This window comes from Geomicrobium sp. JCM 19037 (assembly GCF_000698105.1).
Taxonomy (GTDB): Bacteria; Bacillota; Bacilli; order Bacillales; family Marinococcaceae; genus Geomicrobium_A.
Genome location: NZ_BAWZ01000012.1, coordinates 57,672 through 104,104, shown reverse-complemented (window position 1 = coordinate 104,104; position 46,433 = coordinate 57,672). Strand labels below are relative to the sequence as shown.

The window sequence follows — 46,433 nt, the reverse complement described above, 5'->3', positions numbered from 1 at the left end:
AACATCGGCGGCCAAAAGATCAGCCACCGTGTTTTCTTTACACTCCAGGCATAAGTGCAACATCGGTGGCCAAAAGACAGCCACCGTGTTTTCTTTACACTCCAGGGCATAAGTGCAACATCGGTGGCCAAAGTACGCCCACCGTGTTTTCTTTACCGCGGAGGACCGGCCGAGCCTCCTCGGTCTAACGACCTGCGGGGTCTCGTCTCGGCCCAACTTCTACAGGCGTCACCGCCTTTCGTTCCAAGCAACGGTACTGAATAGACGACGTCGCTGAACTGGGGTTGCTCAATATTGGCATTCAACTCGATCCGTACACTTTGGAGGCTAATAGCAGTAGATACTCATCTTTCTACGTCTATTGAAACCGATGATGATCGATCTCAAAGTCGATGAACTTTAGGCTTTAACAGTTGGTCTACCATTCGTTTGTGAAGAAATTCTTTAGTTCAACTTATATACATGGAAATTCCCCCGTAAAAACGACTATGTGGGAATTTCCATGGTCATCTCAGCTCTCCTTGCTCAAATCCCCACATAGAAAAGCGAAATCACCACATAAACACGTTAACGATGGGATTTAGTATCAATTAGTGAGGCTAAATTATTAAAATCCCCACATAAACTTACTGTGCACTGGTTGATCATCCGGGGTAGTGGAATAAAAATCTTACCATACAACCATTTATGGTAAGATTCCCCTTAATTTACGAGGAGTATGATTGAAAATCCAACCATAGAAACTAGAAATCTTACCATAGCAAGAACAATGGTAAGATTTCAGCCTAATATGCTACTCAATCTGTGGAAATCTGCCCATAGAGCGTATCCTCCCAAATTGGAACTGCCTCAAAACTTCGACCACGTTCGTTTACGTTAACGAGAAAAAAATCTCATTGATCAATAATAAAAAGGCCGAGACGCTGTTTTTCAATGACCTCGAAATAAGACCGAACAAGCTCCACCAGTCCTCCGGTGCATAGGAAACACGGTGGGCCGTCCTTTGGCCACCGATGTTGCACTTGTAGTCTGGACTGCATAGGAAACATGGTGGGCGTCCTTGGACCGCCGATGTCGCACTTTTACCCCGGACGAGATAGAAAGCACATCGGCAGCTGTTTGACCAACGATGTCCTTCTTATACTCTGGAGTTCACGCCCCCCTTGCTGTGGAGATATACAACAATTCTCTTCTCTTAATGGATCGCATGAAGCTACTTAACGATGACGTTCGTGATCCAGCGCTAAAACGGTCTTCAAAAACACGTTAGCCGCCTTTGCGATATCATCGATCCGGCTCTCTTCCAACGGACTATGACTGATGCCTTTTAAACTAGGCACAAACAACATCCTGACGGGGTAAGAGTAGCCATATGAGCGGCATCATGTCCAGCCATACTCGTGACTTGTGCGGAATTTGTTTCTGATTGCGTAGCGACGTGTTCAATCACATCAATCATCTGCTCGTCCATGTAAACTTCTGCTTGGTCGAGCATGATCTTTTGATCGATGCGAACCCCTCTATCGTTCTCTACCTTCTTTGCTGCAACATGAAGCTTCGAAATAATATTTTGCCGTTCGATGGCATGTTGACCGCGAACTTCCACAACAAGGCGAACGTCTCCAGGCACGATGTTTGCCGCGTTCGGTGTGACGTTAAATACACCCACTGTTGCAACGACTTCTTCGTTAGATTGAGCTTTGCATACCTTTTCCAGTTCGAGTACGAGTGTGGATGCGGCAACTAACGCATCTTTACGGTCTTTCATTAAAGTCGTACCTGCATGGTTGGCCTCTCCTTGCACGTGAAACACTTCCCGGTAAATGCCTGCAATACCTGTTACAATTCCTAGCGGTACATCTTGGTCAAGAAGGCGGCGCCCTTGTTCGATGTGCAACTCTAAAAAATGTGCCAATTCTTTTGAAGAGCGCTTCGTATTATTGAATAGCTCATAGCTGCCTCCGGCTCTCTCAAGTACTTCTGTAAGCACATTTCCCGAAGAATCAACCACACCGTCAATGTCTTGTTGCGTTAGCTTTCCTGAGACAGACCGACTTCCAAACGTTGATAAACCGAATGGATTAGCTTCTTCTCCACTAAAAGAGACGAGTTCAAGCGGGTGATCCGTTTGAATCCCTTGCTCCTCTAGCGTTGCCATCACTTCTAACCCGACAAGCACACCAAGTGCACCATCATACTTCCCGCCGCCTGGAACGGTATCAATATGAGAGCCGAACACAATTGCCGGCGCATCTTCTGTCCGACCCGGTCTTCTTCCCCATATGTTCGCCGCTGGATCAATTTGTACGGCTAAAGATTGATTTTTCATTTGCTGAACAAGCCATTCTCTCGCCTTCACTTCTTCATCGGTAAACGTCGTTCTCGTGATTCCTTCTCCCCGAACAGCGCCAAACTGCCCCAGTTCTTGAATCCAACGAGCCAATCGCTTTGCATTTATCATCGTATTCACTCCAGTACTCAAGGTCTATCATTTTACTTTAACATAGGCTGTTCAACACGAGAGTTCGCAGTTTTGTGTGTACGTAACTGATCGGACTTATAATAATGAAACACTTTCCGTTCAACGAAAAACCAAGACAATAGAGCAAACAGACATGCAAAAGGAAGGGAGATTATAAAGTTCTGACCCGCAGAGATCTGGGGCAGAAAATGTTGCACACTTTGCTGAACTGGATAGCCGAATAGAAAGACTCCGTATGAACAGTTTCCGAGCAAACGAGACCACGGGATCGTAAGCTTCCTCACATATATCGCATACAACGTCAAGTATGAGCCAAAGAAAATGAACAGTTCATGAAACCAAGGATGATTCCAAAACACGAGTAAAACAATAAACGAGCCAAACGCGTACGCATGTCGAATGGGGATGTTCTCTTTGTACACATAAAATAGCATTCCGAGTAAAAATACGCGGTACAAAGAAATATAAGTCTCACCTACGGGTAAAGATAGATGGTGCAAAAAATATGTGAAGGCAAACAGTACGATAAGGACACGCGGCTTCGTCAATTGAAGCAATGACAAAATGACAATGGATGCATAATAGACGAGTTCAAGTTGCAACGTCCACAACGATCCATTCACTACGTTAGGATATGGATTGTTCGTAAATACCCCAGGCAACTCTTGTTGCAAAAAAACGATGGTAACTCCTAACAGATACTCCCAAGTTTTTGTGTCCGTCATGTAGCTCATGATCGATTTTTCTGTCACAATCGGTCCGATGAAGAACAGAGTGACGAACATGAGCACGATCATCCCCGGAAATAGTCGTACACACCTCGCCAGAACAAAATCTTTTACATTCCCCCACCTTTCAAAACTCCCATAGACAAAAAAGCCACTAATAAAGAAAAACAGAATCACGCGTAACAACTCATGAGAATGCTCACCACCCGCGATATGAAAAGCATGGAAATACATCACAAACGCGGCAATGATAAACCGAACCAAATCCAAGTTGTTTTCTTTGCCCATACTAGACATCCGCTCTGCCAATGCGTGATTCAGCCTCATCATTTCTGTTTCCTTTCTTAAGATAATGGTCGTTAAACACGCAATCTCTTTAGCCGCCTTTTCCTCCATTTATGAAAAGCGTTGCCCAATGGTAAAATTGTCGTTTTCCATCAATGAGTGTATATTCTCCCACCTTGGAAAGGGTGTGATAGCCATCTGGATAGGCACTTTCCTTATCTGGTTCAATCGCTCTCACGACTACTTCTTCATAAAGTAAAGGAGTGAGAGCGATAATTTCATTTAGCACTATTCGGCCTCCGTATGTGGTGGAACAATCTTGGGCAGGTCGATACCATTTGCCGTCACTATGAAACGGAGTGCCTGCTCCCCGACTCGAGCAAACGTCCACTTTAACAGGATTCAGCGGATGCTCTCTCCATTCTCCATGCAAATCGTCTGCATAAAACAGATGTAAAGAATCATTATGTTCTTCTGTCCCTTGACGAGCGACGGTGCAAAACAACCACCAACGGTCGTCACATTGAAAGACCGTTGAATCAACAGCTGGAATTCCTTGAAGCAATGTCCTCTCTTGCTGCCATTGCATGTTTTGCGGCTCGTATCGATATAAATTCACCTCTTCATTTTCTGCCGCCTCAGGGATACAATAGTGCACCCCTTCATACTCGAAGAGATAAGGGTACGATAAATGATGCGGGCGAACGAGTTTCCTTTCAGGAGATTGGACAAACTTCTTTTCTTTTATTGAATATGCGCACGTGGAGATAAACCCATTAGGCTCAGCGATCCTCATTTCTTCTAGCAAAATGTTCACATGCCCTCCATCGATCCAGCCAAATGGATCGGCATAATAACTATTCTTCTTACGAGCGAGCCACGTAATATGAAAGTCTTTCGCTTGAATCATGTGCGCGATTGGACGCTCAATAATGCCTACATTCCAATATTCATCACGGAACATCCGATCAAAAAACACTTTTACTTTTCGAGCGCCTACCTTTACGTCCATGAGCCGTTTCTGAAAAAATGTTGGGGTTTCAAAGACTCGCTTTGCGAAAACTTCCAGCGACTTTCTACGTTCCAAACCGTGCTCTACTAACCGTTTTTGCAAATACAGTGCCGGCCAAGCTGCAACCGTTTGAAGAATTCGCCTACGGTTTTGTGCAATAGAATGTTGGATCGTACGAAATTGTCCATCTTGTACGAGTTGATGATCTTGCCATAACGACACGTGAACGGTTGGCTCTTTTCGATATACCTCCCACCAGCCTAGCGTATCGATTGACGCGGGGGTTGCTCCCCATGTGAACGACCATACCCCTAATGGTGCTCCTCCCCAATCTCCCTCAAGTTCGTTCGTTAGTAGCAAAATAAAATCAAATCGATACGCGTGAATCGGTCGATTCAACAAACTTTTATTCCAAATGTGCATTGTCGCTTCAGCTCCGACACGCTCCAATTGTTGAATGCATTGTTTTTCCCACTCTGTAAAGTGAGGTTGTGCTGTGACGACGGCAAAACGAACGACTCGTCTATCGCCTCGACTCATAATTTTTGCCTAGCCCTTCATAAGTATCGACCGTATGCTTTGCATTCTCGATTGCTCGTTCATATTGCTCGTGTGTATGTTCAACCATCTTTTCTACAGTGAAATTGTTTTCGATGAATTTTCGTGCGTGCTCAGCTTGTAACAACCGCATCGTATCGTTATTTCTAAGAGAGAGAATGCGACTTTTAAACACGTTCACATCGTGTGATTCCATTAAATGACCGGTCTTCCCATCAATAATCATCTCTTCAATTCCTCCACGATTTATCGCAACGACATTGGTTCCTGTCGCCATCGCTTCAAGAATCGCCATTGGAAATACTTCACGGTGAGAGGGAACGACGAGCACATCCATAGTTGAGAGGAACTTTGCCGGTTGCTCAACATTTCCTAGACATGTGATGAGTGGTTCAAGACCATGTTCCTGAATGTTGCGATTAATCTCTTCTTTCAACGGCCCGTCACCTGCAATATAAAAATGAATATTCTTCTCGTTACGCATCGCTTTCACTAACTCGAGAAAGAACGCATGGTTTTTTTCTTTAGACAACCGAGCTAGAATACCAATCGAAAAGGAGTACTCATCATTTTTCGCTCCTTTATTGAAAATTTATCTAGATTAACCCCGTTATAAACGATTGAAATCTTTCCAGGTTTAACACCCATCCTCATCAACTTCTTCTGTTCTAACGCACATAAAACGAGCACCCGTCTCGTAGAACGATTTAACAGCCATGCGTAAAGCCTTGGCATCTTCTTTTCAATCATCGTTTCATTATGTTTCGTATAAACAACAGGGCACCTTAATAGAAAGCAGTATACGAGCATTCGCAAACTATTGGCATGTACGAGGTTTATATTTTGTTTGCACAGTTTGTATAATCGGAAGAGGTTGATCATTGGCAAACGGGATAAAGGGGTGAACGACACTTCATGACGAAGTTTTTCAATCATAGGCCCAGGACGAGCTGCGAAATGTACTTGAACGCTTCTGTCTGTTAGTCGATTGGCAAGCACCACACCGTACGTTTCTGCACCACCAATCCGAAGTTCATCGGTTAAAAACAAGACCCGTTTCAATGGATGCACCTCTTTCTATAGACGTTGGTTTTCTGAAACGTTCCAAGTAAATCGCTACAATCGCAAGATACAAGAAGAACATGTCATTTATGATGATGGATAGTGAAATGGTTTGTAAGATAAAGCCGAATAGCGCAAAGGCAAGGTACGGTTTTATTTGATAAAGGCGTGATTGATAAAGTTGATAGATAATAATGAAAAGAAACGATACGTATACGACTAACCCGATTAAGCCTGCGTCCGCTGCAATATCTAAAAACGTATTATGAACAGACAGTGTATCCCCATAATGGAAATCATTGTAAGATGAGAAATTGTACGGGCCTAGACCTAACCAATGATTCATCGTAATAAACTCTACTGCCCTCTCCCATAACATGAAGCGATTACTGCCCCCATCACTAGTGAAATCTACCATTCTCGCATAAAGGATTTCATACAGGTTGATGCTAAGATAAGAGATTGAAATCCAATGTAAAGCGATCGCTCCTAAAAGAAGTGACAACACCATTTTTATTTTCTTTAGACTCTTGTGGGTTACGACAAACACGAGCAATAGTATGACTAGCGCAAGTAATCCTCCCCTTGAAAATGTTAGGACAGACGTAAATACACATAGTAGCAACGCGATCTTTCCTTTTCTCGTTTGCCACATCGTCATATAAAGAGCAAAAAACAGTGTGTTATAAAATACATAAAAATTCGGATCATCGACGACCCCAATCAATCGCGGATATCCACGATCCATCATCACCCCATAAGAGACGAGCCGGTCCATCGGCACGTCCGTTCCGATAACGAGTAAGCCAACGATGTACAATCCGAGACTGATTCCATTAAACAAAAGACCGACGACAAAGAGTGACCACTCAAGTTTTGGTATTGTAGTACTCGTAAGAATCGCTCTCATGAGGAAATAACAGACCAAATACAACCCGATGCCAAATATAATTCGTAAACTAGAAGAGGCATATAAAGCAAAGATTCCAGAAAAACAATAAATAAAATAAAAACCGAGCATGGCCACTTCAAATGGTTGTAGTTTCACAAATACCATTCTAAACAGATAGAAAACGGTGAACATAAACAAGAAGATCATGTATGGTTTTAGTGAGAAACCTATATCAATACCTAAACCTGCAAAAGAAACGAGTAAAATGATCATAAACGCCGGAAGTGTTGGACCACTCGGGTCTACATACTTGTCATCCCTTATGCTTAACGTCACTCGCACCCCTCATTTCTTTCCTACGCAGTCCATTCGTACCGACGATCGTCAGCATTAACTCTCGCAAATCCCGATCCCAAAATACAACCATGCCGATGATTGTCACGGTAATTGCTGCCCCTACACCTCCCGGAAACGAAAGTTGGTGGACGACAACGACTGTGGCTACAAATATGACGACAAAAGGAAGCACAACTTTCTTCGCAATAAACAGACCATTCGCCCGGTACATCCATAAAAAGCCGATGAGACAGATGACCTCAATTGAAACGCCAGCCACCGCAGCACCAATAACCCCGTATCGTTGACTCAAGAAGTAATAAAGGAATACCCCGATGCTAACCGCAATGAATTGCGTGCACGTCCTTGCCGTTTGATGTCCCGATGATGTTAGACCATCTGCTATCGCGATATTCAATGCTTGAAATACGAGCATAAAGGAAAGCACGAGAAGTGCTGGTGCAGCAGCTCCCCACTCATTTCCGAATACGTTTACGAGGATCGGTTCTGAAAAATATACGAATGGAACAGCCATCAGCATGCCGATCACTCCCATTAGCTTCGTCTCAACCACATTTAACTGCAAATGCCGCTTATCGTTACTGTTGGCAAATTCTTTGAATAGTGCTGGATAATAAGCACCCGCGACGATAAATGGCACTTGTTGCAACGCTTGAGGAATTCGGTAAGCAATGGCGAAAAGGCCGACTTCTACCAACGTAATCGAACGTTCCAACACTAACGGACCGAGATGAGGAAGAATGACAAACAACAATCCTCCTGCTGCAAACATCCATAATTGATGAAGCAATTCTTTATGAAATGGAACATACCGCCATTTCAGCCGCGCATGCTTAAGGAAAAGAATCATGCCGAACATCCCCGCGATTACATATGCACACCCGTAAAGCAGTGCCATCACTAGTGGCGAAAAAGATAGTCCCACCCCAACGATCATAAAGAAGACGAGCAGGGATGCCGAAATCATTTTAATGTAGCTTATATACTGCATTTTTTCATAAAGTTGAAAGTACGTTGATGCTATACTTTGTGCTGTCACACCCATAATCATTGGCAACAACAAATAATAAGAAGTTAGGACAATCTCTTGCTCGCTGTAGTACATAAAATGAATAAACAGAAAACCGGCGACAACGGAAATGAGCAGAAATAGCAAACGAAGCTTCACGAACGATACGAACAGCTTCGCATGTTCATTTTGCTTTTTTGCACCTTCTCTTAATACGATATCGCTCAAACCAACGTCAGTGAAAAAACCCGCAATCATGGCAACGGCAAGTACGACACTGAATACGCCGTAATCGTGCGCTTGAAGGTACGATGCCAGCACGACGAGGGCAAGCGCATTTAATAGTGCAGCCGTCGTCGTTCCGTAAAGCAAATGCCAAATATTGATGAGGATACGATTTCTAGTGATGCTCATTGTTCGTAAATCACACCGAGAATCTTTTTATTTCTTCGTTCAATGTGTTGCTTCGCTTCACTTAACTTTCGTTTTCTCGTTTTCATATGTTTGGCATAAAGAATAACTTCATCGCTCTGCTCAAGCATCGTTTGTGCCATTCATTTTGAAAGGGGCCATACGCATCAATAAAGATATATGCATAGAATTCTTTCCATTCTTTTACTAACGATTCGAATGAATGAAGCCCGTGTGCACTCGTTTTGATTTGCAAACGGTCCACACCTCTGTGTAACGTCCGATGAATCTGATGTGATTTTTCCGACATCACGTTCGAGCTTTTCGGCAAATAGCGATCCACAAAACTCGTCTTTGCGTAAACGTTGTAATAGAGCACCTTTGCTTTATTTTTTGCAAGTGTTTTTGCGAGTGTCATCCCTACAAGCGCCTGCTTTTTACTCGATGTAGGACTCGTAAAATAGATGATTTTTGGGTTATTGGTCGTTAAGGCTTGGATGTTTTGATAGATCGCGTTCATTTGCCAATCTCTAATCCACCGTTTCTGACGTCGTTTTGCCACGCACATTCACCTCACTTTTTGCTGCGTAATGCTGGAATTCTTGTTTTGATTTCCCCTTTTTGACGCTCACTTCCCCTAACAAAAGTAATTGAAGTTCACGCTCTAGCTCTTCAGGATGCTGTATAACGCCAACGTATTGATGGCGTAGAAACGTAGTACTAACGCCGAAGAATAGACTAACAATGAAGGCGATTGCGATGTTCATTACTGGATTATCTACCCTTCGAGCATCTACTACCTCAGATGCATTGTTCATAACTTGTAGTTCATTCACCCCAAGTGATTGCTCCATAAATGAAACCGTTGAATCTGCCATCGAACGTGCAATGTTCTTTGCTTCTTCTTGATGATGATAATGAACAACGATATTAATGAGTTGAGAGCGTTCATTATGTTGAATCGCAATCTGCTCATCGAGCTGTTGATATGGAATCGCTAATGTTTCAGATACTTCTGTTTTCACCATCGGGCTTCTTAAGAAGTCCATTGTCGAAGCTAAAAGCATATTATTTTGTTCGGTTTGCGCGTATTCCGTCCCTCTCTCCAAATCGCCTACAAGGATCGCTTCACTTGCCTCGTATGTTGGATCAATAACATAGATCACAACAACGGTTGCAGCGGAGAAAAACAACAGAATTGAAGAAAACAGAAATTTCCACCGTTTTCTGAGCATCAGAAGAATTTCATATATATCCATCCTTTGCATCACTCAACCCGCTCCTTTCTATACAAAATTGATGGAGCGATGCATGGCTTCACTATGCATAATCGTCTCTTTTAAACCTTCTTCAATGGCGTACATTGGTTGCCAACCTAAACGCTCGTACGCTCGATCTGAATTTAATGAGCTGCGAAGTATATCTCCCTGACGTGCTTCTTTGAATACGGGGATCATACTCGAACAGCCAAAATGACGAATCGTTTCCATGAGAGAAAGAATGGACAGTTCTCTTCCACTTCCAATGTTCATCGTTACGTTGTTTCCATTTGTTAGTGCTTCCACATTGGCACGCGCCACATCTTTGACGAAAACAAAGTCGCGTGTTTGTGATCCATCTCCGTAAATGTGCAAAGCTTCCCCGGTTTTCAGCTTATGAATAAACTGTGCCACCACACCTGCTTCTCCGTGTATCGATTGACCAGGGCCATAAACGTTTGCGTATCTGAAAATCGTATAGTTTAACCCGTATTGTTCAGCGAAAAAGCGAATATACGCTTCTGCTTGTAGTTTAGACAACCCATAAAACGATTGCGGATTTGTTGGGTCTGTCTCTTGAACTAAGACGCTATTTCCGCTACCGTAAACAGCTGCAGAAGAAGCAAATATCACTTTCTTCACACCGTAAGTGACACACATTTTTAACACGTTAATCGTTGCTAATATGTTTTGCTTTCCATCTACTAAAGGCTGCTGCATTGATTTTGAGACCGATACTTGTGCAGCGTGATGGATGACGACATCAGGTTGTTCTTCCTTAAATATCATGTGAAGATTTGAACACACATTTTTACGATAGACACGAACTTGTTTATTCTTTGGTTCTGTTAAAATCGCATAGTCGACAATGACGACTTCATGATGATTCTCGACGAGTTGCTCAACGATATGAGAACCGATAAAACCAGCACCACCAGTTATGAGTACTTTCATAGTTTGCCTCCATTAGTTCGTTCAAATTTCGTTCGTTATTAAGAACAGACAACGATGAAAATTACTCTTGCTCTTGAATAAAGTGTTCGGGGCGAATATCGAGTGCTTTCGACAATTTCACCAAACAATCTACGGACGGATTCGTCTGAATGTTTCGTTCAATTGAGCTGATATAGGACTTTGCAATGCCTGACCGTTCGGACAACATCGTAATCGACATTCCCTTCTGTTCTCGTACACGCTTAATACGTTCCCCTACATATTCCATTTCGTCACATCCTGAATCGTCTTTATTCTCCATAGCCATTAATTAATATGAACTTTTTCCTGACACCACAACGAGGACGGTTTTAAGAATGATTCGGACATCCATTCCGAACGTTTGCTTGTCCACGTAAAGATTATCGAATTGAATTTTTTCCCCGTGGGAGATTGAACTTCGCCCATTCACTTGTGCAAAACCAGTAATTCCTGGTTTTACTCGCAGCCTTCTCCGTTGATTTTCGTTGTAAAATTTCGTGATTTCGGGAACTTCAGTCTTGGACCGACGATACTCATTTGCCCGAACAAAACATGAACAAATTGCGGGAGCTCATCCAAACTATACTTGCGAAGAATTCGCCCAACCGGTGTGACCCTGTCTGCCGAAGCGCTTTTAAAAACAAAGTCTTCCGGCACATGACCACTCCATGTATACCTCGGTTTGTTAAGATGATGACGGTTTGTCATCGAGCGAAACTTCCACATTGTATATTCTTGTTCATACTGACCGACACGCTTTTGTCTGAAAAAAATCGGCTTACCGTCCAGAAGCAATATGAGTAAGGCGATCATGACGAGCAATGGGGAGATGGCGAGTAGAATGATAGAACTTAATGCCACATCCATCACTCGTTTTATGAAGCGCTCTATGACTAGCTTGTTTCGTCGAGTGTTTTTGATGACGGCCATTGCTTGCTCTCCTTTTAGAAATAGTGAATGTTTAACTTTCGGTACTTTTTTAACGACTTCATTAGATGGCTCATTGTATAAAACAGAGCAGCCGGTTGCCAAATTCCGATATGACGATACACACGATACGTCATTTGTATCGATCGAACTTTTTTTCCTGATTTTGAATGTCTTGAAATTCTATAAATCAGCAGAGGTTCGTTCACACTGTACGCGACAATTCCCGTGCGTAATATCGTTAACCAAGCAAGGTAGTCTTCGGACAGATCATCACGTTCTAATTGAAGTTTTTCGAAGAATTTACGCTTGATCATGACTGAAGAACAAGAGATGACGTTTTGCTTAAGTAAATTCTGATATCGCACTTCTTTAGGCACCTGAAAAACGGTCGAATACATGTTACTTTGCTCATCCATGTATGTTGCACCTGTAAAAATGAACTCTGCCCCTTTTTGTTCAACAAGCCTCATCTGCGAAGCTATTTTTTCGTGATGCCATGCGTCATCACTATCCAAAAAGGCAATCCATTCACCGGTCGCACAGCTAATCGCCAAATTTCTTGAGAACGATACACCTCTGTTTTGCTCGTTATGACAAATGCGGATTCGATCATCTTGGGCAGCCATATCTTCTACGATTAAAGCTGTATGATCGGTAGAGGCATCGTTCACAATAATGATTTCTAAATGTTGATAGGTTTGGGCGAGCACGGATTCAACTGCCTGCTCAATGTACGTTTCTGCATTATACGCGGGCATCACAACACTAATTAAAGGGGGCAACTCTACCACCTGCCATTCATTTTCTTCAAGAGATATTGCCCATTATATGCACGGGACTTTATTGTATTCTTATCGATTATATGAACACCTCCTCGTACATCACCGCTAGTTCCCTCTTGCTTATCCTTCACTGTACGGCGTTCCCATAACAAAAACTACTAACGAAAGTTAGTAGTTTTTCAGAAAAATTCATTCTATTATTTTTATACGTTTGTCGAAAATTATAGCTCATTTTTTTAGTACTCATACGGTAATCGGAATGTAAAAACACTACCTTGTCCGACTTGACTTTCAACGAGCAATTGCCCGTTATGTTGATCAATAATCTGTTTGCAAATGCTCAGTCCAATACCAAAACCCTCTGATTCTAACGTTCCATTATCAGCTTGATAAAAGCGTTCAAACACAAACGGTAGCTCTTTGTTTGGAATGCCCTCTCCTTCATCACAAATGGACACGATGAGCGTTCCATGTAACGAGTCTACACTTACCTCTACGTTAATCGTAGAACCTGGTGATGAGAATTTCATCGCATTTGTAATCAGGTTCGTGAACACCTGTTCAATCCGGCTAGCATCAGCGATACAATACGCCTGTTCAACGTGATGAAAGAATTGCAGTTGGATCTGCTTTTCTAGCATTTCATCCTCATAACTAATGACGAGTCGGTTCATGAGTGAAATCATTTCCATCTTTTCAAACTGCATAGAAAGCATGCCGTTCTCTAGCCCACTAATATCATGCAAGTCATCTAACAGTCTTTCCAAAAGCAAGGTCTTATCGTAAACAATGGAAATGTAACGATCACTTTCACGTGAAAAAATACCATCTTTTATTCCTTTCACATACCCCCTTATAGAGGTTAGAGGCCCTCCAAGTTCATGGGTCACATTTTCTACTAGCCGTTTTCGCATGTTCTCAAGTTGTGACAGCTCTTCATTCACGCGTAGTAATTCATTCTGCTTATAATCAAGTTCTTGCGTACGTTCTTGCACTTTCTTCTCCATGGAGACATTTAGAGTAGAAAGCTCTGCTGTCAGCTCTTCAATTTTCGTGTACGAACGATGCGTTGCGTGTACGAAATTAATAATTTGCATACTAATGTGAAACAAAACGCCTAGAGAAACAATGCTTCCTATAAAAAAGCGATCTTCATAAGTAACCATTTCATAGATCATTGCCGCATAAAGCATCGCAAAACCTATGGAATTGTACACCGCATTCGGATGTTTTCCCCTAAGAGCACGTAGCAACACAACGAAAGAATAAACAATAAGAAATAATGATGTTACGAGTAATAGATAGTGAAAGTATTGAAATAATTGATACGGACTCATGATAATGAAGAACGCGCACAAGAAAAGCGTCACAATCGCTAACCGGTCTATTAAAACGTTCGTATATTTGGCAAAATCTGAAATGATGTATTGCAATAACCATACATGAGCGAGAATACATAAGCCGTACACAAAGCGATATTCAATGTGCCATGCAAACATATGAAACCAATCCATCTGAAAAATCGCTAAAAACCCTACAATTACGCAAAAAATCGCATAATACATCGCTTGTTTCAACTTCGGAAGAAAAGCAAAAAAAATGAGGTACGAGACCCCTATAATGAGCAATGCACTTAACGGAACGTAAGAGAGGATCAATTGCTGAAGATAATAGGTCGTAATCTCTTCATTATTGCCAAAGCGAATCGTATGAATGAGTCCACCACTGTCGTCTAAATAGCCAGAAATGTTAATGACAATTTCTACGGATGGGCCTTGGGCTTCAAACGGAATCATTCTTTGCGTGTCTCGTTTGTCTACTGGGTACGGTGCGACGAGCGTTTCATTAACCCAAATTTGATAGTGACCGATCCGGTCAGGAAGCACGATCGCAAACAGTCGTTCTGATTCATGTACGTCTAACACTTTTCGGTACGACAGTGGTGCTCCAATGAGAGACGGGTCAGAAATGCTTAAACGATGTGGTACAGAAACATTCTTAATGAACGTATCATCGCTCACATCACTAGGGTGGAGGTCACCTAGGTGTAGCTCCCAATCCCCACTTAATACAAGCAGGTCAGACCCAGTATAAGTAGCAACATCGCTGTGCTCCTCTTCAGCATTTAACGTGTACGGAAATAACATAAAGAACAAACATATAAGACAAGCACTCCTCCATTTCATATGCTTATTCCCCTTGCTCTATATCAATCCTCATGACACAATGCCGATTTCTCGTGCTTTCGTAATGGCCTGGGTTCGACTACGAACATCCAGTTTTTTGTAAATGACGTTGTTATACCCTTTTACCGTCCCTTCTGAAATGTACAATCGTTCAGCAATCTCTTTATTTGTATACCCCCGGTTTAACAACATTAACGTTTCAATTTCTCGATTAGTCAGTGATTCAATGAATGTATTTTCAATAGGAGTCGTCGTGCTCAACAGCTGTTGCCTTCGTATACCTGCATTCACTCTAGCAACGAGAATCTCCGGCTCAAATGGCTTCGTCACATAATCATCTCCACCTAATTCAAGTCCTGTAATCACTTCATCCCTTTCACGACGAGCGGTCAAAAAGATAATAGGGACCGATGAAGTCGCGCGAATTTGCTTACAAATACTAAACCCATCCATATCAGGAAGCATAATATCTAATACGAGTAGGTCCGGATCAAAAAGCTCTACCTTGTCGAATCCATGAAACGCATCATGAGCCACTTGCACTGTATAACCTGCTTGTTTCAAATATTCGGAAATAAGAAACGCTACATCGACATCATCTTCAATTACGAGAACACGACCTCGAATCATCGGTTCATCCCTTCTCTCATCGTTAGTTATCGACAATCGTACTAGTTCAATTATTATATACGTTTTATGAAAGTTTTGGAATATCACTCAAATATTCCATATTATTACAATTATAGCACGCAATCTGTGAGAAAACTTACTTTATATACAGTCTATTGTCATTTTGTGTGAAAATCAAAAAAAAGACAGTATCCGTAGATACTGTAAAGGATGTCTGATCTATTCACTTATTTTCCTAGAACCTCACTCATTCGCTGGATGGCTTTTACTTTTAATAGAAGATCGGTGCGCCATCGTCTTGGGTGCGAGAAATTCATTCGATTGTCCTCTGAAACCACGAGCTGTTCGACTTGTTCCGCCCATTTCTTTACTTGTGCAATGCGCTCAACGAATACATTGTTTACAAACCCCATCATAATAAAGTCTAGCGATTGAGCATGCTTATGAAACGTTGCAAAATCATGAGTAACCCGATCTTCAAGAAGTTCTAGGTCCTGCCCTTGCTCAACAATCAACGTTTTAAGACATTCGTGTTGGTACTCCGCTTTCTCGGCTTTACTCTGAACAGCATTTGAAAGATTATAGATGTAAACTTGTCCACTCGGTGTACGCCCTGCGCGCTTGTACCTTTTCGTATCACTTCGATCACACATTGCATCGTCATATCGGGAAAGTTCTCACCTTCGTAATGGTCATTCAATCCTTCTCCCGCCTGAAATAACTGCCATTCTTCCGTATTTCCGCATTTAAAAGAGCCTGGATTTGTCATTAGAACGATACCAATAACCGCTTTACCTTCCCCGAGCTGTATACGGGTTTGTTTACGAATAAGAAGTACTTCACTATCGTCAATGATACGATACATTTTCGCTCGCACTCGTTCAGGATACATCCTCACGATACGGCCCCCATTCCTTATTATGCACCCTCAACCTTAAGAATTGTGCCCTTACGTAAGGCACAATTTGATAAGAACATTATTCAGCATGAGGATAACTTAACAGGTTTACGAATAAACGATACCCTCCTGGCACTTGCGCTTGCAGTTGTCGGTACCACGAAAGACTCGTGTAGGCGTAAGTTCCATCTCCAAACTCCGCAACGAGCAGACCTCCGTCTAACGCTTCTTCCTCAGGATCTGCCATAGACATGAGCGGTGTAAAACGCTCATCCCATGATGATGGATAATAGAGCCCACGCTCTTGTACCCAACCATCAAAATCTGATGAGCCAATCTGATTTGGCTCAGAAAAAACAGGGTGATTCGGCTCTAATACATCAATATGAGCCGTTTGATCTGTGACACGCCACTCAATGGAAGGACTGCCTGGTTGCACCGAATAAGGCGCAAGTTGTGGGTCCCAATTATCATTGGGATTATGGTACTGCATGACCACATGTCCACCGTTTTCTACATATTGCAGCAAACGGTCATTGTTTGCTAACAAGTCATTACGACTTAGATATGCACGAATTCCAACGACAATCGTGTCGTATTCACTCAATCTCCAGACGTCAACATGGCCTCATCGATTGATTCAACGTTTAATCCCGCTTCCTTCAACCGTTCCGAAACGGTATCAAACCCACTTTCAATGTAACCAATGCGCAACGTTTCATCGACTTCTAAAGAGAAAGCTTCCACGTCCAACTGACCATCCTTTAACCAATACGATTGTTCGATATGGTCGTAGTCAATGGGTTGAACGATGGTTGAATCATCTCCAGCATAAATCCGTACGGACTCTTGAGCGTCAGTAAGGGATTCATGACCTGTTACCGTAAATGTGAGTGTTTTCTTTTCACCAACTTCTTTGAACTGGACATTTTTTGTCGCTTGCTCTACCGTCAAGCCTGCTGTTGGCTCGAGGCGAATGGACGTTTCATAGCCACCTTCATAGTAATTGGTTGCCGTGACTTCAAGCTCAATCTCATCGTTACGGGTTTGTGTATTGAGTATCGTCGCTTCTGGTGACAATTCAAGGCCGACTTTCGGGAGGACAGCAACGGTCTCTTCTGTTGATACTTGATGCTCTACAACATTACCTCTCAACCGATAAGAAAGGTCACCAATGATTGCTGGCTCTCCATATGCATCAAAAAATTCAGCATCCTCACCGATTGCTACGGTAAACGTCGCTTTAGCTTTTTGATTCGCTTTGACATTCCTCGGTACGTCTTGGTCCGTCACTTGCCAACCTTCTGGCAAGTGTAAATCGGCATTCAACTGCACTAACGGTCGAGGGTTTTCGTTATCAATGTCAATCGTCACTTCCACCTGACCGTCTCTTGTTACTTCATAAGCAGAACTCGTGACCGTCACTTCTACTTCACCGCTCTCGTCAACCACACGCTGGAGCTGCGCTTCTTTTACATCCAGACGTTCGAGTAGATCTGTGTCCATGTTTTGACGATCAGCGATATGCTGAGCACTTCTTACTTCACGTAAGGACTGTACTGCTTCCACGTACACACCTTCACGATCTGGGTACGTCGCGACGACCTCATCCAGGGAGGTTTGGAGCCTTGCTAAACGATTTTCCCAAGAACGGTTGTCGAGCGTTTTGCCATACTCTCTTAAATCAAATGCTAATCCCGTAAAAATATCTTCCTCATCTTCTTCACTCACTTGAGACCCTGCCAAATTCAACGATTGGAAGAAATCTTCAATTGGCAAATCGCGTCCCATGCCTTGACTTCGATGCAAAAAGCGTGACTCTTCCCCAAGTTGTGGATACGTTTTTTCATAGATTGGATCATAGATACCAATATTAAAGTTTAACGTTTCGGTCTCTTCCGTGCCCGGCAAATAAAATTTTAACGGTTGCCACGGCAAAAGCCCTTCATCAGCATGCTCAGGGAAGACTGATGCATCAGCGGCGTCCACAAATGCTCGTTCAGTAAGGACCGTCATCGTACGATGATGTCCGTGTTGACTTGGAACATCGAGAAATGATGTGAACAAGATATCTGGGCGTTCTTCACGAATGGTGCGAATGAGCCGCTCATAAACCCGCTCTTCTCCCCATTCATCTAACGTTTCATCAATAGATTTCGAAAAACCGAAGTCATAAATGTCATCATCCAATTGCTCACTTAGAATGCGTAAATCCAAATTTAACACCTCAGATGCTTCCTCTAATTCGAGGGAGCGGATGATGCCAAGTCCGTTGCCTAATTCTGTTCCAATTTCATTCTGCCCGCCTTCGCCACGATTGGCGATAACGCTGCTCGTTCGAACCCCATTTCCAAGTGACATGTACGAAAGCAATGCGCTTCGCTCATCGTCTGGATGAGCCCCTGTGTTCATAAAGCTTACTACGGTCTCTAGCGGTTGCAAGACTTTCCATAAATCAGGATCATGTGCTTGATCATGGCCATGTGTCACCTCCGGAATCGTTGTTGACGTTGCAAGAACTGCGGCAGTTACAACGGTCACTGCAAAAGAGAGCTTCTTCTTCATTTCATCTTCCTTTCCTATTTTATTTCATCCCAGTGAGGACAATGCCTTTAATGATGTGTCTTTGTAAAAGCAAGAATACAAGGATGAGTGGGATCGCGGTAATCGTTGCCCCAGCCATAATAAGCTCCCACCTTGATTCAAATTCACCGGATGCAAAGTAGGCAAGGCCTACTGGGAGAGTAAAGACTTCTTGGGATTGTGCGACAATTAACGGCCATAAAAATGCGTTCCAGTTGCTAAGAAAACTGAAAATAAACAGCGCGGATATCGCCGGCCACACTTGAGGTACGGCAACTTTAAAAAAGATGCCAAGTTCTCCCATCCCATCTACACGGGCCGCATGAAGGAGGTCATCAGGGATCGATTCAAGAAATTGTTTCATAAGAAATACACCAAACCCTGTCATTAGACCAGGAAATAATAACCCCCAATACGAATCTGTCCACCCGAGTTCTGCACTCATCAAATACCACGGGATAATTAACATCTCTGTTGGCACCATGAGCGTACTTAAAATCGCTACGAAGATGAGTGTTTTTCCGATAAACTTAAATTTCGCCAGATATAACCTACGAGTGTATCAAAGAAACAAACACTAATCGTCGTAATAACAGCAATGACAATACTGTTAATCATCCAGCGACCAAACATTGTATCTGTAAAAATGCGTGTATAGTTTTCTAGTGTAGGGTTCTCAGGAATAATACTTAATGAATAAATGTCTGCCGGCGGCTTTAGTGACGTTGACACCATCCATATAAAAGGAAAAAGGACGATGATCGCTCCGGCAGTTAAAAGGAGATACGGCATGAATCTCCAAATCGGATGTTTCTTTTTCATGGCACGAATCCTCCTTTTTAATAGTCAAACTTTCTTGTAAGTACTTTCATTTGGAACAACGTTAGCATGAGAATCGCAATAAAAAGTACGACCGTCGCAGCGGATGCCATCCCCATATTGAATTGGTTAAATGCGAGTCGGTAAATGTAAACAACGACTGTAATTGTCGAGTGAAGCGGACCACCAGCACCGTCTGGGCTCATGTTCACCACTTGCGTAAACGACACTTGAATAAATGTAATTGTCCCGATGACGACCGAGAACACAATCGTAGGTTTAGTAATGGAATGGTGATGGATTTGAACTTGTTCCATGCACTTGCCCCGTCAACGTCAGCGGCTTCATAGAAAGATTCCGGTATGTTCTCTAACCCGGCAAGAAAGATGACCATTTGGAAGCCTAGTGCTTGCCAAATCATCGTTCCAACGATGATGTAGATTGCTTGTTCTGGGTCCCCTAAAAATCCTTGCGGAGAAAAACCGAGTTCAACTAAGAAATTGTTCACAAACCCATTGTTCATAAACAACCAGCGGAACACCCAACTGACGGCCACAATGCTCGTCACGTAAGGAATAAAGTAAATGACCCGAAACAATCCTTTAAATCGGTTTATTTTTTGGAGTAAAAGTGCAACAGCAAGGCCTAAAATGACTTGTCCGAGCACACCAAAAACAATAACGATAATGGTATTAATTAATGAACGAATGAACACCGGATCTTGAAAAATAGCTGCGTAGTTATCAAAAAACACATATTCATGTTCACCCGTTAGGATCTGGTAATCTTGAAACCCGATATTAAATGTATACAGCGTTGGAAAAAAACGAATCGTTAAATAAAAAATGAGCGGGATAAGTAAACACGTATATACAAATAAGTACGTTTTCTGCTTCATATTTAAGCGAGGTGAGCGTGTCTTTCTCGCTGCAATGGCTCCTTCAGGCAATTCTAATCTCCTCCTCCTCTTTCTGTATAAGTTGAACTTTAAAATTTCCACATTTACCCTGTTTGTGCTTGATTTCCACTACAGGCGGATGCTTGCACTCCAGAGCATAAGGGCAACATCGGCGGCCAAAAGACAGCCACCGTGTTTTCTTTACCGCGGAGGACCTGCCGAGCCTCCTCGGTCACTCCGTTCCCTGCGGGGTCTCGTCTCGGCCCTTCTTCCGCAGGCGTCACCGCCCTTCGTTCCAATCAACGGAATTAATTATGGACGTAGTTGAACTAGTGATGCCCAATAACCTTACACATAGGTAATCATTGTGACAATTAATCAAATCTGTTTTCCCATAAATGCAACAGCTTTGTTGCAGAGAAACATTTACTGTTACATATAATGTGAACCATTTTCATAGACTTGCAATGGCGTTGAACTGTAGACGTTAAAGGGCTATATAAAATACCTTCTTAGATAATCTCTTTATTTCATCCTATATAGTCAGAAAAGATGGGAAGCCAAAGCTTCCCACTCCTCATTAGTTCCAATACGCATCAAATAATGCTTGTGTCTCTTCGGTGAGGATGTCGAGAGATTCTTCAGGGGACATGTCTTGAAGGAGCACGCGATCAACCGCAGCAATAAACAAGTCACGTTCAGTGCTTTCATCAACAAACGTATGTGTACTTGCGTAAGGAAGCTGTTCTACGAATGGTCCAAACAATTCATCATCGGCGAATTGCTCTTGCATGGCGACAGATTCTCTTGCCGGTAGCTCCCCAATTTCTTCTGTCCAACGCTCCATCACGTCTTCACTTGTTAAAAACTCTAAAAATTTCACAGATGCGTCGAGTTTCTCATCTTCAACCCCTGCAACGATGCCATTACTCCAGAAGGTTGCCGGTGACGATAGTTCTCCACCCTCTTCATGAACAGGTAGAGGTGCAACTGCGTAATTTAAGTCTGGTGCTTCGGTTTGCAATGTACCGAGGCGGAACGAACCATCAATGTTCATCGCCGCGTTCTCTGTCTGAAAAGCGATAAAGTCTTCTGTATAAAAATCTCGCTCCGATGTTTCATGAACAAGTGCGAAGCTTAAATAATATTCAAAAGATTCTAGCCCGGCATCAGTATCGTTCCATGTGACCGTTTGGGCATCATCACTTAAACTTTGCCCACCTGCTTGCGGCAACAAGCCATCTCGCCACCAATGGTGCCCTTGTTGAGCTGGCTCCCATGCCATGCCCGATTGTTCAAGTTGCCCATTATCTGTGCGTTCAGTTAGCTCAACCGCTGTATCGACAAGCTCATCCCACGTTTCTGGTGGTCCATCGATTCCATATTCTTCAAAGATATCCACATTGTAAAAGAGAGATAACGTACGCACACCTGTAGGTAATGTCCAATATTCATCGTCAAGCTTTACAGATTCAATAAACGGGAAAAACTCATTCTCGATCTCCTCATGTGAAAAGCTCTCTTGTGGGAGCGGTTGCAAAAAACCTTGATCTACATAGTTTGGTACCCACCCATTGAATAAGTTGATCACATCTGGTCCTTCACCTGCAGGCACTTGCGTCGCCACACGCTCATTGAATTGGTCATAAGGAAAGTTTGTTTGTGTAACCGTAATGTCAGGGTTTGCATCTTCAAACTCCTCAATGAGTTCATCCATCAAATCAACTTTTGAATCAAATTGGTACTGCCAATACGAGATTTCAACTGGATCGCCATTCGCCCCATCTTCGGTATCCCCTGTTCCTGATTGAGAATCATCTCCGCCAGAACAAGCAGATAAAATTATCGCCACACTTGCTAAAGCACCGGTATACTTCCAATGTTTCTTCATCTTTCTTCCCCCTCATTTGCTGTTCGTTGGAACAATTTAGTCCGATATGTTGTAAATCCTTCTTGCTTTTGATTTACCTTGGTTCTCGTGTTACGCAACGCTTCCTGTACGTGCATGATGTGTTCACGAATGGCTACAGGTGCGGGCCCTCCTTCAACACGTCGAACATCAATGAATGAAGCAACATCAATCGCCTTTTCATACTGCTTTTGGCTTAAATTGACAGCAACACCGACACGTTGACCCGCCTCTTGCAGTCGCTTTACATTTCCATCGCTGAGTTTCTCGGTGCTCTTCACGAATGTTTGAACGACTAGATGAGCTTCCCGAAACGATAACCCGCCGTCGCGAACGAGTACATCGGCAAGCTCGGTAACCGTGGAAAATCCATTTGCTGCCCGGTCGTATAACACATCGGTGTGAAAGGTTCCGTGATCAAGGATTTGCTCAAGTAATTGAATTGCTTGGGTTACTTTCGTAAAACCATCCAATAGCTTCGGTTGAATATCATCGCCAATGTCGACAATATCACCATGCGGAACGTGGTGACTCATGAACGGTACACCATTCAACACACCCATCGCATCACTCATCATCGCGCGCGTATGTTCTAATGCCGATGGGTTTCGTTTTTGTGGCATAATGCTTGACGTTTGCACGTGCAAATCCCCTAAGCGAAACGTGTTCACCTCGTTCATTGTCATCTGAAGCAAGTCGTACACGACTCTAGACATTGAACTCATACAGATTGTGAGTACCGAAGCGAGCTCAATCATATAGTCTGATGCGGAAACGGCGTCATACGAATTCGTCAGAACGCGCTCGAACCCTAGCGAGTCACTCATCCATGTCCGGTCAATTGGATGACCCGTTGTCCCGAGAGCGCATGCACCCATTGGTGATTGGTCAATTCTCGTTAAAAGCGACCATCCTCTCTCCACATCACGTTGGAGGTTACTCGCCACACTCATAAAATAATGGGCCAATGTCGTTGGTTGCGCTTGTTGATGATGCGTGTATGCTGGCATATACGCAGATGTATGACCATTAGCAATTTTAAGAATTTTATTGGCGAGTGTATCCATATCGTTCATCCATTCAACAACACGCTCCCGCCAAAACATGCGATACATCGTGGCATCCATGTCATTGCGACTAAACGCAACATGCATATTGCCTACGACTTCATCGCCAACCTTTTCTGATAAATCATGTTCAATCATGAAAAATAAGTCTTCAAATTGGGCGTTGTACGGTTTGTTCCACCTGTTTCATAAAGCTTAGTCGTTGCTTCTACGAGCGTAGACGCATGAATGTCTGGGATGATTTTTTGTCGGCGCAGCATTTGGATATGTGCAATGCTAATTTCTAAGATATAAGTAAAATAATGATCTCTCGTAAATGAGTAGGTCGGTGCCAAAACATAATCAACGTATGTTTGACACCTTGTTGTCGGTTGATTCAATCGTTTCATCCCCTGAGTATTGAGTCGTGTTCTAACGTGCTTAAATAGCTGCTCCTAAACAAGATATATATCGATTTTGTGTAATGTATATGTTTGTGTTCACAGGCAAATGCTGTTCCATCACATCGACAAAAATATGAATGTACCGATGCAACGAACGGGATATGCCCCCACCGAGCACAAGGCTTTCGGTTGATAATTGAGACAATATTCACGATGGCGAAACTAAGATGACTTACCATCTCTTCTACGACATATGCCGCATCAGCGTCATCCTCTGCCGCGAGCTGGAAGATTTGCTCCGCTGACAACCCTCGATCTCCAACCCTGCGATTCATTTGTTCAGTAAGAGCTGGCCCGCCAATCTGATTATCTAAAAAACCATATCCTTCAAAAGATGAATAGTCATTTTCTTTTGCCAATGTTCGGTCTGTAACGAGGTGGCCAATTTCTCCTGCCGCATATGCGTGACCACGATATAAATCACCGTTAAGGATCATCCCGCAGCCTACACCAGTACCAAGCGTAATCATGACGACATTTTCGTCATTTTTTGCTTTACCGAGCCAATGCTCACCGAGCACCGCCATATTCACGTCATTATCAATATAAATTGTATACGGTGTTAATGCTTCAAGCTCGGCTTTAAGAGGGAAATTCTTCCACCCTAATGACTGCGCTTCAACGACCACACCGGTTTTCGTATTCGTAATTCCAGGCACCCCAATGCCAATACTCATCATTTTTTCTTTCACAATATTTGCTTCCTGAACCACTTCCTCAATCATGTGAGCAATTCGAGACAACAGCATGCCACTGCGTAATTGTTCTTGCGTCGAAAACGACCGAGCAACGATGACCTCGCCTGCAAGGTTCGTCAACACGCATTCTGTATGTGTCCCCCCTATATCAATGCCGATGAGGTATCGTGCGTTTTTGTTAAAAGATAACCGCACCGGCTTTCTACCCGCTCGAGACGACTGCGTATGCTCTCCTACCTCAATAATCCACTCTTCTGCAACAAGTTCATCAATGAGTGTGCTCATCGTCGGTTTACTAATGTTAAGAAAAGCAGCTAGAGAAGCTCTAGACACTTCCTCATCCGTGTCATGCAATCGAATTGATTGCAACACCTTTTGCTTATTAAACAATCGCAGACTTGACGGTGTTCCATCATTCATCTTCTCCATTCATCTACTCCTTGCCGAAAAGCGATCAACGTTGTATCGTTAGTTAAGTTTACTAACTAATTAGCTACTAATAAAATATCGCATCGTCACTACGGAGTCAATATATTATTTTGAATATTCTTTTCCTTCAGCTACATTGACAATGTGTATGTACGCCCATATAATAGAGCCATTCTAGTCTGGAGGTTTTTGTTTGGTACACTTATGTTCATTACTGGGGAGTAAGCTTTCTTAATCGCTTCCACGATTTAAGAAAGTCCAACGAAACGAGCGACCGAATTTTTACGAATAATTGAGATGAAATAAAGGGGAAGTATTGATGGATCTGGCGGTTCTTAACTAATCATTAAATGATAACTGGATATGCGTTTTTAATCGTCTTCACGACGATTATTTGTCGTACGTAATTCCAGCTAGTTAAGAACACGTTTACAAATCCGTTGCGAACCCGTAATGGGTGTGCCTTTAGGCTCATCCGTATACACGCACGCTGTGAACGTTTGTTCACAGCGATTTTTCGTATGCACTCGTGTGAACAATCGTTCCGGCCTGCACTACTTTAATACAGGAGGAAACACCGTGAACGATAAAACTTTAGAAGCCATTGGCTATACAAAAACACTATCTGATATCCAATCTTATGCAAGAACAGAACGAGGAAAAGCATCGATTCAAAACTTGAAACCGATGATGAATCCAGCACAGATCAATCGCTCGATGCAAGAAATCGAGGAGTCTGTTGAGATTCTAAAAATGAGCAGCAGTGTACCGATTCATACCGTAGATGATATCGAGCAACTGATCGCTCATGCGAAAAAAGGGGTATTCATTCGCGCCGATCAATTTACACGCGTCCTGTCATTTCTAGATCATTGCGAGAAATTAAAACGGTTTATGAAAAGCAAAGAACATGTTGCCCCTACCGTAAGCTCTTACGCATTCTCCATTGAAGATTTGACTCAACTTGAAGAAACGATCTCCGGTGCGATCCGTCATGGTCACGTGGACGATTACGCCTCAAAAACGTTGACCGACTTACGCAGGCAAGTTGCGGAGCTCTCAGACAGAATGCAAGCGCGTGTGCAACAATTGGCGCGGGGAAATAAATATGCATCGTATTTACAAGACACAACTGTCTCTGAACGGTATGGACGGTTCGTTCTCCCGGTGAAAAAAGAGTATCGCGCCAAAGTTCGAGGAACGATATTGGACACCTCTTCTTCTGGCTCGACCGTCTTCGTTGAACCAGAAGAAATTGCGAGCATTCAAGAAGAGCTTAATGATTATAAAACATTCGAGGAATCTGAAGTGGAACGGATTTTGTTTGAACTTACGAATGAATTTCTCGAATACGAGCACACCATCCGTTTAGCGATGGAAGTGATGCACAATTATGATGTGTTATTCGCAAAAGCGAAATATTGTCACGCCATCGATGCGACAAAACCGACGCTCACAGACGACAAGACGATGCATTTAATTAATGCCCGTCACCCAGAATATTCAGATCGAGCGGTACCGTTAAGCGTACAATTTGGTGGGCATGAACGAGCCCTCGTTATCACGGGCCCGAATACAGGTGGAAAAACCGTTACGCTTAAAACGGTCGGACTTGTTAACGTCATGGCCCAGGCAGGTCTACTCATCCCTGCTGATGCGGGAGTAAGACCGCCATTTTCCAACATGTATTTGTCGATATTGGTGACGGTCAGAGCATTGAAGATAACTTAAGTACGTTTAGCTCACGACTTGTTTCGATTATTCAAATTCTAGAAGATGCGAACGATCATTCTCTCGTCTTGCTCGACGAACTCGGTTCGGGTACAGACCCAGCTGAAGGGATGGGGCTTGCCATCGCCATTTTAGAACAACTCTATCAAAAAGGTGCTACACTGTTTGCAACGACACACTACAGTGAGATGAAGACCTTTGCCGAAAACACCGACGGCTTCATCAACGGTTCCATGGAGTTCGACATCGAAACGCTTCAACCGACGTATCGTTTGCTTCTCGATGAAACCGGTAAAAGTCAAGCATTTGAAATCGCCATCAAGTTAGGCCTGCATCCGAACATCGTCGAACGCGCCCACGATATGGCTTACGAAGATCACGAAAATTATCGTGAACGATTTAGTGACAAGCAGTTAAAACAAGCGTCCTTTAAGCGGCAAATCGCCATCAATCGCTACTCCGGGCACAAAGCGAAAAAACAAGCCGGTGAAATAAAACCATTTGACCAAGGAGACAATGTGACGATCCAAGCGATTGATGAGATGGGAATTGTGTACACAGGACCTGATGAGCGCGGTAACTATGTTGTGCAAATCAAAGGTGAAAAGAAGACCTTTAATCACAAACGCCTAACACTCGCCATCCCCGCGTCTGAATTGTACCCAGAAGGCTATGACTTTGACATCATCTTCAAAAGCAAATCGTACCGCAAAATCAAAAAAGACCAAGCAAGAAAACACGTAGAAGGCGTGTGGCTTGAAGAGGAAGAATAAACTAGAAAAAGCGCGCCAAGTGCATGACTCTCGTTATGGAGTCGCGACTTGGCGCGCTTTTTGTTCGAAGATGTTTAGTCGATCCCAAAGATTTCAGACACCGCTTCCCACTGTTCGTCTGACAATGTGTACGCAAATTCATCTCCTTCCATAAGCGTATTGGAGCTTGCCCACAAATGGAAATTCTCGCCTCCGATTCGCATTCGGTATTCAGGCTCTAATTGTTCGACTGAACTGCCCGGTTGTTCATTTCGAACATCGTTAATGATCTTCACAACCTCTCTAATATCCTCTTCATCCGTAAGCGTTTGCTCAGTTCCATCAATGCTCTTTAAATAGTCCTCGGTTTCAACAAACTGAATCCGCTCTGTTGAATCCGGATCAATTGACTCAACGTCTACGAGCCTTCATCAAACATTGCGTCAATATCGTTCCCGTCATTCTGTTCCTCTTCTGCATCAGGTGATCGTTCATTCTCAGTGCAAGCAGTCAGGGCAAAGACAAGAATGGTGGCGAAATAAAACCGATTCCCCATCATCAAACACCTCTTCCTTGCATATTTCAAATCGATCAGTATACACATGCGCAAAAGATATATTTAAGCGGACAGAGGGATCGAACCTTTCAATTCTCATCATGTTACGGGTTTTGTTATCTAGTTGTCAACCAAGTCAATAAGGCTAGCAATGAGAAAGGAATTAACCTTTTCTAAAGAGGCACTGAAAGTATCGACCACTCGGCAAGCCCCGTCGTAGCGATTGTTACAACGGAGCAATTTTAACAAGTCCTCCACACTTAAAGTAGAGTTTCTACTCTATCTATTATAATTCTTAGTTATACGACAAACGACAGTTCAATAAGAAGTTACATTTCATGACTAAAGAACGTTTCTGTACGAATACACTGACGACTTGCTAAGTGATTGATATACTATCAATGAATACAGTCTTGAGGTGTTGTGTATATGGAGATCGCTTGTCCGAAATGCAAGTCAACAAACATACGTATCTTTAGTAAAAAACGAAATGTACTATCCATGCTTGCGCTTAGTGTCGTTGGTATTATTTTAGGCTTTATTATTCACGATATCCTTCTATTCATCGGCATCGCCTGGCTGCTCGCTTCCCCGTTAATGATACTCTTAAAAGAGCACTATCAGTGTAAAGACTGTCGTAAGCAATTCAAAGAAAAACCTGCATGAGCTTGCTTAACGTGCTCCATAAAATTAGTACGAGGTAGTGATTAATCCTGTTTTCTCATACCATTGTATGTATAGAACGATATACTGCGGTTTAATGTATGTTCCGCGAACAATTTCTAGTTATTACAGAATTCCATTAAACTCTTAGTCTCTCCAATACTGGAGGTCAAGAGTTTTTTGTACCTACGGTACTATGGGCAATTTGCCAATAACTCTTTTGTGTGCTTTTCCTTCCCATTCTTACCTCTACTCGCTCCTCGACGGATTAGGTTCTTATGATTGTGATTGGTACAGATTTTCTCCATCTGGAAATAATCAAAACTCCCGACCTAGTACTATTTCGATTTAGCATATTAAAAAATACTTAATTTTATAAATAATTAACCAAAAGATGACAACAACAAACCTAGGTATCGACAAATGATGGCTTTCATACTTAAGGGATGCGTGTTAGACAAAAATCACAAAATGAGTTAGGAAGAATACAATAGGCTTTATAAAAGCGAGGTGATCTTATGTATGAAAATCCGCATTTAGCAAAAGTCGGCGAGCACAAAAAGGGAATCATGATATTTCAAATAATCTAATTAACGGTCCTGCTTTTGTTTCAGGGGATGGCAATACCGGTCCCACTGGACCTACTGGCCCCACTGGTCCACCTGGAACTGGACTTAGTCCTACATCAATAGGATACGCGAACTTTTTTGCTACAGATCAAGTAATACCTACAGGTAGCAGTATCATTTTTACTGGTAGCGCTATTAATTCTGGTATCGTTACTCAAACTGATGACTTATCCACATTCAATATTGTTGAAGAAGGTATTTATGAAATTAACGCTGCCTGGTCAACTGGTATAAGTGCAGATGTCAATTTGTTCTTATTTATAAATGATCAAATTTACCCTTTTTCAATGTATCAAAATAACAATGGGTTTGCAGATTCAGTAACTAATACTGTAATAAACACTTACACTGTTGCTTTGGCAGCCGGTGACACCATCCGTATAACAAATACTGGCACCGGTGGGGCTACCTTAAGGCCGTCCAACTTTTTCCAAGGTAACTCAGTTGCAGCCACCATTAATTTAATAAAAATTGCTTAACCCTGTCAAAAAATAGGCGAGTGTACATCTATATATGTGTAAAACTTTAGATTTCTCCTGAGTTTCAGCACGTGTAAGCTTGATTTCCCATTACAGGCAAAGACTAACATTCCAGACTAAAAGGGAAACATCGTGGCGAAACATTTGCAATTGGTGCTTCCCTTGTACAAAATGCAGAAAAACGAACTCTTCTCACTCTTTTGTCTATCAGTTATAGCTTAATAGTGAGAATCCAATCGTTATAGAAACTAATTTTGGAAATATTTGTCAAGAAATAATTATCATTCTTTACCTTAATGGTCACTTAAATTTCGTCATCCGTTACAATAAGAAATATATGAGGCGTTTGCAACCTTAAAGAAAACCGTTTGAAGGCAGATTGTAACATAAAACAGTCAGCAGAGATCGTGACGGTCTTTATCCTTCTTGATATTCACAGTTTACGTCTATTTACATGTGAGTAAAAGTTTTACGTTTTCTCACACTTATTATTTCGAGACACTAGTAACAAGTGAAACAGAATGGAATTTGTAAGGAAGTGTATTGGTGTTTAACCGTCACGAACGATCGACCATAGGGTTCAGTAAAAGTCATTAAATCAAATTTATCTTAAACATATTATACCGCCCCTAAAAATTTAGGGACGGCTTTCCTTCGTTTTGTTACTCAGCTCTTTCCAACACCGCTACACTCTCCACATGCGTCGTCTGCGGGAACATGTCCACAGGGGTAATTTCTTTCGTATCATACCCGCCTTCTTCAAGAATCTTTAGGTCACGGGCTAACGTTGCCGGGTTGCATGACACGTACACGATTCGCTCCGGCTTCATTTCAATCATCGTATCGAGCAAGGCGGGGTCGCACCCTTTTCTCGGTGGATCGACGACCATGACGTCGGCTTCGATGCCGTGGGCGGCGCGCCACCACGGGACGATTTCTTCGGCTTTGCCGACGGCGAAATCGACGTTGGTCATGCCGTTTAGCTCGGCGTTGTTTTTGGCGTCGCGGATGGCGTCACCGACGATTTCAACGCCGTAGACGTGCCTGGCTTGTTGAGCGAGAAATAGCGAGATCGAACCGATGCCACAATAGGCGTCAATGACCGTTTCTTTTCCGGTGAGTGCGGCGTACTCCATCACTTTGTTGTATAAGACTTCGGTCTGGGTCGGGTTCACTTGGAAAAATGAACGCGGTGAGATCAGGAAGCGAACGTTACCGATTTTGTCTTCGATCGTACGCGATCCCCACAACACTTCGCTTTGGTCACCGAAGATGACGTTCGTGTCTTCTTTATTAATGTTTTGGACGATGGAACGAACATTGTTGACTTCATTTTTTATATCATCAATGAGTGCTTCTTTGTTTGGCAGTTTTTTGCCGTTCGTGACGAGGACGACCATCACTTCTCCACTCGTATGGCTGTGACGGGCGACGATGTGGCGAATCACTCCGCGTCGGGTCTTTTCATCATACGGCTGTATGGTATACTTTTTGAGTAATGATTTGACAACTTGAATGGCTTCATCATTGGGCGCGCCTTGGATGAGGCAGTGGTCCATGTCGACGATCTGATGCGAGCGCTTCGCATAAAATCCGGCAATCAATTCGCCGTCACGATTCGCGGCGACGGGTACTTGTGCTTTGTTTCGATAGCTCCACGGCTCGTCCATCGCGAGCGTCGGATGTACTTGAATTGTACTGTTGCCATATACTTATGCAGGGCGTTGACGATCTGCTGACGCTTCAGATCGTTTTGTGCCGCTTCGGACAAGTGCTGCAGCTGGCAGCCGCCACAACGGTCGTATATCGGGCACGGCGGTTCAATTCGATGTTCACTCGTTGTCAATCGGTTCATTAGCTTTCCGAAGCCGAAGGCTTTGCCTGCTTTTACGACTTTGATTTCTGCTTCTTCGCCGGGAAGTGCATTCGGCACGAAGAGCGGATAGCCATTAATTTTAGCGACACCTGCCCCTTCGTGGGTCAGATCTTCAAAGGTTACGGTCAGGCTTTCATTTTTCTGGACAGGTGCTTGTGCTTTTTTTCCCAAAGGTTTCACTCCACTAACTTTACGTCTTAGAGTTTAATTGTACACAATGAAAGGGGGAATTTCTATGACAGAGCAGTATTCACAACCGCAAACGAACAGCAAAGCCGTTACTTCTCTCGTGCTCGGGATTTTGGCCGTTGCGATTCCTTATGCCGGCCTTGTAATTGGAATCATCGGACTTTTTATCGTGCGAATGGCCAACCAAGAGATCGCTCATACGGGTGAGGGGGGCAGAAACCTCGTGCTTGCCGGAAAAATTTGTGCCATTGTCGGCGTAGCGCTTTATGGTGCGATTATTCTATTCTTTGTATTTTTTATGCTTTTAGGTATGCTTCTTTCATTTTTATGAGAATGACAAAATCCTCTGAGCGACTTGGCTTAGAGGATTTTGTATAGGATTATTTATGCCACACTCTTGCAATATTTTCCGCGGCATCTTCTAAATAGGAGGCGCCATTTGCCATCGCGTCTTCGAGTGACACTGCCCCGGGCACAATGCTGAAAACGGCGTCGATGCCGTGCTCATAAACATCTTTGTATCCGGTACCGAGCGCTCCACAGACGGCAATGACTCGTTTTCCTTCTTGCTTCGCCGCTTTCGCTACACCGATCGGTGTTTTGCCGTAGACGGATTGGCCGTCAATCTTCCCTTCGCCAGTAAAAACCAAATCTGCCTTCTGGACGCGCGTATGAAAATCGGTCTCGGCGAGGACGAGCTCGATGCCTGGTTGTAAGGTTGCATCGAGAAAGGCCAAAAGCCAGCTCCTAGACCGCCAGCGGCTCCTGCGCCGGGAATGTTGCTCACATCTTTTCCAGTCGCTTCGATTGTTCGCTGATTAAATACATCTAAGGCCTGGTCAAGCTCCACTACGGCTCGTTCGTCCGCGCCTTTTTGCGGTCCGTAGACGGCACTTGCCCCTTCGGGACCGAGCAGTGGATTGGTCACGTCACAGGCGACAATAATTTCTGTTTTCGCAAGTCTTTCGTCAAGACCGGAGATGTCGATTTTCGCGAGCTTTGCGAGTGCCCCGCCTCCCCGGTTAATCGCGTTTCCGTTCTCATCCAAAAGTTTTGCCCCTAATGCTTCAATCATTCCAGCACCTGCGTCATTGGTCGCGCTACCGCCAATGCCGATAATGATTCTTGAGACACCTCGATCTAGAGCCGCGCTGATCATTTCACCGGTTCCATACGTGGATGCTTCATAGACGTTGCGGTCGGCTTTCGCTGTAATATGAATCCCGCTTGCTGCAGCCATATCCATGACTGCGGTTGTTCCGTCTTCTGAAATTGCAAAATGCGCGGTTACGGTTTTCGTATTGGGGCCTTCAACCTGCAGTTCAATCCTTTCACCCCCGAGATTGGCGGTTAAAGCTTCCATCGTCCCTTCCCCGCCGTCCCCCATTGGAATGACGTCAAATGTCGCTTCGGGATCGGTTTTTTGGAACCCTCGTTTTATTGCTGTAGCCGCTTCAAGTGCTGTCATACTTTCTTTAAAAGAATCGGGAGCGATGACAATGTGAACCATAAGTATTCGCACCTTTCAAGTGGGATGGTTTGTCTTGACGGACCTACAAAAAACTCGTATGATTTCTAGTAAGAGCGTTTCCCTTCTTTGATGAACAGTGTCACGTACATACGCTGTTGCTTCTTAAGAATGAAACTGTTGCAGGAAGGATGAATGGTTACAATGGATATGCCACATTGGTTTGTCATCGTAACAGTAATCTATTCGGTTGCTGTACTTGCATGGTCAGTGTTTAATATCAGAGTCGCAAAGAACTAGGAATAAAACACGACGGAGAAATCCGGTCGTGTTTTATTTTTCTTCTTGTTCAGGAACGAGCATTTCAAAATGGTGATGAAGGTTCACGAACTCTTTCGGAATCGTGCCTCCGTGCTCCCCGTCTAAGTTCAGCTGCATCTCGCCTTCGATCTCCAACTTAATTCGGTTCGCTTGGATATAGACAACTTTATCCTCGTGAATATGTTGACCGGTTAAGGCAAGACTACCGATGCGGACAAAATCAGGCAAATTCGTTTTTTTCAACAATAGCAAATCAAACAATCCATCATCCAATCTGGCTTCTGGACTTAACTTCTCAAACCCTCCTACAGAATTGGAGTTGGCAATTAAAAAGAGCATGATCTCTCCTTCGAACAATTTTCCGTCATACTCGACTCTCGCTTGCCTAGGCTTTAAAAAGAAAAGCTTCTCAAATCCTTTAACGTAATACGCCATCTGCCCGAGCATCGTTTTTAATCGGCTCGGTGTATCATACGTAAGCTCGGTCAGGCTCCCACCAGCGGCAATGTTGACAAAGTATTGGTCTCCTGCCTTACCTACATCAAGTGGAGAGACGTGAGCTCCGGTGAGCACGTCACAAATTTCTTCAATATCCAATTCATTCATATGAAACGCACGGGCAAGATCATTCGTCGTTCCAGCAGGGATTAAACCGAGACGCGGGCGCTTCTCTAATTCCGCAAGTCCGTTAATGACCTCAAAGATCGTCCCGTCACCACCCGCTGCAATGACGAGGTCGTAGCCATTTTTCCCCGCTTCAAAAGCCGCGTCTTTCGCACATCCTTCTTTTTTTGTTTGGTGTGCGGAGGCGACATAACCTGCTTGTTCTAAACGATCAAGGATATACGGTAAATGTTTCTTTAATTGCTCTCGACCTGACGTCGGGTTATAAATGACTCTCGCATTTTTCAAGGTTCATTTCTCCCATACAAATAAAATCCGTCAAAAAGACGTAACTGGAATAGTTTTCGTTTTCTTTTATACTATGTATTGTATAGGAGAAATGATAGACAGGCAAAGTCTGATCAATCTCCTCATCGGATTTATATATATTTACAGGGGGTTTTTAACAGTATGAAATCATTCAAAGCTACGTTTGTTGTCGTATTGCTCGTTTTTGGATCAGCAACTATGGCCTCACAAACGCTCGCCCATTCATACGTAGACACAAGCACACCTGAAGATGGTGAAACTGTCGAAGAGACAGTGGATACGATTACGATGCATTTCGATGCGGGTATTGAACCCGCGACTACTGCCGTAGTTACGGATGTAGATGGAAATGAATACACCATCGGATCGGAAGAATTTGAAGGCGATGATTTTATTGTCCATCTGGACGAGCCTCTTCCTAGTGGTGACTATACTGTTGCGTGGCAAGCGCTCGGTGCTGATGGCCATGGAACAGAGGGAGAATTCAACTTCACCGTTGATGCTCAAGATGAGGAAGAAATTGTAGAGGAAGAAGAGCCTGAGGTGATTGAGGAAGAGGAAGAAGATCTAGAAGTCGAAGAATCGGCTGAGACAGATGTAGATGACGAAGAAACTGATCAAAACAGTGGTCTAGTAATTGCCATTGTTGTCGCCGTTCTCGTCGTAGGTTTTGCGGTGTTCTTTATGTCTCGTCGCAATAAATCATAATGACTGTCATTATCGCAAACATCGTCTTGTTCATCTCACTATCGGTATGGACAGGGATTCATCTAGTAGAGGCTCTCCCAAAGCGAAAACGTCCATCGTTAAAGATTTCGAGAAAATGGCCACCGATCATCGGTGTGATGATCATTATTGCCAGTAGTATTCCAGCGTTTCTCGTTGCCCAATCAACCGCTGAAATGTTCGGCGTACCGCTTGTGAGTACACTTGGCTCTGTATTGCTGGAATATCGAATCGGACAATCAGCTGTTGTCGTCTTCATCCTGATTGTCGTCACACTACTTGCTCGTTTCACATTGGAAAAGCGCCCACACTTGATGTGGATCCATTTAATTCCGACATTCGGGTTGTTTGTAGCGAGTAGTTGGAGTGCTCACGCTGCGTCACTTGCCGACACGGGCTTTTTTCTAAATGTCTTCCACCTTATGGCTGCTTCTATTTGGGCAGGGACACTGCTTACTGTCGGTTTTTTCGCCTCAAAAGAGCGTGACGGCAATTGGCTTCAATTCTTTCGATGGTTTACGCCTTTTGCGATCGGTCTCGTCCTGACGATGATTGGAACGGGCATTGGAATGATGATGATGATTACGCCAGACTATACCGATAGTTGGCTACTTGATTACGGACAACTGCAAGTGCTTAAACATCTGCTTTTCATTCCACTCGTGTTTTATGGGTTTGCCCATGGCTTTCTCATGAAAAAGAAATTGAAGCGCGGGCTTGCGGAAGAAAAAACCGTCCGTTCCGTCCGAATGGAAGCGGTCTTACTCATCGCCATTTTCATTGTAACCGGTGGAATGATTAATCAAGAACCTCCGCACGTTGTCGCCGAAACGCTTGCATATACGGAAATGGCGGTACCAGCTGAGTCCTTGATTACGACGAGTTTTGAGGTAGATGAGGAGATTGTATGGACACTTACACTTACGACTGGACTTCTAATCTTCACGGGGGTTTTCATTCTCGGTTTATTCATTGATCATGTTGGAAATGCCAGGAGGCCTCTCGCTGTCCCCATTTACGTAGCTCTGTTCGTTATATGCATTTACAGTGCCATCATGTTTGGCGCAGTCAAGATCCCCGCCTAGACACTTTTTATCGAGGCACATATCGTATAAAAGAGGGGCAAAACCCCCGACGCTTTTCATTAAGCGTCGGGGGTTTTCATATTCGTTATCGAGCTTCGATGCCTTCTTTAATGAGCTTATTTATCACTTGTGGGTTGGCTTTCCCTTTCGTTTCTTTCATCGCTTGACCGACTAAGAAACCGAAAGCTTTATCCTTACCATTTTTGAAGTCTTCAATGGATTGTTCATTGTTATCTAGAATCTGCTCAACAATCTTTTTGAGCTCGCCTTCATCCGAAATTTGTACAAGCCCTTTATCTTCGACAATTTTCTTCGCATCGCCGCCGTTCTTCATCAGCTCCGTGAAGACTTTCTTTGCAATTTTTCCTGAAATCGTACCATCTTCAATTAACTGAATCATGCCTGAAAGCCCCGCAGGTGTCATTTGAATGTCATTCAGTTCAACACCTTCTGCGTTCAAATAAGCGTTCACTTCACCCATCAGCCAGTTTGCCGCTTGCTTTGCATCTGCACCTTCAGCAACCGCTGCTTCAAAGAAATTCGCCATCGCCTTCGATTGCGTTAATACGTCGGCATCGTATGCAGGAACATTCCAATCGTTCATGTACCGCTCTTTACGTGAATCAGGAAGCTCAGGAATGTCTTGTTTGACACGGTCGATCCACTCTTCATCAATAAACAGACGCACAAGATCCGGTTCAGGGAAGTAACGATAATCGTCAGACCCTTCTTTAATTCTCATAAGCACCGTTTCTTTGCGATCTTCATTCCAACGACGCGTCTCTTGCAAAATCTCCCCGCCAGAAAGCAATTCTTGTGCTTGACGCTTTTCCTCGAACGCCAAGCCTTTTTGTACGTTTGTGAACGAGTTTAAGTTTTTAAGTTCTGCTTTTGTTCCAAACTCGACTTGTCCTGCTGGTCGTAAAGAAATGTTCGCATCACAACGTAGGGACCCTTCTTCCATCTTACAATCCGATACCTCTGTGTATTGGAGTATCGCTTTAAGTTTTTCTAAATACGCGTACGCTTCATTTGGCGTGCGAATGTCTGGCTCTGAAACAATTTCAATAAGCGGCGTGCCGACACGGTTGAAATCAACGAGTGAGGCATCATCATAATCATCATGCGTCAACTTCCCCGCATCTTCCTCTAAATGTATGCGTGTAATACCGATTCTCTTCTTGTAACCATCCACTTCAATTTCAATCCAGCCATTTTCACCAATCGGCTTATCAAACTGTGAAATTTGGTAGGCTTTTGGGTTGTCTGGATAAAAGTAATTCTTCCGGTCGAATTTCGTCTCTTCGGCAATGTCACAGTTTAGGGCGACGGAGGCTTGAACGGCAAAATCAACCGCTCGTTGATTGAGTACCGGTAGCACACCAGGATGACCGAGACAAATCGGACACGTTTGCGTGTTCGCCGGTGCACCAAACGCTGTAGAACAGCTACAAAAGATTTTCGTATCAGTTTTTAATTCTGAATGGACTTCGAGTCCAATAATCGTGTCGAATTTCATATCGATTCCCTCCCTATAGCTGCGGCTTTTCTTTCGTAAATTGTGTGGCTTGTTCATACGCATAGGCCACTTTGTACAACGTGCGCTCTTCGAACGGTTTAGCGATAAGCTGTAAGCCAACCGGTAAGCCATCGGAGAAGCCGCAAGGAACTGAAATGGCTGGGTTACCTGCAAGGTTTACAGGGATGGTCAGCAAGTCCTTTAAATACATCGTTAACGGATCATCGGTATTCTCTCCGACCTTAAACGCGGTTGTTGGCACGGTTGGTCCTAAAATTACATCATAACTGTGGAGGATTTGCTCATAGTCTTCCCGAATGAGTGTGCGGACCTTTTGTGCTTTCTTATAGTACGCATCATAATAACCAGAGCTAAGGGCAAATGTTCCGAGCATAATGCGGCGCTTCACTTCATCACCGAAGCCTTCGCTTCTTGATTTCTTGTACAAATCGAGAAGATCTGTGCCTTCTTTTCGAACACCGTAACGAACGCCATCAAAGCGGGCAAGGTTTGCGGAAGCTTCTGATGAAGCGAGCAAATAATAAGCGGCGACAGCGTATTTGGAGTTTGGCAATGACACTTCTTCCCAAGAAGCTCCAAGCTCTTCAAGTTTTTGTAACGCTTCTTGGATGCGCGCTTTAACGCCTTCATCGACACCTTCACCGAGGTATTCTTTCGGTACAGCTATTCTCAAGCCTTCAACGCCGCCGTCAATTCCTTTAGTATAGTCTGCCACATCCATGTGTGCAGATGTCGAGTCGAGGGGGTCATGACCGGCAATTTGTTGAAGCACATAAGCATTGTCTTCAACGGTTCTTGTAATCGGACCAATTTGATCTAGGGAAGAGGCAAACGCAACGAGGCCAAAACGTGAAACACGGCCGTACGTCGGCTTAAGGCCCACGACACCACAAAAAGAGGCCGGTTGGCGAATGGAACCACCTGTATCTGATCCAAGAGCAAACGGAACTTGTCCTGCGGCTACCGCAGCTGCTGATCCCCCGCTTGACCCTCCAGGAACATGATCGGTGTTCCAAGGGTTCCGCGCTGTCACGTATCCAGAATTCTCATTAGATGAACCCATAGCAAACTCATCCATGTTCAGCTTGCCGACAGAAACGATATTCGCATCGTTTAAACGGTTCATGACCGTCGCATCATGGACGGGCTCAAAGTTATCAAGCAACTGGCTCGCACACGTTGTCCGCAACCCTTTCGTAACAATATTGTCCTTAATCCCGGCAGGAATACCATACAACAGGTGATTGGCGTCTTGCTTGTCCAATTCAGCTGCTTTTGCCATCGCACGCTCTTCATCTAGCGTAAGAAATGCATGGATTTTATCATCAGTTGCTTTAATCTGGTCAAAAGAAGCCTTTGTGAGCTCTGTAACCGTTACTTCTTTATTTTTTATCTTCGTATGTAATGAAGACAATGTTTCATCAAAGAAACTCATCGCTTGTTCACTCCTTATTCGAGGACAGACGGCACTTCAAATTGCCCGTCTTTTTGTTTTGGCGCATTCTTTAGTGCATCTTCACGATCTAATGAAGGTTTCACTTCATCTGCTCGCAAAACGTTTCTCACATCCATTACATGTGTCGTCGGTTCTACATTCTCCGTATCTAATTCATTCAGCACTTCAGCGTACTCAATGATCTTACTCATTTGTTTTGTGAAATCTTCAATTTCATCTTCGTTAAACGTAAGTCTGGCAAGATCAGCAACATGCTGAACTTGTTCTTTTGAGATCTTAGACATCTCTTCACCCCCGCGTTGGCTTATCATTAGAAAAACTTGGCAAAGCGCCAAGTTTTCGCTAAACATTCTTAAAGTATACCAAACACATACTAGAGCAAGCAATTGCTTAACCCTTTCAGTTAATCGTAAATATACACATCAACTTCTTCGCCTGCTGGGCGCCTAATTAATGCTTCTTGCTGATCGTTGCTTCTTACCTTTGCGACAATATCAACATTGGATGAGAAGCGCTCATCAATTAAGCTTGCCACTTGTTGAGTAACAGCAATCGTTTCCATCTTACTTTGGAAACGAATCGGAACCGTAATGGTTAGTTCTCTCAACTCACTGTTTTGATAATATCCGATGGCGGTAGCGCCAATATGATCATCGAAGTAGCTGTTTAACTCCATATGAAATTCGTTAAATCGGTCTGCGTCACCCGTAACTGCATCAGACGCCGCATTAGATGGGAAGAAGTGATGCGTCTCATCCAGCTCGGTCCAGCCTCCAAGGCTACTGCCCGGATCGGCAACCGCATAGCTGACAAATTCCCCTGGCGTTGTTGATTCGCGAACAGCTTCATGATACACGGCTACAACAATAGGCACTTCATCCAAGTTGACGCCATCGGTTCCGTCGTGAGATTCACGTAGCCGTTCAACGACTTCTTCAGATATCCGGTCTCTTGCCGCATCCAGCTCTTCCTCTGATAACTCTTCATCAAATGGACCGTGTAGGCTTCATCATCTTCAACGGTAAATGTATACACCGAGTTTAACGAGATGGCAACCGCTACCCCTGCTACAGCAAGGTCACCTTCACTCGTTTCTCTCATAAAATTATGTTCGGTTAAGTGAGATAACACTCTCGGTGCATTACGCTCTCGCTCAACGAGTGTTTCCCCTTCACCAAGAGGTGGGTTTAAACCGTTAGGGTTTTCCATATTGCCGTCTTCGTCTTCGGTTTCGTCAAGGCGACGCAACCAGCTGTTTAGCACGTTCCGCTGAATAAATTGACCTTCTTGAATAAAATATTCTTCAGGTGAAAATGTTTCCGAAGCAATCTCACTTAAGCCAACTTCTAATCGTTCAAGGTCGTGGCGATTATGAACCATCGCTGTCCCAAATCCTCTTGCATGCCCCGGCTCATAAGATCCGTCGCGAAAGACCGTTCGATAATAGTTCGATAAGCTTGGGATTTCCCCGCTCACTTCCGCCGAGTTTTCCGCCTCTTCCGCTTCTGTGTCTGCCTCTTCCTCTGGTTCTAGAAAAGCCATACATCCTGCTAAGAACATGAGCATCATCGCAAAAAGTGGGATGATGAGCGCGTTTCTCATACCTAGCAGCTCCTCTCCGTATTCATTTCATTGACCTAGTCATCTTGAGAAAGAAATTCAGCTGTTTCTTCCTCGTTCCAGACGGTAACCCCTAAGTCTTGAGCTTTATCAAGCTTTGATCCAGCGTCTTCCCCTGCAATTAACAAATCCGTCTTCTTACTTACACTAGACGTTACTTTTCCACCATTGGTTTCAATTAATTGTTTCAACTCGTCTCTTGTCCATCGTTCTAACTTTCCGGTTAGTACGATCGTCTGATCAGCAAATCGACCGTTCTCCACGTCCGTGGTCGCACCAGTGAACTGAACATTCACGCCCGCAGCTTTTAACTTTTCGAGCAGATCGAGGGCTTCAGGTTGGTCAAAATATTGAACAACCGCATCGGCCATCTTTTCTCCAATCTCTGGGACGTTTGCGAGCGTTTCAACATCAGCTTCTTTCAACGTTTCCATAGATGAAAAATGTCTTGCCAATGTCTCGGCAGCTTTTGCACCGATAAAGCGTATGCCAAGACCAAAAAGAAGCTTCTCCATCGAGTTTTGCTTAGACGCTTCTATCGCTTTAAGAAGGTTGTTCGCTGATTTGTCCCCCATCCGCTCCAGCTCAATAAGCTGTTCGTACGTGAGTGCATACAAATCGGCGACGTCTTGGATGAGCGAATGACGAAACAATTGCGTAATCACTTTTTCACCTAGACCGTCAATATTCATTGCCGTTCGTGATACGAAATGAATCAATCCTTCTCGAACTTGGGCCGGACACTTTGGGTTAATGCAACGAAGTGCAACCTCTTCTTCAAGATGAACGAGTTCACTCTCACATTCTGGGCAGTGCGTCGGCATGGTAAATTCGGTTTCTGATCCGTCACGTTCATCCTCTAACACCCGGACAACTTCTGGAATGATGTCTCCTGCCTTTTTAATGACAACTCGATCCCCAATACGTATATCCTTCTCACGAATTAAGTCTTCATTGTGCAACGACGCACGACGGACGGTCGTCCCCGCAACGACGACAGGCTCCAAATGTGCGGTTGGAGTGACTGCCCCTGTTCTCCCAATGGAAAGTTCGATCCCGGTTAACGTCGTCATTTTCTCTTCAGCTGGGAATTTAAACGCAATCGCCCAACGTGGGCTTTTTGCTGTAAACCCGAGCGTTTGCTGCTCCGTTAGTGAATCGACTTTAATGACAATCCCATCCGTTTCATAGGGGAGCGACTTTCGTTTTTCTGACCATCGGTTTACGTAGTCAATCACTTCATCAATGGTTGCATACGTTGCTGTTTCCCTGTTCACTTTTAGCCCGAGTGATTCCATATACGAAAGAGCTTCTGAATGACCGGTTAACCCTTTGCCACGATCGTTCGCAATGGAATATAAAAAGATGTCCAAGTTACGTCTCGCCGCCACTTTCGGGTCCAACTGCCTCAGTGAACCTGCTGCTGCATTTCTCGGGTTGGCAAACAGCGCTTCATCGTTCTCTTCTTTTGCTTTGTTCAGCGCTTGAAAGGACCGATGAGGCATATACACTTCCCCGCGCACTTCAAGGTTCGCCGTTTCTTTTAAACGAAGGGGAATCGAGCCGACCGTCTTCAAGTTCGTCGTAATGTCTTCCCCTGTTGTGCCATCTCCACGAGTGGCTCCTCTAACGAACTTCCCGTCCTCATACGTGAGGGAGACCGCAAGCCCATCAATTTTCAGCTCACATACATACCGGGGCTGTTCATTTCCTGACCCTTGTTTAACGCGGCGGTCCCAATCTCTTAAGTCCTGTTCGTTAAAGGCGTTCCCTAAGCTGAGCATCGGCACTTCGTGGCGAACTTTCGTGAATCCAGCGAGAGGCTCACCACCAATACGCATCGTTGGTGAGTCTTCGGACTGATAGGCAGGATATTCTTGTTCCAATGAAAGCAGCTCTTGTAGAAGTGCATCATAGTCAGCATCAGGAATTTGTGGATCGTCTAATACGTGATACTTATAATTATAGTCGTGCAATTGATCGCGCAACGCTTCAATCTTTTGCTTCGGGTCTTCATTATGAGAAGCCATGCACGTCTTCCTTTCTACGATTTAGTAATGGGCGCAAATTTAGCGACAAGCCGTTTAATTCCTTCATTAGGAAAAGCGATGTCAAGTTCTTGATTTTCCCCTTCACCTTTCACAGATACAACCGTCCCTTGCCCCCACTTGCGATGTTGGGCCTTATCTCCGACCGCCCACGCTAGCGCGTCACCACCGGTTTGTGTTGTAGATTTTAGACGTGTTCGTCTCTGTTGGTGAGCATTCGTCCTACTACGCGGTTGCTCCACTTTTTCTGGCTGTTCTTCAAACAACTCCGTTGGCACTTCATTAATAAACCGAGAGCTTGGGTTCATTTGCGTACGCCCATACAACGTGCGCGTGGACGCTCTAGACAAATACAATTCCTCTTCTGCCTCGTCATTCCCACATACGCCAACCGTCGTTCTTCTTCCATTTCTTCTTCCTCAAACAGCGACCGGCTGTGCGGGAAAATGCCCTCTTCCATCCCAATGAGAAACACGACCGGGAACTCAAGACCTTTCGCAGCATGAAGAGTCATCATCGTCACCGCTCCACGGTCCCCTACTTCCGGCTCATCAAGACGATCAATGTCAGCTACAAGTGCCAGATCAGTAAGAAATGCGATTAACGATTTATCATCATTCGCTTTCTCAAACTCTTGAGAAACGGTGAGAAATTCATCAATGTTCTCTAAACGACTTTGTGACTCCAACGTATTCTCCGTTTTTAATGCTTCACGGTACTCCGATTTCTCAAGTACTTGTTCGACGAGCTCAACGACGGAAAGATAGTCTTGTTGCTTAATCCATCCATCTAACATTTCCGCAAAGCTTCGTAGTTTTTTTGTCACAGCAGCGGATAGTCCGATATGTTCAGCTTCCATAAGTGCCGTATGCATGCTCATCTCTTGATTCACTGCATAAGAAGCGACACGATCAACGGTTGTTGCGCCGATGCCTCGTTTCGGTACATTAATGATTCTCATGAGACTAATATCGTCATTTGGGTTCGCAATTACACGTAAATAAGCGAGAACATCTTTAATTTCTTTTCGGTCATAGAATTTTGTGCCGCCGATCATTTGGTACGTAATATTCGACTTTACGAACATCTCCTCAATTACACGCGATTGCGCATTCGTCCGATACAAGATCGCAAAGTCTTGATATGAACGGTCTTTATCCCGAACGGCTTCCTTGATTCGATCAACAACATTAAAAGCTTCTTCCCGTTCATCCATCGCTTCTTGCAACTGGATCTTCATGCCGTCATCATTTTCTGTCCATAAGTTTTTTGCGCGGCGGCCTCCGTTGTTTCGGATCACTTCGTTAGCAGCCGTTAAAATGGTTTTCGATGAGCGATAGTTCTGCTCTAACAAAATTACACGTGCATCACTGTAATCTTGCTCGAATGAAAGGATGTTTTTAATATCTGCACCCCGCCATTTGTAAATCGACTGATCAGAGTCCCCAACAACACAAAGGTTTCTGTAACGCTCAGCAAGCAGCCTCACTAGTTCGTATTGTGCGCGGTTTGTATCTTGATACTCATCGACATGAATGTATTGAAACTTTCGTTGATAATAGCCAAGCACTTCTGGCACTTCATTAAACAGTCGGATCGTCATCATAATCAGATCGTCAAAATCAAGCGAATGGTTAATTCTCAGTCGCTTGCTGTACTCTAAGTACACATCTCGAGCCACTTCCTCAAGTGTCCTTCTGCTTTTTTCGCATACTGCTTTGCAGTAATCAATTCATTTTTTGCGCCGCTAATCATGCCGAGCAACGTGCGGGGTGGGAATTTTTTGGAATCAAGGTTCTGATCCTTTAAAATCTGCTTGATGACAGACTGCTGATCCGTACTATCTAAAATAGAGAAGTTCCGGTTTATCCCGATGCGGTCGACATCTCTTCTAAGAATTCGTACGCATAATGAGTGAAACGTTGACATCCAAATATCATCTGCCACACCACTCACTAATTTGCCAACCCTCTCTTGCATTTCTCTTGCTGCTTTATTCGTAAACGTAATCGCAAGAATATTCCAAGGAGCCATTCCTTTTTCACGAATTAAATAGGCAATCCGATGCGTAAGCACTCGGGTTTTTCCACTGCCTGCTCCTGCCATAATGAGCAGTGGGCCTTCGGTCGTTGTTACAGCTTCTGACTGTTCTTTATTTAATCCAGTGAGTAACTGTTTTACGCGATCGTCATACATCGCATCTTCCCCCTTATGCTTTCAGTTCACGGACAGCTTGGACCGTTTTTAACGCTTCTTCTTTGTCTTCGTAAATGGCATTTCCAATGACAATCGTGTCCGCAAAGCTTGCCATCTTTCGCGCCTGCTCTGCATTTTTAATGCCACCGCCATAAAAAAGTTGTGCCTGGTTCAAAGTCTCACTCACTTTTTTGACGACGTGCTCACTGCCATAGGTTCCACTGTATTCTAAATAAAAGATCGGCATTCGAAGCACAGTATCTGAAAAACGGGCAAAGGCTTCAATGTCGTCGATGTCAAGCGCCGTATCTGAGTTCGTTCGCTTTGCTGCACTTGAATCTCGATTTAAGATGCAATACCCTTCTCCAATCACATCTGCCATATCGAGTAGCGGACCATGAGCTTTTAATGCTTGTTGGTGAAGGCCACTAATAAAAGCAGGATTGTGAGAATTTAATACTACAGGGATGAGGTAAGCATCAAACCCCGGAGTTAAAGCTTCTAATTCCGTTACTTCAAGAACACAAGGGACTGAATACCTTCGAATTGCTGCTAAACATTCTGTCACATTATCGATGGTGATCCCATCGCTGCCACCGACAATTATTGCATCTGTCCCTGACTCACATATATCTGCAAGCCATTCTTCTGAAAATGAGCGCGCCGGGTCTACTTTAAACACATGACGCCACGTTTTTATCTCTTGTTGAATCATTACGAAAGCCTCCGCTTCGAGCTTTGCTACCCCGCCCTGTGTCGATATCGATTCTCTCGAACTCTCATCACGTGAGTAACCGTGTTATCTATCCTTATGTTGTTCATTTATTACATTCCTCAGCCTTTCATTATAGCAGAATTCCACT

The 46,433-nt window shown here is 43.8% G+C and carries 45 protein-coding genes and 3 pseudogenes; 6 read left to right on the top strand and 42 right to left on the bottom strand.

Features of this window, described 5'->3' with window-relative positions; all coding sequences use genetic code 11:
- Window positions 1-1,217: 1,217 nt before the first annotated feature.
- The 29 genes from JCM19037_RS28400 to JCM19037_RS08955 all read right to left on the bottom strand — a co-directional run bounded on the left by JCM19037_RS28400 (window position 1,218) and on the right by JCM19037_RS08955 (window position 25,302).
- The gene (locus JCM19037_RS28400; RefSeq protein WP_255357877.1) at window positions 1,218-1,340 is read right to left on the bottom strand and encodes a hypothetical protein; all 123 of its coding nucleotides are present in this window, start codon (window positions 1,338-1,340) and stop codon (window positions 1,218-1,220) included.
- Complete coding sequence (locus JCM19037_RS09065) at window positions 1,328-2,461, bottom strand: M20 family metallo-hydrolase (RefSeq protein WP_152549011.1); 1,134 nt, start codon at window positions 2,459-2,461, stop codon at window positions 1,328-1,330. Before JCM19037_RS09065 ends, JCM19037_RS28400 begins: the two co-directional genes overlap by 13 nt.
- 32 nt (window positions 2,462-2,493) lie before the next feature.
- Window positions 2,494-3,606: an acyltransferase gene (locus JCM19037_RS09060; protein WP_042400130.1), complete on the bottom strand. Its 1,113-nt coding sequence runs from the start codon at window positions 3,604-3,606 to the stop codon at window positions 2,494-2,496.
- Complete coding sequence (locus JCM19037_RS22570) at window positions 3,587-5,047, bottom strand: hypothetical protein (protein ID WP_052363732.1); 1,461 nt, start codon at window positions 5,045-5,047, stop codon at window positions 3,587-3,589. The genes JCM19037_RS09060 and JCM19037_RS22570 overlap by 20 nt, the downstream gene beginning before the upstream one ends.
- Window positions 5,031-5,597, bottom strand: a complete 567-nt coding sequence (locus JCM19037_RS22565; protein ID WP_052363731.1) for a glycosyltransferase — start codon at window positions 5,595-5,597, stop codon at window positions 5,031-5,033. The genes JCM19037_RS22570 and JCM19037_RS22565 overlap by 17 nt, the downstream gene beginning before the upstream one ends.
- A gap of 5 nt (window positions 5,598-5,602) precedes the next feature.
- On the bottom strand, window positions 5,603-6,127 hold the full coding sequence (locus JCM19037_RS22560) for a glycosyltransferase (RefSeq protein WP_052363730.1): 525 nt from the start codon (window positions 6,125-6,127) through the stop codon (window positions 5,603-5,605).
- Window positions 6,099-7,355: an O-antigen ligase gene (locus JCM19037_RS09045; protein WP_052363729.1), complete on the bottom strand. Its 1,257-nt coding sequence runs from the start codon at window positions 7,353-7,355 to the stop codon at window positions 6,099-6,101. The genes JCM19037_RS22560 and JCM19037_RS09045 overlap by 29 nt, the downstream gene beginning before the upstream one ends.
- The gene (locus tag JCM19037_RS09040) at window positions 7,333-8,799 is read right to left on the bottom strand and encodes an oligosaccharide flippase family protein (RefSeq protein ID WP_052363728.1); all 1,467 of its coding nucleotides are present in this window, start codon (window positions 8,797-8,799) and stop codon (window positions 7,333-7,335) included. The genes JCM19037_RS09045 and JCM19037_RS09040 overlap by 23 nt, the downstream gene beginning before the upstream one ends.
- Before the next feature lie 82 nt (window positions 8,800-8,881).
- A complete protein-coding gene (locus JCM19037_RS09035) occupies window positions 8,882-9,358 on the bottom strand; it encodes a hypothetical protein (protein ID WP_042400128.1) in 477 nt (158 codons plus the stop codon).
- A complete protein-coding gene (locus JCM19037_RS09030) occupies window positions 9,327-10,064 on the bottom strand; it encodes a YveK family protein (protein WP_238544632.1) in 738 nt (245 codons plus the stop codon). Before JCM19037_RS09030 ends, JCM19037_RS09035 begins: the two co-directional genes overlap by 32 nt.
- Window positions 10,065-10,082: 18 nt before the next feature.
- Complete coding sequence (locus JCM19037_RS09025; RefSeq protein ID WP_042400121.1) at window positions 10,083-11,009, bottom strand: NAD-dependent epimerase/dehydratase family protein; 927 nt, start codon at window positions 11,007-11,009, stop codon at window positions 10,083-10,085.
- 61 nt (window positions 11,010-11,070) lie between these two features.
- Window positions 11,071-11,277 carry a helix-turn-helix domain-containing protein gene (locus JCM19037_RS09020; RefSeq protein WP_052398723.1) on the bottom strand — a complete coding sequence of 69 codons (207 nt, stop codon included), beginning with the start codon at window positions 11,275-11,277 and terminating at the stop codon, window positions 11,071-11,073.
- Between the two features lie 42 nt (window positions 11,278-11,319).
- Window positions 11,320-11,460 carry a hypothetical protein gene (locus tag JCM19037_RS29985; protein WP_373900633.1) on the bottom strand — a complete coding sequence of 47 codons (141 nt, stop codon included), beginning with the start codon at window positions 11,458-11,460 and terminating at the stop codon, window positions 11,320-11,322.
- Between the two features lie 26 nt (window positions 11,461-11,486).
- Entirely contained in the window at window positions 11,487-11,960 is a 474-nt protein-coding gene (locus tag JCM19037_RS09015; RefSeq protein ID WP_052363726.1) for a sugar transferase, read from the bottom strand.
- A 14-nt stretch (window positions 11,961-11,974) separates the two neighbouring features.
- On the bottom strand, window positions 11,975-12,742 hold the full coding sequence (locus JCM19037_RS09010) for a glycosyltransferase family 2 protein (protein ID WP_152549010.1): 768 nt from the start codon (window positions 12,740-12,742) through the stop codon (window positions 11,975-11,977).
- 236 nt (window positions 12,743-12,978) lie between these two features.
- On the bottom strand, window positions 12,979-14,928 hold the full coding sequence (locus JCM19037_RS09005) for a cell wall metabolism sensor histidine kinase WalK (protein WP_081829171.1): 1,950 nt from the start codon (window positions 14,926-14,928) through the stop codon (window positions 12,979-12,981).
- Between the two features lie 30 nt (window positions 14,929-14,958).
- Window positions 14,959-15,558, bottom strand: a complete 600-nt coding sequence (locus JCM19037_RS22555; protein WP_052363725.1) for a response regulator transcription factor — start codon at window positions 15,556-15,558, stop codon at window positions 14,959-14,961.
- Window positions 15,559-15,785: 227 nt separating this feature from the next.
- A complete protein-coding gene (locus JCM19037_RS08995; RefSeq protein ID WP_042400114.1) occupies window positions 15,786-16,073 on the bottom strand; it encodes a hypothetical protein in 288 nt (95 codons plus the stop codon).
- The gene (locus tag JCM19037_RS08990) at window positions 16,070-16,456 is read right to left on the bottom strand and encodes a hypothetical protein (protein WP_152549009.1); all 387 of its coding nucleotides are present in this window, start codon (window positions 16,454-16,456) and stop codon (window positions 16,070-16,072) included. Before JCM19037_RS08990 ends, JCM19037_RS08995 begins: the two co-directional genes overlap by 4 nt.
- A 79-nt stretch (window positions 16,457-16,535) precedes the next feature.
- Window positions 16,536-17,063 carry a hypothetical protein gene (locus JCM19037_RS22550; RefSeq protein ID WP_052363724.1) on the bottom strand — a complete coding sequence of 176 codons (528 nt, stop codon included), beginning with the start codon at window positions 17,061-17,063 and terminating at the stop codon, window positions 16,536-16,538.
- A complete protein-coding gene (locus tag JCM19037_RS08985; protein WP_052363723.1) occupies window positions 17,060-19,021 on the bottom strand; it encodes a PIG-L family deacetylase in 1,962 nt (653 codons plus the stop codon). Before JCM19037_RS08985 ends, JCM19037_RS22550 begins: the two co-directional genes overlap by 4 nt.
- A 19-nt stretch (window positions 19,022-19,040) precedes the next feature.
- Window positions 19,041-19,538 (bottom strand): carbohydrate ABC transporter permease, encoded by a 498-nt coding sequence (locus JCM19037_RS27095; RefSeq protein ID WP_373900642.1) that lies wholly within the window; start codon window positions 19,536-19,538, stop codon window positions 19,041-19,043.
- 2 nt (window positions 19,539-19,540) lie between these two features.
- On the bottom strand, window positions 19,541-19,861 hold the full coding sequence (locus JCM19037_RS27090; RefSeq protein ID WP_238544630.1) for a hypothetical protein: 321 nt from the start codon (window positions 19,859-19,861) through the stop codon (window positions 19,541-19,543).
- Window positions 19,862-19,878: 17 nt separating this feature from the next.
- Entirely contained in the window at window positions 19,879-20,064 is a 186-nt protein-coding gene (locus JCM19037_RS27085; protein WP_238544629.1) for a hypothetical protein, read from the bottom strand.
- A gap of 2 nt (window positions 20,065-20,066) precedes the next feature.
- Window positions 20,067-20,807, bottom strand: coding sequence for a carbohydrate ABC transporter permease (locus tag JCM19037_RS08975; protein ID WP_238544628.1), 741 nt, complete (start codon window positions 20,805-20,807; stop codon window positions 20,067-20,069).
- A 529-nt stretch (window positions 20,808-21,336) separates the two neighbouring features.
- Complete coding sequence (locus tag JCM19037_RS08970) at window positions 21,337-22,647, bottom strand: extracellular solute-binding protein (protein ID WP_042400109.1); 1,311 nt, start codon at window positions 22,645-22,647, stop codon at window positions 21,337-21,339.
- Window positions 22,644-23,870, bottom strand: a complete 1,227-nt coding sequence (gene argH, locus JCM19037_RS08965) for an argininosuccinate lyase (protein WP_042400106.1) — start codon at window positions 23,868-23,870, stop codon at window positions 22,644-22,646. Before argH ends, JCM19037_RS08970 begins: the two co-directional genes overlap by 4 nt.
- Complete coding sequence (locus JCM19037_RS08960; RefSeq protein ID WP_152549008.1) at window positions 23,867-24,112, bottom strand: hypothetical protein; 246 nt, start codon at window positions 24,110-24,112, stop codon at window positions 23,867-23,869. The genes argH and JCM19037_RS08960 overlap by 4 nt, the downstream gene beginning before the upstream one ends.
- Window positions 24,113-24,117: 5 nt before the next feature.
- Window positions 24,118-25,302, bottom strand: a complete 1,185-nt coding sequence (locus tag JCM19037_RS08955; RefSeq protein WP_042400100.1) for an ROK family protein — start codon at window positions 25,300-25,302, stop codon at window positions 24,118-24,120.
- A gap of 579 nt (window positions 25,303-25,881) precedes the next feature.
- Between JCM19037_RS08955 and JCM19037_RS29305 the strand changes: the two genes are divergently transcribed.
- Together JCM19037_RS29305 and JCM19037_RS29300 are read left to right on the top strand one after the other, a co-directional pair.
- Window positions 25,882-27,033 carry a hypothetical protein gene (locus JCM19037_RS29305; protein WP_307189766.1) on the top strand — a complete coding sequence of 384 codons (1,152 nt, stop codon included), beginning with the start codon at window positions 25,882-25,884 and terminating at the stop codon, window positions 27,031-27,033.
- A complete protein-coding gene (locus tag JCM19037_RS29300) occupies window positions 26,976-27,806 on the top strand; it encodes a hypothetical protein (RefSeq protein ID WP_307189768.1) in 831 nt (276 codons plus the stop codon). The genes JCM19037_RS29305 and JCM19037_RS29300 overlap by 58 nt, the downstream gene beginning before the upstream one ends.
- Window positions 27,807-27,880: 74 nt before the next feature.
- Here JCM19037_RS29300 and JCM19037_RS08945 read toward each other — a convergent pair whose 3' ends face one another.
- Together JCM19037_RS08945 and JCM19037_RS25685 are read right to left on the bottom strand one after the other, a co-directional pair.
- Window positions 27,881-28,081, bottom strand: coding sequence for a hypothetical protein (locus tag JCM19037_RS08945; protein ID WP_042400098.1), 201 nt, complete (start codon window positions 28,079-28,081; stop codon window positions 27,881-27,883).
- A gap of 122 nt (window positions 28,082-28,203) precedes the next feature.
- Window positions 28,204-28,344 (bottom strand): hypothetical protein, encoded by a 141-nt coding sequence (locus JCM19037_RS25685; protein WP_193744711.1) that lies wholly within the window; start codon window positions 28,342-28,344, stop codon window positions 28,204-28,206.
- Window positions 28,345-28,770: 426 nt separating this feature from the next.
- Between JCM19037_RS25685 and JCM19037_RS08940 the strand changes: the two genes are divergently transcribed.
- Window positions 28,771-29,007 (top strand): hypothetical protein, encoded by a 237-nt coding sequence (locus JCM19037_RS08940; RefSeq protein ID WP_042400095.1) that lies wholly within the window; start codon window positions 28,771-28,773, stop codon window positions 29,005-29,007.
- 1,767 nt (window positions 29,008-30,774) lie between these two features.
- Here JCM19037_RS08940 and rlmD read toward each other — a convergent pair.
- A pseudogene (rlmD, locus tag JCM19037_RS08935) lies at window positions 30,775-32,159 on the bottom strand (23S rRNA (uracil(1939)-C(5))-methyltransferase RlmD).
- Between the two features lie 64 nt (window positions 32,160-32,223).
- On the opposite strand from rlmD, the gene JCM19037_RS08930 reads away from it, so the two are divergent.
- Window positions 32,224-32,508 carry a hypothetical protein gene (locus JCM19037_RS08930; protein ID WP_052363722.1) on the top strand — a complete coding sequence of 95 codons (285 nt, stop codon included), beginning with the start codon at window positions 32,224-32,226 and terminating at the stop codon, window positions 32,506-32,508.
- 49 nt (window positions 32,509-32,557) lie between these two features.
- Here JCM19037_RS08930 and JCM19037_RS08925 read toward each other — a convergent pair.
- Together JCM19037_RS08925 and JCM19037_RS08920 are read right to left on the bottom strand one after the other, a co-directional pair.
- Window positions 32,558-33,687, bottom strand: a pseudogene (locus JCM19037_RS08925) (glycerate kinase).
- 291 nt (window positions 33,688-33,978) lie between these two features.
- Window positions 33,979-34,878, bottom strand: a complete 900-nt coding sequence (locus JCM19037_RS08920; protein ID WP_042400093.1) for a diacylglycerol kinase — start codon at window positions 34,876-34,878, stop codon at window positions 33,979-33,981.
- A 162-nt stretch (window positions 34,879-35,040) separates the two neighbouring features.
- Between JCM19037_RS08920 and JCM19037_RS08915 the strand changes: the two genes are divergently transcribed.
- Together JCM19037_RS08915 and JCM19037_RS08910 are read left to right on the top strand one after the other, a co-directional pair.
- Entirely contained in the window at window positions 35,041-35,607 is a 567-nt protein-coding gene (locus JCM19037_RS08915) for a copper resistance protein CopC (RefSeq protein ID WP_042400090.1), read from the top strand.
- Entirely contained in the window at window positions 35,607-36,710 is a 1,104-nt protein-coding gene (locus tag JCM19037_RS08910; protein WP_042400089.1) for a copper resistance D family protein, read from the top strand. Before JCM19037_RS08915 ends, JCM19037_RS08910 begins: the two co-directional genes overlap by 1 nt.
- An 85-nt stretch (window positions 36,711-36,795) precedes the next feature.
- On the opposite strand, the gene gatB is transcribed toward JCM19037_RS08910, so the two are convergent.
- The 8 genes and pseudogenes from gatB to JCM19037_RS08875 form a co-directional block, all read right to left on the bottom strand.
- Window positions 36,796-38,229 carry an Asp-tRNA(Asn)/Glu-tRNA(Gln) amidotransferase subunit GatB gene (gatB, locus tag JCM19037_RS08905; RefSeq protein ID WP_042400087.1) on the bottom strand — a complete coding sequence of 478 codons (1,434 nt, stop codon included), beginning with the start codon at window positions 38,227-38,229 and terminating at the stop codon, window positions 36,796-36,798.
- A 13-nt stretch (window positions 38,230-38,242) separates the two neighbouring features.
- A complete protein-coding gene (gene gatA / locus JCM19037_RS08900; RefSeq protein WP_042400084.1) occupies window positions 38,243-39,685 on the bottom strand; it encodes an Asp-tRNA(Asn)/Glu-tRNA(Gln) amidotransferase subunit GatA in 1,443 nt (480 codons plus the stop codon).
- 14 nt (window positions 39,686-39,699) lie between these two features.
- The gene (gatC, locus tag JCM19037_RS08895) at window positions 39,700-39,990 is read right to left on the bottom strand and encodes an Asp-tRNA(Asn)/Glu-tRNA(Gln) amidotransferase subunit GatC (protein WP_042400082.1); all 291 of its coding nucleotides are present in this window, start codon (window positions 39,988-39,990) and stop codon (window positions 39,700-39,702) included.
- A gap of 119 nt (window positions 39,991-40,109) precedes the next feature.
- Window positions 40,110-40,649 (bottom strand): CamS family sex pheromone protein, encoded by a 540-nt coding sequence (locus tag JCM19037_RS28395; protein ID WP_255357879.1) that lies wholly within the window; start codon window positions 40,647-40,649, stop codon window positions 40,110-40,112.
- Window positions 40,565-41,308 carry a CamS family sex pheromone protein gene (locus JCM19037_RS28390; protein ID WP_052363720.1) on the bottom strand — a complete coding sequence of 248 codons (744 nt, stop codon included), beginning with the start codon at window positions 41,306-41,308 and terminating at the stop codon, window positions 40,565-40,567. The genes JCM19037_RS28395 and JCM19037_RS28390 overlap by 85 nt, the downstream gene beginning before the upstream one ends.
- A 35-nt stretch (window positions 41,309-41,343) precedes the next feature.
- Window positions 41,344-43,356 (bottom strand): NAD-dependent DNA ligase LigA, encoded by a 2,013-nt coding sequence (gene ligA / locus JCM19037_RS08885; protein WP_042400080.1) that lies wholly within the window; start codon window positions 43,354-43,356, stop codon window positions 41,344-41,346.
- Window positions 43,357-43,370: 14 nt separating this feature from the next.
- A pseudogene (gene pcrA, locus JCM19037_RS08880) lies at window positions 43,371-45,570 on the bottom strand (DNA helicase PcrA).
- A gap of 13 nt (window positions 45,571-45,583) precedes the next feature.
- Window positions 45,584-46,285, bottom strand: coding sequence for a heptaprenylglyceryl phosphate synthase (locus JCM19037_RS08875; protein WP_042400077.1), 702 nt, complete (start codon window positions 46,283-46,285; stop codon window positions 45,584-45,586).
- Window positions 46,286-46,433 lie beyond the last annotated feature (148 nt).

Coding starts and splice junctions, on each gene's coding strand:
- JCM19037_RS09065 (WP_152549011.1), bottom strand. CDS start 2,461: ATGATAAATGCAAAGCGATTGGCTCGTTGGATTCAAGAACTGGGGCAG.
- JCM19037_RS09060 (WP_042400130.1), bottom strand. CDS start 3,606: ATGGAGGAAAAGGCGGCTAAAGAGATTGCGTGTTTAACGACCATTATC.
- JCM19037_RS22570 (WP_052363732.1), bottom strand. CDS start 5,047: ATGAGTCGAGGCGATAGACGAGTCGTTCGTTTTGCCGTCGTCACAGCA.
- JCM19037_RS09040 (WP_052363728.1), bottom strand. CDS start 8,799: ATGAGCATCACTAGAAATCGTATCCTCATCAATATTTGGCATTTGCTT.
- JCM19037_RS09030 (WP_238544632.1), bottom strand. CDS start 10,064: ATGCAAAGGATGGATATATATGAAATTCTTCTGATGCTCAGAAAACGG.
- JCM19037_RS09025 (WP_042400121.1), bottom strand. CDS start 11,009: ATGAAAGTACTCATAACTGGTGGTGCTGGTTTTATCGGTTCTCATATC.
- JCM19037_RS09020 (WP_052398723.1), bottom strand. CDS start 11,277: ATGGAATATGTAGGGGAACGTATTAAGCGTGTACGAGAACAGAAGGGA.
- JCM19037_RS09015 (WP_052363726.1), bottom strand. CDS start 11,960: ATGGCCGTCATCAAAAACACTCGACGAAACAAGCTAGTCATAGAGCGC.
- JCM19037_RS09005 (WP_081829171.1), bottom strand. CDS start 14,928: ATGAAATGGAGGAGTGCTTGTCTTATATGTTTGTTCTTTATGTTATTT.
- JCM19037_RS22555 (WP_052363725.1), bottom strand. CDS start 15,558: ATGATTCGAGGTCGTGTTCTCGTAATTGAAGATGATGTCGATGTAGCG.
- JCM19037_RS08985 (WP_052363723.1), bottom strand. CDS start 19,021: ATGAAGAAGAAGCTCTCTTTTGCAGTGACCGTTGTAACTGCCGCAGTT.
- JCM19037_RS27090 (WP_238544630.1), bottom strand. CDS start 19,861: ATGAAAAAGAAACATCCGATTTGGAGATTCATGCCGTATCTCCTTTTA.
- JCM19037_RS27085 (WP_238544629.1), bottom strand. CDS start 20,064: ATGAGCCCAGACGGTGCTGGTGGTCCGCTTCACTCGACAATTACAGTC.
- JCM19037_RS08970 (WP_042400109.1), bottom strand. CDS start 22,647: ATGAAGAAACATTGGAAGTATACCGGTGCTTTAGCAAGTGTGGCGATA.
- argH (WP_042400106.1), bottom strand. CDS start 23,870: ATGATTGAACATGATTTATCAGAAAAGGTTGGCGATGAAGTCGTAGGC.
- JCM19037_RS08955 (WP_042400100.1), bottom strand. CDS start 25,302: ATGGAGAAGATGAATGATGGAACACCGTCAAGTCTGCGATTGTTTAAT.
- JCM19037_RS25685 (WP_193744711.1), bottom strand. CDS start 28,344: ATGATGGGGAATCGGTTTTATTTCGCCACCATTCTTGTCTTTGCCCTG.
- JCM19037_RS08940 (WP_042400095.1), top strand. CDS start 28,771: ATGGAGATCGCTTGTCCGAAATGCAAGTCAACAAACATACGTATCTTT.
- JCM19037_RS08930 (WP_052363722.1), top strand. CDS start 32,224: ATGACAGAGCAGTATTCACAACCGCAAACGAACAGCAAAGCCGTTACT.
- JCM19037_RS08915 (WP_042400090.1), top strand. CDS start 35,041: ATGAAATCATTCAAAGCTACGTTTGTTGTCGTATTGCTCGTTTTTGGA.
- JCM19037_RS08910 (WP_042400089.1), top strand. CDS start 35,607: ATGACTGTCATTATCGCAAACATCGTCTTGTTCATCTCACTATCGGTA.
- gatB (WP_042400087.1), bottom strand. CDS start 38,229: ATGAAATTCGACACGATTATTGGACTCGAAGTCCATTCAGAATTAAAA.
- gatA (WP_042400084.1), bottom strand. CDS start 39,685: ATGAGTTTCTTTGATGAAACATTGTCTTCATTACATACGAAGATAAAA.
- gatC (WP_042400082.1), bottom strand. CDS start 39,990: ATGTCTAAGATCTCAAAAGAACAAGTTCAGCATGTTGCTGATCTTGCC.
- JCM19037_RS28390 (WP_052363720.1), bottom strand. CDS start 41,308: ATGAGAAACGCGCTCATCATCCCACTTTTTGCGATGATGCTCATGTTC.
- ligA (WP_042400080.1), bottom strand. CDS start 43,356: ATGGCTTCTCATAATGAAGACCCGAAGCAAAAGATTGAAGCGTTGCGC.
- JCM19037_RS08875 (WP_042400077.1), bottom strand. CDS start 46,285: ATGATTCAACAAGAGATAAAAACGTGGCGTCATGTGTTTAAAGTAGAC.